This window comes from Paenarthrobacter nitroguajacolicus, assembly GCF_031455195.1.
Classification (GTDB): Bacteria; Actinomycetota; Actinomycetes; order Actinomycetales; family Micrococcaceae; genus Arthrobacter; species Arthrobacter nitroguajacolicus_D.
The window spans coordinates 742818-800488 of sequence record NZ_JAVDSH010000001.1; the positions used below are offsets into that span (position 1 = coordinate 742818).

Genomic DNA, 57671 nt, shown 5'->3' on the forward strand with positions numbered 1-57671 from the left:
TTGGTTGCTGGTCGCCCTCACGACCCTATTTGTAGTAGTCCTACTCTTTTGGGCCCAACGTCTCCGTGCCCGACGGCAGTGGCAAACCGAAACCGCAGCACAATGGAAGCGGATCGAAAACTTGAAGGCGGCTGGCGGGACCACAACCGAGGTCACAGTTCTGACCGTCGACGCACTTCAGCCAACTGGAACTTGGATCACCATCAGGTGGAACCGTTTCGACTACGTACAACCAGCATGGATAGAAGCACTCACGGAGCCCATCTGGCCTGGTTCCGTTCTCCTGATTCGGCCAGATCCAGCGCAGGTTCAACCGGGCGCTCCGTGGCCAGAGACTTACCGGATCAGCGGCGAACATGTCCTGGCGTGGGCACCTCTCGCCTAATTGTCGCGATCGCCAACCGCCGCGGTTCAATCAAGTCGTATGGCTTGGCCGATGTCCTGAATCCGATACCAAGAACCTACAGCGGCCACCCCCTCCACGATTCCGTGTCCACGCGCCTAACCTGCCCAGCCGGGAACCACTCAACGTGATAGACCCGCTGGTCATCCACCCACTCGACCAGCCCAAAGGTCCTCGTGTATTTGATCGCTCGACCGTAGATCTCCCCCACGCGAACCAGCGGCTGACTCCCAGGCTCCAGCTCAACGATCTTGCCGTCGTCGGGTCTGGGGTGGCTGTTGTCGGCATCTGTCTGAACCATCATGCGGGCGAAAGACATGGAGTCTTGCTTTGGTCTCATAGCAACAAGATTAGAACATATATTCGAATACGGCGTCCGCGCCAAAAATGCCCACGCCTCAGGGAACGAGACGTGGGCACAGAACGGCGAAGACGGGTCAGACGGTCATGTCATTCACCGGAGCTCCGCCTAAAGGGGACGTCACCACCGGCCCCTTCGTGGTGACGTCGTACGCAGGCCAGCCAGTCGCCGTCGTCGCCTGTGGCCCAGTGGCGTCCACGGCAGCCTCGGGCTCGACAACTGCTCGCGCGGACCGTTGATACGTCGCCGTCCCAAAGCGAAGGTCCGGCCCAATGGTGTCAGCGATGATCCGCCGGGCCTCGCGCCGTTCGCCGTCCTTGTCGTAGGCACGGAACTCAAGTTCTCCCGAGACAGTCACGGGATCCCCCTTCTTCAGAGAAGTAGAAGCGTTCTCCGCGAGCATCCGGAACGCAGACACGTTGTGAAAGACCGGTTCGCCATCTCGCCACGTGCCATCTGGGTTCTGAATCCGCTGGTTCACGGCAACGCGGAGCTTCGCGTGCGGAGTTCCGGATTCCCCGATGGTCAGTTCGGGATCTGCGACCAGGTTCCCCGCGATAGTGATAGGGATCTTTGTGTTCATGATGGGTTACCTTCCTTAGTCGACGGGCCTCTCCCGACGGACATCTGCGCATTCAGGGACCTGCAATCTCCGGACCATTCAATGACGCGTTGGGCCCAGGGACCCCGGCATAGCTCGGACTAGCCGCCACAGAGCGCTCAGCACTGGCGGCAGCGAACTTCCCTCCGAACCCAGGAGGATCCGAGACCGCCAAAATCCCCTTGGTTGCCGTGGTCACCCTCCCCAGCACCGACTTGGCGATGTCGACGCGCGATGTCGGTACCCAGCCTTCTGCGGAGTCGTGCTTCAAGTCCTTCTCTGCGCTGATGACAGCGTCGGCCCAGCCAGCCAAATAGGACGCTGACTGCGGTCCACGATCGATGCCGTGCGCCCGCAGGACGGTGTAAGCAACCGACTCTGCTTCCACTTCCGCCAGGCCGCGATGGTTCGCGCTGCTCCCATACAGTCGACCCAGACGGTCGTCCGGTCCGTGCAAAAGGACGTGACCGAGTTCGTGGGCGAGAACCGCCACCCGCTCCTCGTCGTTCATCCAGGCACCAACCTGAATTCGACGAGCATCAAAATCGGTATAGCCACTGGTGTAGCCGTGTTGGAATCCCGAAACCTCAACCCGGAAGCCGTGTTCCTTCGCTACATCCCGCAGGGAACTCCACAGATCACCCACGTCCGCCCCAGCTTGAGCATCCGCGCGAGGCACCAGCAGCGGCGTGCCCTCCGTTTGGGTGACGTCAAAGACAGCCCGCCCCCGCCAACCCGTGATCACGTTCCTCTTGCCTCTGCTGACGGCATCAGCAGGTGCAGTCTGATTCGCCGGCAAGAGCTTGCGCTGTCCGTCGGCCAGAATCAGTTCCTGCATCGAGGCCGTCCGGGGCGCGATCACCCAGAGCGCGTGTTCTCCCCGCAGTACCGTTCGCCCATGCCGAGCCCACTCCTTGTAGCCAGCCACCAGAGTCGGCTCTTGGGTACCGCGCTGCGCCATCTGCAGCATCAGCAGGGCGACGTTACCCCCGGAGTACCGCCACAGTGTTGCAGAGGCATCGAGGAGGACTTGCCAGCGCGTGGGCGACTCGATGGCTTCTTCAAGTGCTGTGTGAAGTCCCCTGGTCAGGTCGGCTATGCGTTCCTCGGGTGACAAGCGAACGCTCGACGGCGGCGCGGCGGCTTCTTCAGCCCCGCTTGCGTCGGCGTTCGGTTCAGATGCAGAGGCCACGACAGCCATCCTTCGTGCTTCTCGACAGCCCTATGAAGGGATCACCTATTCATGTCGAGCGAACCTGGCAACGGCATGACGGAATCAGCTGCTGGTCTGGTGGGTGCCCAGCTTCCAGTCCTCGAAGTCCGGCTCGGCTGGCACGATCCTCATGACCGGTTCCTTGTGACTCTGCAACCCGACGCACCCGGCTGTCCGCGTGTGGGTTCGGAGACGCTCGACGCCGTGTGGCAGCCTCTCGTGGAACGCCAGCGGCCCGAATCCCGAGTCATCGGACGTGAAAGAAGCTGCTTCCGCCCGCTGAAGTGCATACAGCTCGGCCACTATCTCCGAGTGCCGCCACCAACAATCCGGCACCACCGACGTCGTCAGATGATATGTCGCAACGAACCACCGCACCCAGTCAAAGAGGCTCTGCCACACCATCTCCGCCTGCGCCGATGACATGTCCCTCCAGCGATGGGTGACCCCCACATTGCGCGGCGACGGCTGGAACGAGGAACGGAACAGTTCCGCGGTTAGTTCATCATCCAAGTCAGATATACGCCCCACCTCGAAGTCAGAATCATCCGCTTGAGTGCTCACGGTTCAACCTCGCTGTCTGCTGCCTGCCTACTCAGATGACCAGCAGCCAACTCCCGCTCCGTCGCCAGCTTCGACCTTCCTAGCTCAGCAGCATCCTTGCGCCTATGCCAGTCCCGGAGATCCAGAAGGATCGGCCTTGTCCGGCGCCCGAGCATCAGTGCAGTCCCGACCGGCAGCCTCCGAATCTCGTCCAAGCGAATAACCGGACTCTCCCTGATCTGTTCGCCGTCCTGACGGCCCTGAGACGACCAGGAACGAGTGTTCAGAATGAGGCTCCGCTCCCCCAGCAGGCCCGCCAGCGAGCGCAGGTCACGTTCATCCGATCCCCCGCCAAAGATCACCTTGATGATTGCAGAATCCCAGATGGTGGCCGCCTCTTCGATCGACCATCCGCTCCGCGCCTGCGAGAGCGATTGCAGAACCACGAGCGTAGAGATGCCAATGCCACCACCATCAGAGAGCACTACCGGCAGACCCGGCCACGGTGACAAATTGGCTATTTCGTCGAGAATCAGGGAAAGCGGCGGATCGAGTCGACCTCCAGGTGAGACAAAAGCCAGCTCACGCGCAGCGTTATCGATGTCGTCAATCAGAGCCGAGAGGTAAGGACCAGCGGCCGCAGCTCCTGAGCGGGTCCCAATAAGGTAGAGAGTCCCCCGTTGCCTGATGAAGCTCTTGGGATCAAACTCTTGAGCTTCGTCTTGTGGGTCCAGTGCCGCCAGTACCCTCGGAGATGAGAGTGGAGCCACGGCTGCTGAGACCCCGATCCAGGAGTTGGAGGTGTTCCTTGGGTCGTCTTCCAAGATCCCCATCAGATCTGCTTGCCACCCCAACGCCGCACCGGGACGGCCCAGAATATCCAGCGCCTCCCGAGCCAACACTGGGCTGGACGACCATCTGCGGAATGCGGCTATTCCCTCCCCTGACAGAGCTGCCGCATGGAGCAGGCACTGGAGCACGATCAGCGAGCGCTTTTGCCATGCAGCATTTTCGCCCTTCATCTCTGTATCTGCGGTGATCACAAGAGCCCGTCGGGTTGCGATATCCGGGTCACCGCAACCACGTACCGGCGACCAGCGCAGCGTCGTTGGCAGACCCGACATCCCCTGAGGATCAAAGACTGTAACCGGCCGTCCATCAGACATCCGCGCTCGCATCGTGACCACCAGGTTGTCGGCTCGCGTGGATGTGGTGACAACAGCACCGGGCGCGTCGAGAATCGCGTTGATGACCACATACAGCCCTTTGCCCGACCGAGGAGCCCCTTGAATGACCATCGACTCTTCAGTGGAAACATGGATGGTCACCCCACGAGAGCGTCCAAGTGTCCACGAAACATCGTGAATGCTCGGCTTGCTGAGGCCCGGGCGAGTGTATTGCCCACGCTTGCGAACCGCTCTGGCTCCGAAGTCCCGAAGTATCTCTGCCCGGCCAGCGACGCCATCCCTACTCAGGATGTCCTGCCGCAGCCACGCGCCGGACTGTTTCCAGGTTCTCCACGCCAGCGTCGACCCGGCTGCGAGCGCCGCAAGCAACGTGAGGACGACTCCCACAATCCACCAGACTGCAGCCATTTCCAAGGTGCAGTTTTGGGAGGTACCTAGAATCCAGTCCGAACGGCCTGCAATCAGACCTACGCCTGCAGCGGGGTTGAAGAACGACGACGGCCTGCCGCCGCAGAGCCCGGCGCCGGCAAGCTTCGCGGCTGATTGGACCAAGAGACAGAAAGCCATGTAGCCGGTCAAAGCCCAGAGTCCAGCGGAGACCATGGGACTGCTGCTACGCGATCTCGTCCTCACAGGTGCATCCGGTCATCGGTGCCAAACACTTCCAGCTCGTCCGTGGTCACTCTGTTGGCGACAATGAACGAGCGATTTCCAACCTTCCAGAGCCCAACGCCCTTCGGTAGGTTCTCGACGTGCTCGCACTCAGCTTCTGTGAGCCCCAGGGCTTCTTTGGTGAGACGCATGGCATCATGCTTCTGCCGATAGATGATGCGTGTGTCCGCTTCGGTTAGCAGTCCCAGGGCTTTCTGACGATGTCCGCTCGTGCTGTCCCCGATCTCATTGAGGTCAGCCACCTTATGCATGATGAGGAGGTTCGCAATCCCGTAGGTTCTCGCAAGGCGCCATTGCTCGCTCATCTTGGCCAACATGTAGGGATCGGCGAGCATCCGCCAACCTTCGTCGTACACCACAAGCCGCTTACCGCCGTCGGGGTTTGTCACTGCAGCTTCCAGCCAAGTGGCGCTGCAGGCAGCGGCGAGAGACAACGCTTGCTCCGACGCGCCGATGAGCGCAGACGTGTCCATCACCATCATTGGCGCGTCGGCATCGAAGGCAACCGTAGATGGCGCATCGAACATGCCTTCCAAGTCGCCAGAGACTGTGCGCCGCAGCGAGTGACTGACTGACGCTCCACCGTCCTTGCCAACAAGGGCCAGCGTTTCGGCGGAAGGCCTCATCAGATGGTCCAGGACCATAGGGAGGGTCGGCGTCGAGTTTTCCGCGGTGGTTTCCATCAGGGCCATGTCGAGAGCGGTGTGCTCGACGGGATGCAACGGTGTGCCCTGCCGCATAAGAGACACCAAGGCCACTATCAGTTGCCGGCGTCGCTGCCGGACGACGGCCTTCCACTGGGTGTCAGATAGTGAGCTGGGCCGCGGACCCGCATCCAAGGGATTCACACGAGCAGTGCGTCCAGGGCCAACAGAAATGACTTTGCCGCCCACAGCCTTGGCCACCGGCACCCATTCACCTTTGGGATCCGATGCAACGGCCGCCTTCCGTCCCAACGTTATGGAACGAGCAACCAGCGATTTTCCACACATCGACTTGCCGGTGCCTACCGTGCCAATCACGACTATCGAAGGACCGCTGATGATTCCTTTGTCGTACAGAATCCACGGATCGTAGGAAAAGGCTCCCGAACCAAAGACGTCAGTTCCTATGTAGGTTCCCTCGTGGCCAAGTCCCGACTCCGTGATGAAGGGGTAGGCCGCCGCGAAGGTCATGGTCGAGGCGCGGTGAGGTGCCGGCCGCAGTCTATGCGGTCCCCATAGTGACTGCGGTTCCCTGCTCCCCCAGTCGCCGACAAGGCGCTCGCGGTCACTGCGCCTTTCCAAGGCTTCGTCGATACGCTGCCCGAGTGTGCGCTTAAGTGGCAATGACTCAGCGGTTTCCGCCTTCCTGAGACTCTTGCGTTCGGCGCGAGTCCCCGACGGCGTATAGGTCACCTCTTGGTTCTTGAGACTCATCGCAATCCCCTACCCAAGGGCAGTCCACCCGCAATAAAGGCTGCCCATTGTTGCCCGGCCAGCAATCGAAGTTCAACGAATGCACCGGCCGCTGCGGACTCGAGTTCATGGCGGTGTCGGGCCAAGTCCTCCAAGGACGCTGCGGTGATCGTCACGAAGGCCGTCGGACGTACATCGCCATGCCCGGCAACGATCTCCTCTTCCCGTTGCGATACTTCTTCTTCCTCGGCTCGTTGCTCCCGTGTCGTTGGCCGGTCGAACCTGGCATTAATCCTGCGACGGGTTTCGTGGGCTTCCTGGGCCGATCGGATGTCCCGCAACGCCTCCAAAGTTGGAACAGCCCGGATCACCTGCGTGACCGTGTGCCGGAAGTCGCCGATGTAGACCAGCGGGTGCAGGAAGCCGGGGTACACCTTTTGCCGCGGCCACTCTGCGACCCAGAAAGTCTGATGAAACCCGGAGTCCGTGCGGAGGTAAGTCCAGTGCTCCTCCACGGCCATCGGGCTTGAACTCAGTCGCCGCTTTACCGCTGGCTGGTCACTCTCCGGGTCGCCGTCATTCTTAGTCGACCCTCGGGAGACGGTTTCAGGGTCAAAGGAACCTCTGAACACCTCAAGTAGCCGGGACTCCGATAGCCACTCGTCCACCCGGACTCCATGAGTTGCCAGGGATGTAGTGATTGCCTGTACCTCCAAACGCAGAACACGCTCGAGTCCGGCTGTCCCTCCGCCCGATTCTTTGATGCGCCTCCTCGACTTAGCTGTATCCACCACGACGGACAACAACACGTCGTGGCTCATGGCGGATCCAGCTGCAGCTATCAGGTCCTGATAGGCCAACTCGCCCCACGAATTGCCGCCAGGTCGGCCGCCACTTTTCACGATGGTGTGGTCGTAGAAGACCTGGAGCGCTGAGGAAGGATACGGAACCGTGTAATCCTGAACGGCGATTCTTGCTATGTCCGAGCGTTGGGCGAGTCCAGCTTGCACGCGCGACCATGCTTGGGCGGCCCACGCTTTGTCGTCATCGTCGAGAAGAGCGAATGACCTCGTGGTACAGCGCAAGACGACCGTCGCTTCCTTACCCTGAGGGTCGACGATAAAGCACTCGCCACGTCGGGTCCTCTGAAGCTTGAGGCTGCCGAGTCCACCTGGCAGTGCGAGCTTCCCTGCTTTCAATGCCTTCTCAGGACGGGCGAGGTAACGAGTCTGGCCCAGGATCAAACGCACGAAGAACAGCGTGATGAGGCTGATCCAGATTGGATACGGGATTCGAGCGTGTTGGAGCACCCCCATGAGCATGAGCAGCAGCCAGATGGGACTCATCGTTGTCAGTCCGACCGGGCCACCCGTTGCAGAGGCGATGATCGCCGTCAGGATGCCGAGGGTTAGTAACACGAGCTGGTACCACTTCAGACCCATGAATATGCCGCGACGCTCATACCTGGGAAATTTGACGGCCTCAAGGGCGCGCGTATCTTCAGTCATGTGGTTTCTCCGGAGGGAAGTGCCCCTCAGAAGCCTTGGGCCTGATGGGCGGCAATTGGGATGTGGGCAGCGCGCTGCCGGGACTTCGCACTTCGGGCTGCCGAGGGTTTCTGGGGGCGTTTGTCCTAGGCGGTCCGGCGGCAGGGTTCCGGCCCGTCGGCGAAGGTGTCGCAGACGACGCTTGCTTACTCTGCTCGGTGACGACCTCTCCGCTCACCACGTCGTCCTGCCTGGCGGCGCCTCCGCGAGCAAAGTTTGCTCCGTACGATGCCGAAGCGTTTACACCTGAGGTGAGTATCGGCGTCGTACTCGTCAGGCTTCGCGGCAGGGGCACTGAAGGAGGAAGGACGCGCGTGGGGATGTCTCTGCGACTTGAGGGAATTGGTCGAGCTAGTGACGATCTGCCCAGCATTGATGCAATCGTCATGCGGCCACCGAGTTGTCGACTGATCTGTCTGGAGGTAACGCTGCTGCTGCGAGCAAGAACGTGGCCGCCGCCAGCGGTTTGAGCCGCGGCTGCCAGTTCGCCACCCGCAAAGCTCACCAGCCTCAGCGCCATCAATGGTGCTCCGCAGGCAAGGACCATGCCGACTGTGCCGGCGGCCAACCCTGCAAAGGACGTCGAATCCGCAAACAGCTTGATGGCAGCTGCAAGAATCGTCGCTGCCAGAGGTTTCGCCAACAAGAGCGCGACGACGACTTCGCACCACCGCCCGGCCCAGGCCTTTGACTTCGCCCACGGCATCATCATGAGGGCGACCGGCGCGACAGCTGCCAGGACGGCGAGGGCGAACGTTCTGAAGATCATCGAGCACATGAGGATGAACGCCAGAATCCACACGACGATGACTGCCATTACGGTCACTATCGCGCCGCCGAGTGCGCCGCCTTGGTTGCCAGGCGCGAGGGAGATGACGTTCCATTCCCGCTCGGAGCCTTCTGGCGCTCGTTCGAAACCGAAGAGCCGCATGAACACGACGTAAGGGTCGGTCCCAATCGACTCCAAGAGAGCGGTCGAAGCAGAGTCGGTCACTCGGGTGAGCTGTTGTACAAGGTAAACGGCCGCGGCAACCAGAGGAACAGCTGCAGCTCCCCCAACCAGTGCTCTGATCAGCCGACGAGGTTGCTGGCTAATCAGTCCGGAGAGAAGTTGAAGGATCATCACAACCACCAGCGGAGTCATCATCACGATGACCCACCAGTTGGTCAGTCCGCCGATGGCTGCCCACTGCGAATCGTCGACTTCGGAAACGCTGAAGGCTCCAGTGATAAATCCCCACATCCATGAGGCGATGTTCTGAAGGACGTTGGCGAAGATTGCAGTGATGGAACCTTGGACGCCGTCGTTGGTCTGGGAAACCAGTCCGCAACCCGGCGGCCACCAACCGTTGAGGTCACACTCGATAGGCATGATCGCGAGCGGCTAGAAGCCCAATGGAAAGGCCGTCTGCGACCAGAGTATGTATCCGTTGATGCCGCCGAGGATTGCCGCGACTGGGCCTGTCCAAAGCAGGATCACCCCACCGCCGGAGGCCAAGCGCGACGATTGGCTCAGCTTGCCGGCCAACAGCATCGCAGCTCCGATGATCGCCACGATCGCAATCACGATGAAGGCGCCGACGAGGATGCCGCCGCCGATCTGCTTGAGGGACTCAAGAAAAGGAAAATTCGCGTTTGGTGTGATCCCAGGATCCACCGCTGCCAGTACCATCTGGTGCTCCATCCAGTCGTCGTCCAATGGAATGAGCTGATTGAGCTCACGACTTCATGGAGGTGAAGGGAGGGGACGACATGACCTTTCGCCCCGGCCGACCTCCGCCTGGGCGATAGGGCAGTGCCGAGCCTTTGACAGCACGGAGGGAGTGAAGGGGTCTTGGAACAAAGGCAGCACTTGCTAAGTACCGCTGAGCACTCGGTCAGTTCTGCCTGACCGAGTGCCGATCAACCCATCCCCGGACAGTGTCTCCAGATACAGTTAGAAACACAGAGGGGTGGTAAATGATGACAAAGTTGATAGTCCGTGATCTTGTTGGACCCCCACTCCCCTGTCTCAGAGCGGGGTGACAGATGGATCGGAAACCCTTGGAAGGACATAAACGATTCGTCGCTCTACAGATGCGCGCTGATTTCGTGAGCGAACTCGGCAGAAACAGCGCGGTTCGATAAAGAATCTGCAGTTACGATGAGCCAATGGAACACTCGGAGTCATCTGAAAGGGTCAAGTTCTACGGCCCGCGGGATCTCGCCAGCGGATGGCTAAGTGAACAAGCGGTCAAGCTGATTCGCGATTATTCTCACGGCCGTAAGGTCCACTCGCTGAACGACGCGCTCGAGCTGCACAACGCCTTAGCCTTCGAGGAGCACAACGTCGTACCGCGATCCCTTACGGAACAGGAGCGACAGGACCTGGCGCAGTCAGCGCAGGAGTCACGAAGGCGAGTCCCTTCGTTCTTCGCCTGCTTCGAGACATCGGACCTCGACCAGCTGCTGGCCGACTTCGAGTACGAATATGCGGATGATCTGATACTGCTTCTCGAGAGACACGAAGTCGCAAAAAGGGTCGGCGGACAGGAACTTTTCGACGCCCTTTTGAAATCGGGCATGCCACTGTCGATTATGCTCTCAAACCCCCGGTTCGTGAAGCGACACGACCGACGCCTTCGTGACGTGCTCCTCGCCGATGCTCAACACGGTGGGCTACTAGTCAGAATGCGACTGATCAAGGACGTCGATACCACACATCACCTCCCCGCGAGCTTCAGTGGCGTGGACTCACAACAGCTCTTACGCGCATACATCGAGAGTGCATCACCGCACCCTAATCACGTTCAAGCGATTGCCGAGGCAAACGACAATCCCAACTTCGGGATCACCCCCAAGATCCGGCTTCAGGCGAAGAAGCGCTACCAAGGGCTCATCGAAGAGCTGTTCTCGGACGAGACGAACACACTGGTGAAAAACCGTTATGGCATCAGGATCGATCCTGAACAGCGCGAGCCCGTGCTCGACGACATCGAGCATGAGGAAGACGGGATTACCCACATGCGCTCACTCGGTGGGAGATATCTGTCCGCCACCCTCGAGCCGGAGTCCGTGCTCGCAAACTTCGCCGCCGTGGTTGGTTATGCGGATCGTCAAGGGCTGCTTAGTATGCCATCGGTTAAAACGCAGATGGGTACCCTCGAAAGGCTCTTACTTGCGGGAAAGGACTCGTACCCAAGAGGTCAGGCGTTCAAGCACGTCGATGCCCTGACTTCTCAGGGAACACATGCTTACGGAGAGTTCCTCCGCCAGAACCGTATCGAGGTCGAGGACGTCGTGGCGACGTTCTTCCGGGAACAACTCACCAGCCAATATGACGCAGCGGGCTTCTACTACACCCCTTCCAGCACGAACAGTTCATTTCTTGAACGGTGCCGCCACATCTCCGCGGAGATGGAGAGTATCGCCAGGCAATTCACTCTCTACTGTCACGAGGGCGAACTCGATCCCGAACTCCTGCGCATGACATCTTCGCCAAGGCCGTGGAGTGAGATCCCCAGCCTTATCGAACATAAGTACTTGCGTATGAAGTCACCCAGCGACTGTGAACTAGCGCTTCATCTCCTGTTCAACGACCAGTCGAGGCTTACTTATGTAAATAAGTCGCTGCGAGCCAGGAGCTTTGTCCAGCTGGCTACAGAGAATGAGTTGCCCTACAACGCGCTTCATCATTACCAGAAAGCACCCGTCGATTGGTTAATCGCCGAGAAATTGGTATCGGTCAATGCTGGCCTTATCTTGTTCTCCCAGCCAGCGCTGATTCTCGTTCTCAATGATATCTACAACCATGAAGCAGCTCCGTTCGGCCGCTACGGAGAGGACGAATCAGCTGCTGCGCTTGCCCTCGTGGACAAGGGATGGTTGACGTTCAGTTCAACACTCCTGACCTCGGCTGAGGCCAGCTACTTCAACTTCTACCTCAACAAGAGCGAATTCAGTGATGGCCCAGATCTTCGCAACAGATACCTGCATGGAACCAATCCCGATCCTAGCGATTTGGCCGCACACATACAGGCCTACATGTTGCTCTTGAGATTACTGGTGTCGCTAACACTCAAGATCCGCGACGATTTTCAGTTGTCGGTCACGAGGTTTTCGGCCGCATCGAAGTAATGCAAACTGCAGCCCAAAGATGGATCATCTGCATACCAGGACTCGATTGAGGCCCTCCCAGCCCGTGCAGAGGCGGGCAGTCGCTACAATTCCAAATGCCTTGAGCCGTGTTAAACCCCGGCCCTCGTCGGACATGTGAGGATGCGGTTAGCACTAATGGCCACGGCCCGGACAGCAGACGACAGACTGCTTATCGCCTAACACCGAGGAGGGCGATTGTTCAGTCAACCATCACCAGAAAATCCAGGCCAGCGGTCTTTTCTTGATCTACGGTGAGTTATTGACGAACCGAGCGACTTCGAGTGGGACCAGATTGCTGCCTGCCCCACAGTGGGACCCGGCTAGCCGGGCTGGTCAACGGGAGGTATCGCTGTGCCCGAGCCATTGCGCCAGCTTTGCGACGCAGCCATCCCTCTCGGTCGGCAAAGTCAGGAACGAAAGCATGCTGTTACTGGTCTGCCAAGGGCTGTTTTGCTCATCCAACGGTAGGTCAACACTGGTTGCAGGGTAGACCAGCGCCGAGAGCGGCGCCTCGAACGTCGAGGCGTAGGCATGCAACTGGTAGAGGTCATCACGGTCTACCCCGCGCATGCCGCCGAGTCGCTTGTACTTCGCATCCAGCAGTGCCGTGAGTGGGTGCTCCCCCACCAAGACATCGGGATACAGCCTGCCCAATGTATGACTGGGATCGACTGTGGAGCGTGCGAGGTGACCAGAGGCCTGGTCGGTTGTTCCGTGCCTTACGGGCTGGTTGGAAGCCAGTCCAACACAGTGCAACACGAACAGCTCCCACAGTTCGGCTACATCGATCAGCACGCCGTAGGTTGACTCGTCGTCGGCAGCGACCCCCAGAGGATCCTCGTGCAGAATCCGCCACGACAGTTCAGCCGCCCGCCTCCATTTGACAGTGATCGGGCTGTAGTGGGCGGTCCGGATCTCGTGCAGCGTCGGAGTCTTCGGCCGGGCTCCGGTGGCTGTCCGCAGCACGGTCAACTGTTCATCGAGCCGGGCGCCGCGCCACCGGCCTCCGGCCAGCCGCTGGTCGAAGTAGCGATCCGCCAAAACTACAGCGCGGGCCGGCGAGTTGTCGTAGCTCCGCATCACGCGGGTTGAGACCAAGTCCCGGTGCCCGGCTGCCCGCCGGCGCGCGGTGGCATCAACATCGAGACGCCCTTGAACGGACAGGGCGTGCGAACTGATGTTTGCCTGTGCCCTTGGTAAAGCGTGCTGGCCTGCTGTCAGCACAGAAGCTCGCCACAGGGCAGCCAGGAGTTGAGTGACCGCATTGCTTGTGTCGTTGGAGTGCGTGGCCGTGCGTGGGAGTACCTGGACGTTCAGGATCGTACTGATCCAACCGGTGATCGTCTCAATGCCCAGGCGAGGATTGATCACGAGGGTCCTGCCCTTATGGCGGATCTCTCCTATGTACCGGTTGGCCCGGAAACCTTCGATGTCACGGCTGAGAATCGGCTCCATCGTCGGTTCATGGTCCACCTGCAGCTGCGCGTTCAGGATGTAGGGCTCCGGCGAAAGCTTGGCAATGTCGGCCAACCATACTTGTTCATCAACAGTGAGTGGGCGGTCCCAGTACGCCTCCGGAGTCAAGTCATTAATCACCAGCCGATCCGTCAGAACTCCTGCTGCGTTGCTCCTGTCTCGTTTGTAGGCCATAATCAGCTCTTCGGACGGATCAGCAGGAGCTCTTCGAGCCCAGCAAGCTGCTCGGCTCTCCGGTCAGATCCAGCCAGATACTGCTCGAGCACAGGTTGGATCGACAAGGCCCACAACGACCGCAGCGGGGCGAGCGGCTTACCATTGCCATCCCACAGGTACTTGCCGCTGCTCCGTCCATGGCGCTTGTTGAGCCACTCCCGCCCAATAAAGTACGGCAAATCACCGAACACAGCCGCTCCGAGTTCGTACTCCGGGCCCAGTTCGGGCAATTCGCCGATCCGTGCATTCAACTCGCTGATACACCCAGCCAGTTTCTCGAGCTGGGGCAAACCGTCCTCCCAGTCCACCGCCACCAACTGCTCGGTCCACTGCGCCTTCCAGATCGCGTAGAGGTCCTCCTCGTCATACGGTGTGGCGAACCAGAAAAAGCGGCGACGAAGTGCAAAGTCCAAGGCCTCGACCGACTGGTCGATCTCGTTCATCGTGCCGATGATGTAAAGGTCTCCCGGAATAGAGAAGAGGATCGGCTCACCTTTACTGCCTTCAGCGAACAATTCAAGTTCGATGTCCCTCTTGTCCCTTTCCATGGCACTGAACGCCTCGCCAAACATGGTGCTCAGGTCCGTTCGGTTGATCTCGTCGAGGATCAGTACATGCGGGAGTGCACGCGTCCCCGAATGCTCACGCTCAGTACGTATCCGCTCCACCAAACGCGGCAGCGCGCCGAGTTGGTATGTGGTGCCGCCGTCGGCGTCCAGCCGAAGCCCAACCATGAACTCCGCGTAACCGTAGGACGGATGCATCTGCAGACGCGTCACATGTTCGGCAACGGCCTGATCGACGACGTCGGAGCTACGGAAGTAGTCGCCAACGCCCCATCGCTGCAAAGCCGCGGTGCGGATCAGACTCTCAGCCAGCTTCCCCGCACGATAAGTCTTTCCGCTGCCGGGAGGCCCGTAGAAGACGATCTGCTTCTTGAACTCCAAGGCGAACGCCGGGTCCAGCGCTTCGTTGTCCCCGGACTTGGTCACAGGTCGCCAAATGGGCTCCAGGTCAGAGCTGTAATAGTCTCGACGGTCCTCATCCCAATCAGACAGCCGTTGCTTCAACGCCTGCCTGATTGAATACAATTTCTCGTCTTCACTGGCATCTGCATCACTGGTATCAAGTTCGCCGAACGCCTTCAGAACCAGCGCCTTGTGCTGGCTCGACGCGATCCGCTCGAAATACTTCGGATAGAGCAAGTGGCACACGACATGGCGCATCGCGTCGCTCTGGCGGTCCCCTTCCTCGGCGAACTGTGCGAAGCCCCATGGATTTTCGTGCAGAAGCGCGGCCCTATCTTCCGGCGGCTTCTGTTTCAGCCGCGAAACCAGGTCCATCAAGTAGCCCACGTGTAGGTCCTGACGGGTGTTGTAGTACTGCCCAGGGTGGGCAATCCATTGTTGCAGTGCCTGGTACGTCTCGCTATCGCTTCTCACATGGAGTTCTGGGTTATCAGGCCCGATGGTCTTGTTGATCATCTCCAGTTTCCGGGCCGGCCCGACCGATTGAGTGATCAAGTAGTACACCAGCAGGCACTCCGCGGCCAACAATCTGACCTCTACGGGGGCACCCTCAAGCTGCTGCTCCCATTTACTCTCGAACGTTCCGCCGCCCTCCTTACCCTCCAGAAGGTTGCCCCAGAACCTTGTGTTCAGCTCGTCGAGCCTGGCCTTGGACCAGGAATCCGGAAAGTCATCGGGATACAGTACAGAAGCATCACCATTCAACGAACGCTGGCGCCACTGCGCACATAACTCGTCGATCGGCCCGCGATCTTGTTCGGAGAAAACAGCCATGGCTCATCCTCTCATCGCGGGCCCTGTCAGCCCCCGTTGGGGAGAATCACACGGCAGGACGTGTCGCCAACTCCTTCATCAGCTTCAACCTGTGCTAAATCACGAATCGCACAAAGGCGCAACCCACCTCACAAATCGCGTCGTCGCGCCAAATATGACTAGAAATACAGGGGGATAATTGGGATGACAAAGTTGATAGTCCGTGAGGTTCTTGAAGACGTCGCCCCGTTGCCAAGCGAGCGAGGATCACACGGAGGACATTCTTGTAGCCACCATGTTCGGGGCGGAAAGGGCGGGGGCGCCCAGACTTCAATCGGCATTGGCTGCACTCGAACGTGATAAGCACTTCGAAACAAATAGCGAAGTACGCCGCGCCCATGAAGAAGCCCAACACTTTCTCTTGGAAGGAATCAACGAGCTCGTACCCGACTACCTCGATGAGTAATGACCGTCGGAACCGAGTTTCTGCTGACGTCCGAACGTGGCGGGCCGGTTACCCCCTTCCACGATTCCCACGGTGTACATTGCGAAGACACAGGCCAAGGACTGTTCTATCGAATGGGAACTGATGTTTGGGGGATTCACTGTTCATGTGATCATTGCGGGCGAATCAGTGCCGATTGACCGGTCGGTGTTCGTTGATCTCCTCGAGAACTCCGTAGTGAACGGGAGGGCGCCGTACATCCACGCTCTCGAGAAATCGAAGATCCAATACTCCGAGCTCTTGACGCTTGCCCGGAAAGCCGAGATCCCGCACCCACTGTTCTTCGCTCCCCCGGCCGTCGTCAAAGCACAATTGCGGACCAAAACGACAAAGCTCCTGCAAGGTGTTGCGCCCACCACGTTCACCGTGAACACACGGACGACCGTGAAGCTGCGCGATGTGGAACTGATCGTCAAGGACCTTCTCCGCAAGCAGGATCTGGCCCGGAAGCACGACCCCACACTCACCAAGAACAAGATCGTGGGACTTCTCAGGAAGCCCCGGCCGACCGTTCAGGAAGACGCGATGGCGCTGATCAAAGCGATCGGGCTCGACCGTGAAGCAATCCGCCAGGCCCGCAAGAAGGAAACAGCGCTGGAGCTGATCATCGAACGCCTCGAAGCCAACCAGATCCTCGTCTCCCGGAGCGTGAGAGGCTACATGCCCCAGCTCATCGAAGTTCACTTCAGCGGCATGACCGTGCGCGATTCGAAGGTGCCCTATATCTTTCTGACAGGTGGCGACCACGGCGACTTCCAAGAACCGGCCGGACGTCAGATCTTCACGGTCGTGCTGATGACCGTGCTTGTCGCCCGCGGAATCTTTGCTCCGGTCAGTTACGACGCGAACAGCACCGCCCCGGACGCGGGGCGGGAGTACGACATCGTCGGTGAGATCCTGATGCCCGCGGCCGAGCTCGAGAAAATCAGTTTCAAAGACCTTGATGCCGTCAAGACGATGGCCGACATGTTCAAGGTGACCCCGAGCGCTTTGACCGTAAGGGCCATGCGCCTCGGCAGGCTCACCCCACTGACCGCGGCCGGGTACCTACGCGAGCTCGAAGGGGAGTTTCGTGCCCGGAACAAGAAGACGCAGACGAACCAGCCGAAACCCGTCAATGCGATCCGCAAGTACAGCGGCCGTGAGCTGACCAGGCGGATGCTCCTCGCTGTCGAAGAACGCCGGCTTACCGCCCGAGAATTCTGCCGGGTCGTCTGCCTGAACCGGATCGGTCCCAGTGACATCGGCGAGCTGAAGGCAGCACTCCGATGAACGAGATGATGTACCTCATCGATAACAACGTGCTCTCCCACTTATCGCCGACGCAGCGAACAAGTGCCTTCTTCCACACACAGTGCCGGATCCCTTCCGAGGTCCTTCACGAAGCCGACGGGTACGCTGACGATGCACTCAAGGACGTCGAGTACCCAACCACAGCGAACGTGCTGGGCTTCCTCCGGACAGTCATGGCCACCGTGCATGAAGACGACACCGCGCTCGTGAACCTCTACGCAAACAAAGGTGCGGCGGACCCGTTGCTCATCGCGTGCGCCCTGGACGGGAATCAAGAGTCCGAGAAATGCCTGTTCGGCCCGACATGGATCATCGTGTCCAACGACAATGCTGTGCGAGCGAAAGCCTCAGATTTTGGTGTGGAATCGTGCACGCGAGAAGAATTCGCAGCCCGGACGGAGGGGGAATGGCACGATTGACTTCTGGGCTCCCGTCCTTACGGTTCGGGTATGCCAAACGTTCCGGCTGCACTAGTGCTCCGGTTCCTGTAAGAACCAGAGGACAGAAAAAATTCATCCCAGGGGAATTTGCATGAGCTGGGAAGTGGCTAGGCGAGTGTTTTACTCTGAGTTCCAGTCTGCGGGACTGCCCCGGTTTTCTTCCCGCTACTGCAGAAGAACATCCTGGACCGTCAGAGGTGACTCACCCGGCAAGACCTCCGGCTGGCCATCACAACCTGGATCGAGAGAACCTACCACCGACGGCGACGGCAACACCGGCTCGGAAAACTGACGCCCATCGAATATGAAACAATCAACCGGACCGCGCTCACAGCGGCCTAAGGGCCGGAGTCAACAAAAGCCCGGACAGTCCCTTCTCAGATACCCATCGTCCCGGTCGGGTTGTAGCTGCGGACTGCGGCAATTAGGACTGCCGACGCCAATCACGCACCCAGCACCCTAGTAAAACGCTGAATTCCGTGGACACCACTCGGCAGGCAAGGCGTCTGGCCCCGTCACAGCGACCTTGAACGGCGCCGTCGAGAAGCTGATGTCAGACTGTAGCTGACCGACCTCGCAGCTCGGAGATGACCGCTTTCTCATACGTGTTGAATGGACCGTCCACTGTCGCCACCTTACTGGCCGCGTCGAGGACGTCACTAAGATCCCCGCCCTCTGCATCGAGCCGCCGCCAGACTTCGTCAGAGTCAAGATCTACAATCCGGGCAAGCGCTTCATCCACTATCTGGTGACGTTCCTCGACCAGCCTCACCAAGTGACGCATAAGCAGTGCTTCGTCGTCGGAGATCTTGTTGTCAGCCATGACGACCATCCATGCGACCCAGAGCATCAGTTGCGGGTGACGACTCCGCTCGCTCAAGTTCTCGGCCAGTTCGATCACCCGCGCTTCGTTCCGGAAGACTGCCTGGGCGTGCCGCCCCGCGAGCAATGTCGTGTAGCGGTTAACTACCACCGCGAGCGGAATGCCCACGAGCGGGATGCCAATCTTGATGACATTTCGCTGCAGGAGGAACTTCCCGACGAAAGGCAGACCCTTTGCGGCGGAAAGGACCGGCCCTGAATAGAAACGCTTGATCACGGGCCGCACGAAGGCGGGTACTACTTTGACCACGCCCTCACGCACGACCTCCCCGCCCTTGATAGTGAAGGCCACCCGAATGAGTTTCCACATATCGTCGGGGTCGGACAGGTCGAGCGGGACCCGATAGAGGACGGCCACGTCATAAGCCAGCCGCAGCTGGAGCTGGGTGATGAACGCGACGTCGACCATGAGGGTTGCGACTGCGGCAGGAACAGTTGCCGGTGAGGCACCGCCGAGTGACCCCAAGGTGGCCACCACGACCGCCGAGTAGGCGCTGGCTGACAGACCCCCTTCCAGTGCCGCGTAGCGAGTCGCCATCTTGATCCTTTGATCTACGATGGCATCCGCAGGTACTCCCTCGTATAAATTCTGGAAGTACTCCCAGGTGGCCTTTTCCGTATAAGAGCTCAAGCCTTTGGAGATGAGCTTGGTGAACCATCCGCCCGACTTTATGTCGTCCGGGCTCAGCCCTGTAATGAACTGCCGCAGTTCTGCACGTTCATCCTCGACGACCTCTTGCTCGGCCTTGCTGGCGTCGTCGGTCTCGACAGCGTGCTCTATCCCGACCCCGTCATTCGGTGACACATGCATGCCAATCCTCCCCTGTTCGTTACGCATTGGCTGGGTTTACATATCCCGGACCATCTGAATGAAGTTGCATTTCGGGAGTGCGATACCAACACATCAAATGACCTTTCTCGTCCAGATGCAAAACGGAGTGCAATCTCCACAGCGTATTCGCCATTACCGGTCTGAACCGAAAGGTCAGCCGCCGTCCGGGCATCTGGGTACGATCAAGACCATGGATTGCATGGAAATACGCGATGAGCTTGTCAATGCAAAACCGAGCCCACCCCTGAAGCTCATGAAGATCGACGCGCCGGGTGTTTACGCTTGGTGGGACCTAAACGGCGCCCTCGCCTCGTTCTGGCCCAGCGGCTTTCCGGACGTAGATGCGGCCAAGCCACTGTATGTAGGCATCGCCAGAACGACTCTGGCCGAGCGCGCAGGCAAGATGCATCTGGAGAAGACCCGGATGTCCACAATCCGCCGTTCATTGGCGGCTTTGCTCGTAGATGAACTCGACCTGCTACGGGGTATCGCCGTGGACCCACGACGCCGGACCAAGTTTAGTCTGGCCACAGCAGCCGAGCCGCGCCTGACACACTGGATGATTACGCACCTGCGTACGACCTGGGTGCTCCATCCATCACCAGAAGAGGTTGAGAAGGAAATCATCGAGAAGCTCACTCCGCCTCTCAACCATGACCATGCAACAAAAGGCCCCTACGCAAAGCCACTTCAAGCACACAGAGACCGTTTGCTTATTCGGGTGACCACCAGTTAGCTGCCTTCAGCACGTTTCTCAGTATGCAAGTGCCAGGGCAAGGCCCGCAGCGGTGGCGGCTCATTACAGCTTCTCGCTCACTGCGCCAGGAACCCGTTGAAACTCGTCCCTCTTAGGTTGGAACCGGCCCGGGTTGCCGAACTTTCCCTGACCTCTTCGTCAATCTCCATTTTGAGGAGTAACAACTGACGGAGGAGCTCCTCTGCGACGATGCTGAGCGCGCGGTACTTTGCGGAATCATCAGCGGTGTCGCTTTGCGGGGTGGAGGTTGTGGCGGCATGCGCCGTTACATTTCGGTGAGTTGTCGCAAGCTTTATCCAAGCAGCCCGATCAATCCGCAACCTCGCCTCGATGTTGTCGCCCACAGCGTCGAAGACATCATTCAACTTTTGAGCGAAGGTCCGCTCGTTCTTGAGACCGACGAGCAGCTCGCTCCGCATCGCGGCACTACCGTTTCCCTCGAAGTGCAGTTTCAGCGCTTCACGGGCATCCTTGAATTCAGTCGCCTGCGCGCCCGTCCAGCGTCGCTTTTCTATTGCCCCGTCAAGATTCGCGTGGGCCCCCTCGACTGCAGAAATCAGACTCACGAAGCGGTGTTCCGAGTAAACGTCAGGTGACGGAAGGTTCACATACAACACATCTGCAATGGGCCACAACGATTGCCGTGCTTGCTGAAACCTGTTGACCAAAGTACCGGCCGGTCCGGACCGCTCCATCGAAACAGATTGCGACGAAGAGATTGGTTCTCGCAACGGCGCTTCCCACCTGGCATATTTCCATACGAACGTCTGACCGGAAGCTGTATGGATTCTTTGTTCGCGGGCGATCGAACGAACACCAGTCAGGCAACCGATGGCCTTGCGCGCAAGGAACTGAGCTTCATCCAGGAGGGTCAACGCCTGCCGAAGAGGCACCTCCGCCCCGAGGTCAATCGTCAGTAGTCGCGACTTCCGGTCAACGACGGCCGTAATTTCTGGAACGTCGACGCTGTTCATGAAGCCCGTGCCGATGACTTCCGCTTCAGAAGAGTTCGCGCCCATCCACTTCGCAAGATTCTGCACTCGGAGAGTTGCAGAACGAACCAGCGTTTGCTCTGACGTTGAGGTGGCCCCACCCCCAATCAAGGCGCCTACTCCGGTGTATCTGTCATAACGCTGGTCACCGTCCCGAACCACCTGAAAGCTGTGCTTCGTCCCCTCATGAGCCAATAGCAATACCTCGCGCCCGTCTGCGAGAACACCGGCAATGCTTCGCAACCCCCAATCCCGGTCGGGTCGAGTCGCCTCAATAGTCTCCACAAAAGGCAAATCCATTTCAGCGAAGTAAATACCCGGATAGCGGATGTTCGGAAATCGCGGATCCCAAAAATCACCGGCTTGACGTTCAAAGGGCGAAGACTCCCAAGGTGACTCGTGGTCAGTCACCGCTACTCCACAATCTCCAAGGGTGGCAGTCCAGCAACAATCTTGTTGGTCTCCAGAGACACCGTGACGATCCGCTTGATCAGGTCGATGATGTAGCGCGGGTCTCCGACTTCACGACAGTAATCGTTCGGATCGTTGGTGATCTGCGAATCCTTGTGCGTCGTCACCTGATAACGGTCCAGGATCCACTCGATGGCCGACTTGCCGTTGACCTGATAGTCCAACACATCGGCTGGGATCCCCTCCAGCGTGATGTTCGCGTTGCAGACAATCCGCGATCGGTCCTTCCGGGCTCCCCAAGACAACTTCTGCACGCGGTAGTAGTCGTACTGGCTCTCGACGTCGGCGGGCGGTTCTGTCCTGCGGACCTCGATCAGATCGGCCGGCGCCACAGTCTCGTAGTTCAGGTGCAACTCTGCTAGGGACCGGCCTGCCGAACTGAAGCCCCAAAAGTCCTTTACCTTCGGGATCCGCGGCAGCATCTTCATCAAGTCCGACTTATAAGTCTCCTTGTACGTCGGGCTGTGGAGCAGCCCATAGACGTAGTAGAAGATGTCTTCCTTGGTGATGGCCGCATCCTCATAGAAGGCGCCGTAGGTCGACAGTGTGTCATCCGTGATGTTCTCCCGACGCCGGTAACCCTCGATGATTACTTCGCCGTTCGCGGGGATAGCCAGCTCATCATCGGGGACGGGCTCGTATGTGTAGAGGGGGAACACTTGGACGGTCTGAGCCGTAGTATCTGGCAGAAGATTAGTGACTAACGGACTTCCCCCTCGACTGTTCGGACCCGGCCCGGGGTACGTGATTGCGATATTGTGAATGCCCTGTTTGGGAAATATCCTGTGCTGCTGGTAGATCATGTCGTTCATTTCGCGCCGAAAGTAAACGTACTGACGGCAGAACGGCCTGTAACGGGCGAGCGAAATGGACTGCGGGTCGTATACGTGCTCGACACCCCGAGCCCTGTCCGTCTGGAGCGATCTATTCCAGCTTATGTTCAAGGGGTCGAGCACCTGTTCTGGGAGACCGAGTTGGGAGTTGTAGAAGTCGATCATGCGCCCCATGTTGCTTTCTACCTGGTGTTTTGAGAAGTTATAGCACCAAGCATCGCGGTTGGTTTTGATACCGGCTGAAAACGTCGTGAAAATTGGCGCCGAATCGGTCTCACCCGTCCGCACCTTACGCCCCATCGGGGAGAATCGTCCAAACTTGTCATCTCTGTGGTTGATCCAGTCGGCAGACTCATTTGGCACCACCGCGACCCAATTTGTTCCTTCCAGGGAACCCTCAAGTGACAGAGTGTCAAGCTTCTGTTCCTTGGTCAATTGACCGCCGATGTCGGCGTAGTTGATGCTCACGGCGCCGACGTGCGACAAGTTCCGTATCAGAATACAAACCGCGATTTGCGATCGAGATCCCTCGCCGAAGACGTTCCCACCTTCCTGCCTCCGAACATCTCCGGAAGTCCTCGCGTTGCCGCGCAAATTATAGACAAAGATTCGACTGAATTCGCTAGCGAATGTTTTGCGAATCCCATCAGCCGACCTGCTATCGATGAAGGCACCAGCTGACACGAATGCGATGACTCCATTGCCCTTGATCCGGTTGGTGGCCCATCGGATACCGCGGATGTAGGAATCGTAGAGACTGTTCTTGTTCGTACCTGTCGAGAGTTTCGCGTAGGTGCCGGCTATGGAAGCGTCCAATGCCGGGTATTTCTGATTCTGATTGTTGTCGTTTGCACTCGTTTGCCCGGCGGAGTATGGCGGGTTCATGACGATCACGCGGATGTCTTGGTTCTTCTGTCGAACAACTCGTGCGTGGTTCTCCGGGAAGATTCCGGTGGCTTCCAACTGACCGTCGCTCTCGTTCAGCTGGAAGGTGTCGGTAAGAGCAATGCCGTCGAACGGCACGTAGCCGGTTTCGACACCTGCTGTGGCTGCCACTTCCGAGTAGACCGTCTCAATATTGATGGCGGCGATGTAGTAACTGAGCAGGACGATCTCGTTCGCGAACAACTCTTGGGTGTACTTGCGGTGCAGGTCCTCCGGCTTGATGAGCCCGGTCTGGAGCAAGCGGGTCAGGAACGTGCCCGTCCCAACGAAAGGCTCCAAGATGGAGACGCCCTCATCGGACAGTGTCTTGCCGAACTCCAGGCGCAGGGCTGCATCGGCCGAACGCAGGATGTAGTCGACAACCGGAACTGGTGTGAAGACGATGCCAAGCCTGTCAGCAACGCGGGGGAAAGCGTTGCGGAAGAAGTTGTCGTAGAGCTCTACGATGATGGCCTGCTTGGCTGCCGCATTATCGATCTTGGAGACTCGGGCACGGACCGAATCGTAGAACTTCTCCAGGCCTTTGCTTTCCCTCTCAAACACGGCGTTTGAACCAAGTGTGTCGAGTATGCTCTGCATGGCACGCGAGACGGGGTTGTGCTCGGTGAAGTTGGAATCAGCGAACATTGCGTCGAAAACCGGCTTGGTCACCAAGTGCTGGGCGAGCATCTCTACCGCCTGGGCGTCGTCAATTTCAGGGTTCAGATTCTCCCGGAGCCCAGCAACAAACCCGTCAAAAGCGTCGCGGTGGCTGGAGTCAGCATCTTCGAGCAAATCGTTGATCAGGTCGATGTGCTTCTTGGCAATGGAGGCAATGTCTTTGGACCAGTCCTCCCAGTACCAGCGGTTGCCGCACTTGTCCACGATCTTCGCGTAGACAGAGTCCTTCCACTCCTCCACCGGGAATGTCAGGGTCGTCTGCGTCCCTGGATCCAGGGGGGCCGGCCCAGGTTCCACATCCGGGCTGGGAGTCGGATCGATAACGGGATCCTTCTTCTTCGGCTTCAGGTCAATCTTGTCGACGATGATCGATTCCGGCGCCTTGTTATTCAGCTCGATCTGATTGATGGAAGAATCCATCCGCTCATCGTGCGCGCGCAGCGCCTGAAGGACCTGCCAGACCACCTTGTAGCGCTGGTTGTCTTTCAGAGCCTCAGAAGTGGACATGCCTTCCGGTATTGCAATCGGAAGGATGATATAGCCGAACTTCTTGACCTCACCGGTTTCGGAGTCGACGTGATTGCGCATGACCCGGCCGACGGCCTGGATGACGTCAACCATGGAGTTTCGTGGGTTCATGAACAGGACTGCGTCCAAGGACGGGACATCAACACCCTCTGTCAGGCAGCGCGCGTTGGTCAGGATCCGGCAGGTCGGCTGTTCCTTTTTCGGCCAGGACCCGTCGGCATTTCTGGGCGCAGTCCGGTCATCGACCAAGATGACGTCAGCATCAGCCTTCAGCCAGTCGAGCCTCTCCCCTCGACGAACAGCGTTAAAGCCGCCGTCGATGTGTTTGACCTCCACCCGCAGGTCATCCGTTGGATCATCGTTGGTGAGGTCTGTGAGGTGAAGGCGCGTCAGGTCCTGGAACTCTGCCTCGATTATTTGGGACGCCTTGATGGAACGGTTGAAAGCCACTGCCCGTCGCATGGGCTGCCAATCCTGGCCGAAGCCCTCCTGGAACTCACCAGCCCTCCGTTTTGCCAAACCGTTCCAGACGCCCACCAGCTTGGCAATATCATCGATATTCAGTTCACTGTTGCTGTCGGCCAGCTGATCCTGGAAAGTCGTCCGCACCTGAGTCTCGTCGACACCCAAAACGAGAACCTTATAATCGGTCAGGAGTTTCTGTTCGACAGCTTCACCGAACCCAATTCTGTAGAACACTGGCCCGTAGATCGACTGATCATCCATGGAGCACAGCTCCGCGTCCTTCTCGCGGGCGGCGTCCTTGGTGTTGTCGTTGAAGATCCTTGGCGTAGCCGTCATGTAGACACGCTTATTGCCGGAGATCCATTGGTTGTCGTGGACCTTCACGAAGTGCGATTCGCCGTCGCCGGCCAAGGTAGCGCCGGTGGTGCGGTGCGCCTCATCGCAAATGATGAGGTCGAAGTCGGGCAGGCCGGCCTGCTGGGCAGCCCTCACCGCATCAATGGACTGGTACGTGGAGAACACCACAGTCATGCCCTCGTCCAAGGACCGGGAGCTCATGGCTTCAATAAGCTTGGTGCCGTCGGTCGTGGCAGGGATCTGCAGATCGTGCAGCGCCACGTCGGTCAGATCAGTGTCTTTGACCCGGCCAACCTTGTTGTCAGAGCAGACCGCGTATGCGTGCATGGGCTGCTCGGTCTCGTCCGACCATTCCTTCAGCGACTGAGACATCAGCGCAAGGGACGGCACCATGAACAGGATCCGGGCATGACCGAGGTCTTCGGCGATCCGCTCGGCCAGCTTCAGCGACGTGAAGGTTTTTCCGGTGCCACAGGCCATGATCAGCTTGCCGCGGTCATTGGCCTCAAAGCCTTTTAGCGCCGCTTGGACGGCCTTGTGTTGGTGCGGGCGCAGTTGCTTCTTGTCGAACAACTTTGGCGTGGTAGGTGCGGTCAGGTCGTACGTCGACCAGTCAATGTTTGAGTGTCGAAAGTCGCCCAGTCCGATCCGCTGCACCGGCACGTGCCGGTTCTCGAGCATCTCCAGCGCGTTGTTCGACCAGTCACCCTCTGTGGTATCGACCACGACCGCGTTCGTGAAGGGCTTCTTCGAAGACGCTGACAGGAAGGAGTCGATATCGTGCTTTTGGATCCTGTAGTCAGGGGCGTAGAACTTCACTTGGATAGCAGTCAGGCCGCCGTCGGTACGGGCCGCGACCAGATCGATGCCGTTGTCCTTATTGGTGAAGTTGGCTGGACGTTCGGGCCAGTCCCGCCACAGCCAAACGTCCGTGTACTGAGGTGCGTGGACCCCGTCGTTCCTTAGATACTGCTCGACCAACTGTTCGAGGTAGCTGCCCTTCATCCGCTCGGAATCCGAAAGGCTACGGTAGGTGGCAAGCAGCTCGTCAAACGTAGTGGTCACAGTTTTCCCCAGGATGGTGCGGACAATAACAGAGGAAGATCCTCAGGACTCGTCTGATTCTATGTGGACGCCGCACACCTTACGGAATGACAGGCGGAGGGAACCACGATCGAAAAGGAACACTGAAATCAAGTCCGTGCCCCACCATCGACGCTGAGTAATATGTTGCCTCCTTGACGGCGTACCCGGATCGGCGTGTTGACCTGCAGCTTCACACTGACGACGGGCGTAGCCTTGGCCTGTTTGATTCGTGGGGCTTCAGAACAGTGGATGGAAGCGTCTCGGCTACCTGCGAAGCCCGTATCGGCAAAGGCGGCGTGCTGGAGTTCGCACCGCCGGAGTGGCTGTCGCCTGGCTTCTGGGAGAACTACTACGACGGTGACCAGGAAGCCGCGAAGATCGTGCAGACCGAACTCAGCAAGATCGCCGCCTTCCCGCTCGAACCCAGAATCTCCGATCTCACAGCACCATGACTTTACTGGAACTCCAGGCAGCGGCTGACCAAGTAACCACAGTACAAGCTACTGATCCATGGAAAGCCCAGATGCTGGTGCTGCTGCACTTCATCAAAGAACTCCAGACACCAGCTCAATTGCAGTCTGTGCTGCACACTGCGGACGCCCACTGGAACTTGGGCAAAGGCACGCCGTTAACCCTGGAAACAGCCAAAAGTGAGTTTTGGGCGTCCCTGAATGAGTCCGAAACAGACACTCGCTTGGATAGCCACGACACCAGATTCGACCGTGCCCTTCCGTACGTTCTTGAACCCTTAGGCGCTGACGAGGACTACAGGTCAGATATTGGAGACTGGTTCGCCGGTGTTGTGTGGGACATCCGCTGACATCACCTGCGATGTGCGAACAGGGCAGTCACTCCGGGAGGTCACCAGCAGCAATATGCTCCGCAGTCAGTTTGTACGCCTCAGAGATGTAATCCTCGACGTCTGTGGCGCCGATGCGCCAAACGTTCCGGCCGCCGACCTGGATCCCGCGGAGATCCCCGGTCCTCGGCAGTGCCCTGACCTGGCTCGCTGAGACGTTCAGTTCCTCGGCTACTTGCTCAATAGTCAGGAACCGATGCTTCTTGATCTCATCGGACATCCATCCATCCTAGAACGGGCAGAATCTGTCCTGTGCTGCTGGATCGGGACTGCGAACCACCGTTGCCAACGCTCGAATAGCCTCCAAAGTAACCATCCATCGTGCGCCAGAGACGACCGAGCGCCATGGACTTTGCACTGCCGTGGGTTATGTTTGCGCTGAAAGCCGTGAAACACCAAGGGAGATTTTCGTGCTGAGAACCAACCTGGCTCGCAAGATCACGGCTGGCGCTGCGGCTGTGCTATTCGTTGCGGCAATGCCGGCTTGCAGTATCAAAATTCTTCCCCGACCTACCGCTACTGAACTTGCTGGCGTGTGGGTCAATGGAGAAACCCGCCTCACCCTGATGAGCGACAGAACCTTCACCTTGAAGAATGCCCCGACATATACCGATCCTTTTGGAGATCAAAACTGGCGGACGGAAAGCCCGGACACCTATGACTTGGCCGGAAATTGCCCCGTGAAACATTCGGTGTGGTTCTGTCCCCAACTACCGGAAGCAGGACAACCCTGAGCCTCGATCAATCGTCCGGTGAGTGGGTGCTGTTTTTCGGCATCGACCCCGGCAGCGGTGACCCGCGGTGTTCCGATCTCGTGCGCGAGGGATCCAAAAGCACGCCACGGAAACCCAAAGACTGCATCATCTATTGATGCTCGCAGCACCCAGAACCATCAATCAACAGCCCAATGACATGACGCCTGACGGCCCTGGTGGTCAACGCTACTGACGGCAGCGTGGGCAGCGGTTTCAATGAAGTCCTTCGATCCACAGGCCGCGAAGTACCAACACGGATGTGGATCGCGAACGGATGGCAGCGGTTGAACGGCTGGGTTGCTACAGGCTTTACTGCACTGATGTACCGGATGATGCTGAACCCCGGTTGACTGCCAAGTACGAGAAGCGAGTCCGGCCCGCAAAGGAACTGCCCCGCCCAAAGCCGGTTTGTGTCGTACACGGGATCCAGCTTCCCGCCACCGGGGTCTGCGACGACTGCGCATAGGTCTTCACAGGCATCTCTGGAAGTGCTTGATGCCCTAACAAGTCGGGAAAGACAGTGCACCTAAGACCTACGGCCTACCCACAAACTCCAATGAATCCCACCATCGGTGGTGGGACCACCAGATGCTGACCGCTCACATTGAGCCGCCCCAGCCACGAACCCCCCGGACCTATAACCTTGCAACGGGTGGGCTGTGAGCTCATATTCAATTTGGGTGGCCACCATAGGCAGCGATCTCTGTCGAAGTGGGCGTATGGACCACCCGTGATACCGAGAATAGAAGGCGGAATAAGTGACTGCGATGGATGGTAGGTCAGGTTCGGTAATCCCCCGCTTGTTGGAAGAAATCTCCTGGGAATCCGCGGTCGGATATCGACAGGGCGGACGAGGCCGGGAAAACGTGCTGAGCGCCGAGGTGCTTCTTGCGTTGGACCATCTACCCCGCCGAAGTTTTCTGGGAGCGGTCATCGATGCAGCCCATGGTGCCGATGTTGCGAGAAGTTTGCTATCCAAGACCATCGAGGCAGCCACGTTGGATTTCCTCCCTGGCGATCTCCCGCTAGCGCCTCCAGGAGTCCGCAGCCAAATAGACGTTCAACCGGATGCTCTTCTCACGACAGAAGACACGTTTACATTGGTGGAAGCCAAACGCATTCGGAGAAGTGCTTTCCAGCCGCACCAAATTGCAAGAGAGTATGTGGCCACCCTCCTGCACGCGGGAACCCGAACGCCAATGATCTTCCTGCTGGGCGTTGAACCTCCGGTTCACGTCAAAGGACGGGGACGGGTGAGCCTCGAAGAGGCCGTCGATGCAGAACTCACCAAGGTTTTGTCGCAGTGTGGCGACCACGGGCTCGATCACGACTGGATGCTCGATAAGGTTCCCGAGGTTTTCTGCTGGATTTCTTGGAAAGACTTCCATGAAGTTATCTGCAGACAGACGGCCGCGGTCTCAACATCGGATCCGTCTGTAGACGCCTCCATTCAACGACTCGCCGCTTCCATAAGTTCGGCAATTGACTGGCACTCCTAAAGCCCGTTTGGGGCACCGGGGTCTAGCCGGGGCCCGTGCTGCTTACAGCGTCTTCGGGTGGTTGCTGACGGATTGAGTGTCTTTGTCACAGCTGAACCGAGTGACCGGCTGCCTAGCCTTCACACTCCACGCAGTACTCGCGGCCATCCTTTTCGCGTGCAAACCAGGTCAGCGAAGAAGTCCTCGAACTCGTCGCGCGAGAGCGTGCCACCAACTCCAACCTGTGCAAAATCGGGGACCGCACATACGCATGACCCACCTCACAAATAGCGCCGTTCACACCAGACAACGCAGTGGGATGGGTGCTTACTACGTCGCGCTCAGCAAGCCGCGCGTCGAAACTCACCTCGCGGGATGACCCCGCCATGCGAGCCATTCGTGCACGACGAAGATAAGCCTGGACCCCGAGCCAGTGACAACATCACAAATCTCCACATTCTCGGCCGCCTATGACCCCAAGAGGTCGAAATAGGCGCTACCTGGATTCCAATCAATTGGATGTAGCAGTGTCCCCGCCGACGGATTGAGCGCGCTATACATCATCCCGTCGCCCGCATAAATGCCCACGTGCCCCCAGTTGTATGGGCCCTGCGGGTTTTGAACCACAAGGTCTCCGACTTGTGGACTATCGGTCATTCGCCCGACCCGCCACTGTTCCACTCGCGGAAGTTCGATTCCAACCTGCCGATAGATCCACTGCACGAATCCCGAGCAATCCCAGGCCTTAAATGCCGTTCCACCCCAGACGTAAGCACCGCCCAAGCCTGCCCGGGTAACGCGCAAAATGTCCTGGCGGATCTGAGACAAGCCCTCGGCGGAGACCGGATATGGCCCGGCGCTTTCCGCCGGACTGCACATCGGGACTGTGGTGACGACCTGGAGCAGATCAACGATGGCTGTAGCCTGTGATTCCCATCGAGCATAAAGCTCTGGAAACGCCGAAACCTGGACAGCTTGGGCTGCCTGGCCCTTGCTCATTCTGGACCAGCCTGGCACATCCAGCAAGCCTCGCGGACTGCCTTGATTCGGCCCAGATGGCCCTCCATAGAATGCCCGTGCGTTGTAAGAAAGATCCATCAGCTGTGCAACGGTTCCCCATCCAGCCGCCGGCCGCTGCTGTGCCGAACCTACTGAGTCGTGGTCATTCCCAACCCCGTCATGAGGAAACTGAAACGATGCAGGGACATTCGCGTTAGCCAGCATCCGGAGGGTCGACTCTTGGAGAGACATCATAATGGCGATCACCATCGCCTCCCGAGGAACGCCAAGCTGCTTCCCGACGGAAATATACCCCTGTGCCACAGCAATCTGCCCCGCGGAGAGTCCAACGGCTTGACCATCCGGACGAGATCCACCGTTCTCGAGGACGCTTTGTGTGACAGCGCCGCTGCTTGAGACACACCCGACAGGTGATTCCGGCTTGTCACCCGTCAAGGCCAAAACGCCGGCGCCGAAGACAGCACTCAGGGCGAGCACGATGACGAGGGCGACGGCGGTCGCAGCCCTTACCATCGTTCGGCGTCTGACTAGGGCCATCGCCAAAGCCGGATGCGGCATCAGTAGACGATCCGGCTGGTCGAGGCATAGAACCCGACCATTTGGCATCGGTCAGGCGGGGCGGTCGCTGCCGGCGGGCAATTAGCCATGACACTGACGGGCGCTGTGTATGAATTGGTGCTACTGACTGTCTGGTCAACGACCTTGAGCCGAACCGTGCAGACATGAAGCCCCACCCACGGAGCCGGGCGTTCGCGAACTTTTACGAGCTCGTCGTCGCATGCCATGGATTCGAACGTCGCTGCCCTGTAGGCACCTTGGCCCGCAAGCGAAGCGAAGGACCCTGCGTTTATGCCCGTTGCCTCAAACTCCTGGACCAGGACGGCCAACGGATTTGATCCGTCAGGGAGGACGAACCACCAACCTCGAATTCGCGCGTACACATCCGAATAGGACGAACTTCGGGTGTCCCAGCTATAGATTGCCACGGCGGCCGCGGAAGCAAGCGCCCGATAGTCGGCCGTGACCGGCGGATTGGACGCCGGCACCTTGGCGAGCGGAGCAGACTTCGTTGGTTTCGCTATAGTAGTCGGGGAAATGCTCGGCAGATCCCGCGGCGTCGAAGACTCTGCCGACGGGACACCCGCCCCTTTCGTAGATGGGGACTCCCGCGGTGCCACCAGGACGAGAATGAGGGCGCCTAGGATGGCCGCCAGTGCTAGGCCGAACACCCACCGACGAGTTGTTCGCCTGCGCCAAAGGGATTCCACGATGCTTGCCTCCTAGCCTGTTCATGCTCAGCTCGCCAATGAGCAACGTGACTCATACAGCCGAAGTCATGGAACTGCGGATGATTCGCCATGCCGTCTGATACAGACGACGAGCAGTGCCAATTTGCACTGCCACATACCGATCAGTGACTTTGAACTTCTCGGCGACCGCGGCTATAGCAGCTTGTCGATCGACGCCGTGATGTTCGGGCAAAACGATCCCTTCGGCCACTCCCCGCAGCAGCGGACTCGGCAAACAAGCAACGGCGTGCCGGCACAGACCAGGCATGTCGTGCACAGCTTCTACATCCAACGCTTGGCTTATCGTCTTTGCAGTCTGCCGAACCGCCGCGACTGCATTCCACCGGCGCCGGTCTTGCGGCGACGGAGGGGCATACCGTCGAGGCTCGCTAAGACTGCCCACTGCCAGGCGCCAAACCGGAGTCGACACCGCGGCACGGGTCAGCCCGAGCACCATGTGTGCCCATTCTTGATCGATGATCTCCTCGGCATCCCCATAATCGCGGGACACGACCAGCACGGTTAGCCGCCGAAGTATCTCCGAACTCTCACCTTCCCCCGGATCAATAAGCAGCGGAAGCGTCTTGTGGCCGAGTTCCCTGCGGACGTGCGCGGCGCAGACATTCCCGGCGACTCCTTGCACCCACGCCTCGAACGGAACTCCAGGGACCTGCCGGTAGTTTCCGCGTGCCACCCCGTCCCAGACAGCCATCCTGATGTCTTGCAGGACATCGTCCACATCGCACGAGCGGCCGATCCGAGCCAAGTGCGAGATGACGTAGCGACGCACGCCTTCAACCGCTCCCATCATTTGGTCGACGGAAACTCGCAGGGTCGGTGTCACCGGACTCAGTAGCGAAGTATCCACCGGGGATGAGTTCTCTATTTCAGCGTTGCCCGCCAGGTGTTCCAGGCTCATGGCTCTCACCGCTTCGACTAACGGATTCGAATATCTTCAGCGTCACCAGACGGGGCGACACGACGTGGCAGTAACGATCCCGACCACAACACAAGCTTCTTTAAATTATTGTCAAAGATAATTAAAGTATCGTCAAGACCCAAGTTCTTACTTTTTGCATGTTGTTCAGTAAGAATGAAGCCATGCCACGGATCACGCAGCCTCACGACGACGCCTGGTCGCCCGACGTTGAAGACGCTGTGGCGACGTTCGGGAACCGCTCACGGAATGAGATTCTGAGGTTCCTGACGGCAAACGGTCCAGCGTCCAGGGGGGACATCGTCGCTGCGGTCAGCGCCGGCGAACCCAGCGTCGCCAAACACCTCATAGCCCTTGAACAGGTCGGCGCCATTGAGGTCGATGTGGAGGCCGGACGGCGCCACGGCCGGTCTCCTCGCTACTCGGCGAATCCTGCCCGCATCAAGGAGTTGCTGGACGCCCATCTCCGGTATGTCTTGGAGGAGTAGCCGCGGCACGCTCCCCGTTCGGGTGCAAGTCGATGTCTTTGTTCAGATACTCGGAGATTGCGCGAAGTGTCTCCGGCGAGACGTCCCCGAGCGTCCTAGCAGCGAATGACTTCACCCGGGCTGCCCTCAGAGACTTCACAAACTCCAACTGCGAGTCGATCCGTTCGGGAACGTCGCCTTCGACGCCGTTCAGCAAATAGGAGGGATTGACGTCGAACATCTCGCAGATAGCGGCGAGCAGCTGCGGATCACTGACGAGGCGTCCAGTCCCGTCCTTCATGTAAAACCATCTGGCCCTGGAGATCTTGACGCCCCGAGCCTGGAGGCCGGCTTCAACCTCCCTAAAAGTGACCGGTGATCCCCTCTCGGCCACAACGACGTCGAGCAGCAGGTTTAGCCGACGGGCGAGGGTCGCCTGTGGTGACAACTCGCCGTTGCGGCTGGCGTCTTTTGCCGACATGTTCCACCCTTTCAACGGCCTCGTTTGATTTGAGATGCTGCCTCGTTGCCATCAGTATTCCGCGACCACCGAGACTAGACAATCAACTGCACGTTGAATCTTTTACACCACCTACATGAGGCGTATCCTGATGCTGTAGACCCGTCTACACCCAGCATCCTCCACAATCCTGAGCCGTGGTTTGAATGTCGACATCCATCTTGATGAACCGCACACGGAGCCAGATTCTTCGCTTCCTCATCAGAAGTGGGCCGTCGACCCCTGGCGTCTTGGCATCAGCGCTTCAAGCTTCTCGGACGACGGTTCGGCGTCATCTCCTCGTCCTTGAGGCGGCTGGTTACATTCAGGCTTTGGCCGACGAGCGTTACTCCGCTCAAGCCTCATTCGTCGAGTGTCAGCTCATTGACCTAGCGGCCCAGTACTCAGTGCAAATGCCTCCTACGACTGCGATCCCGCTTATTCAGGACTAGAGCCAGCCAGCGGGAGCCCGTAGAACCACTCCTCGACCGATCGCTCCCACTTTTCGGAGTCGACATTCCACTCCAGAGAGTGGCCCACAGATTCAAACTCCACCAATCTGACTAGGTCCGGCCTCAGACTGGCAGCTTTCCTGGATGCTTCGAAGGGCGTTGTGTCGTCTTTCTCTCCGTGGAGTACGAGGACCGGTTTGTCCAGTTCAGTTGCTCGCGCCAGCCAGTCCAGGGAATCGAGACAAATCGGCTCAGCAAGGCCGGTCACCCACCGGAGGGGTTTGGACCGAAGAATAGTGAAGCCCAAGTGCACAAGTGGCCTAGGAAGTCCCGCCGTCTTGGCGTTCGCAGCCAGGGTCGTTCGCCAGTCGAAGACTGGCGCGTCGAGAACCATCCCGGCTATTCGTGACGAACCCTGTGACAGGGCCGCGGCTTGAAGGGCGATGGCAGCCCCGAGCGACCACCCAAAAAGGACGATACGTTCGGCGCCATTTGAGATGGCATAGTTGATGCCGGCCTCGACGTCGCGCCACTCGCCTTGGCCGAGGTTGTAGCGGCCATCGTGCGACGGCGGTGCGTCGCCGTCGTTGCGGAACGAGACTACCAGCGACCTCAGGCCCAGGCGTCTTGCGACCGGTATGCCGCGAAGTGTCCCGGCTCTTTTACCGCCCATGCCATGGATGTGGATGGCCCATCCGCCGGATACATTGACGCCAGCGGGCGGATCAAATCTCCACGCTGGGGCGACACCGTTGGCGACTGGAATCTCAACGTCTTGGTACCGCAAACCAAGCTGCTCCGGTTTCGAGTAGACGTACCCACTCCAGATACCTGCCTTGGCTTGTTCAAGGTCCCCCGAGTCCACTCGCTCAACTACCCGGACTACTGAGTTTCGGTCAGGGTGGGAGCCAACGACCGGCCCGAGGCATGCGTGGCCCGTCCCCTGCTCAAACCACAGGCTGTATCGTCCAGGCGCTCTCGTTTGTGCCGTAGCGGGGAGTTCGATCTCTAGGGATCCGTCCCCGTTGGTGTGCAAAGCCCGAACTTCCAGACCTTCACGGCGGCTGTATTTTGGCACTACGACGTGACGAGCGAAGGATGCTGCACCGGAGACGCCTGCAAGCAAAGCCCCGGATGCAGCAAGAACTCCAACCTTTAGAGCTCTACGACTCTTCGCTGTCGGCATCGTCCACCCCCTTGCCCCACTTGCGTTCGTCAATCACCTGGCGGAGCCTCACCAGGGTTTCCGAAGAAATCCCCTGCAACTGACGAGCGGCGAAGTTCCGCACACGTGACTCACGAAGGGTACGGAGAAGTTCCAGCTGAGTGTCTACAAGCTTTGGTATCTCCCCAGCATCGTCCAAGAGGTAATCACGGTCCACTCCAAAGAACTCTGCAAGATTCCGAAGCAGCACGGGATCGGTCGCCAACGAACTGTCCCCGCTGCGCATGTAGGCCCAGCGGGAGCGGGAAACCGGCGTTCCACGCTGACTCATATGCCGATTGATCTCGGGGTAGGTCAATGCCTCCGATCCCTCGGCCTCGTAGAGGTCAAGTAGGAGATTGAGTTTTCGTGCCAATCTGGTCTGTGGGGTCTCGGGGGAACTGGCATCATCCGTCATATCGCCTGCTCCCCCTTCCGTCGACGAACTGGAACTTGGCGCACGATCGGCCCCGCCAGGTAGTTCTCAGCTGCGTTCAAGACATTGAGGTCGTGGATGTCCAAGGAGCTGCCTAAACCGGGCTCTACTAACAGTGCGTCCTGCACTTCAACAAGCATCCTATGGAGTCTTTGGGCCTGGTCCTGATGGCTGATCAGTTCGGTGTCTCGCACGAGTCGAACGTTTTGCCGTTTCTTTGTTGTGTTTTCCCAGATTTTCGTTAGGTCTCTAACCAGCTCCGCCTCAGTCGCGGACCGTTTACGGCGGAGAATTCGACGCGCCACGGGTGGGATGGCCAGACCTACGCACAGGAAAGTCATGGCGGCAACGACCGCCGCATCATAAATGGGCGAGACCGCACGCATAGCATCCAGGCGTCCTTGCAAATGCAGAACATCCATGGCCAGCACAAGCAGCACAAGGAGAACGGCAAAACTACAACCAACCCCGATACTCGTAAATGCCATGCGGAAGTAGGGCCTCAACATGTCGCCGCGAAATCGGAAACAGGTAACACCCGTAACGCTGACCACGTAGCCGATGTAAACGAACTGGATCGATGAGTAGAGGGCAGCGGGCCACTGCCCACCGTAATCCACCATGAAACGAGTGGAACTGCCTTCGGTAACGACGGCGCTGAAGCTGGCTGCAAGGCCCACAATTACCGCGGCCAAGAGAACTAAGCCAGCAGTGTCTCGTTTCTCGACCTTCTCGTCCGGTTTAGCCGCCCGGATGATAGCTATCGAGAGAAAGTAGATGCCCACGACCATAGATATGTTGGACAACAGGTCCACGAAGTTACGACCGCCCAGGACAGAATCAAAGCCCAAGTAGACCTGATCTATGTTGAGCGTCAGTGCGACTGCGATCGTGATGGCGGCCGTCAGCACGCTGTGATCGCGCCGTCTCCTGAACCCAGGCAACAGGCAAACGACGAGTAGCCAAATCATAGCTGCGGCGACTGTCTGGATCATTCGAAGACCTTCTCGAACGATCGCGGCTCCCTGGCACTGTTTCGGATTGCTGCAGCGAAGAGATCTGCCAGCGATTCCGCAGCGGCTTCCAAGTCGTCAGTGAAGCTGCTTCTGGCCAACACACGAGATACCAGACCCGCCGGAAGGTTCGGGAAGAGGACCCCTATGTAGTCGGCCGGCACGACAAGTTCGTCATGCCTCAAGACCATGTGCCCTAGTTCGTGCAGGACGAACTGTTGTCGATGAAGTCCAGAAGGGCTGATTGCGTGCAAGATAATCTCAACGTCTTCGGTGGAGAGCCACAGGCCGCAAATCGACCCACCATTCAGAGCCCCGGCAGGTTCGATCTGTATTGGACGATGCCGAAGACGCTCGACGACTTCGACGAGGCTATCTAGGTTCAAATGAGTAGGAAGCGTCAGAGAATCGAAGGCACTCACTGCGCGTTCGGCAGGCGATTGTCCTGTGGGATATGTGTTGTTGTTCATGTGCATCCCCAGTGATGCGTCAACCTAAGTTCGTTGGTGGCTCAACGCGAATGTTGCTAGCAGAGCACTCGAACCCTCAAGTCCATTGAACGCCCGCGCTCTGGACATGTCCAGAGCTCTTTTGGTTCGTAACGATCTCTACCATCTGGATGAAGTGTTCCAGATCTCAAGCTCGTCCAGGCATGTGGTGCAACTTCTACCAGATTGCGTCACAGGTCTGACGTCAGGACCACTTATCGTGAGTGGTTATGGCGGTCAGAAGAGGCTCCCCACTCAAAGGATCTATCTCGTATCGTTGAACCGGAGCAAAAACCGCATTCGCGAAGGCCAGATATGCAAGTGGCTCACCAACGACCCCATCAGAGCGGTTTGCACTTAGTAGGCCCTGGCCAACCTCGATTGTGTCTTTCATTCCCGGAATGAGTTTTAAGAGGCTCACAAGCGGAGATTTAACGACGCGCTGAACTCGAGCCTCTCGCAGATATTCGACCATCTGCTCCGTGAGCTCTCGGATCTCGTCTCCCAGTTCGTCCTGGGCCCGAAGCCTTTTGACCGGGTCTTCAATCTCTGCTATTTCTTGCACACGACGTTCCATGGAACGCCTGAACCGAGGCAAAAGATCACCGTGGCGCCGACGGAATCGTACGATGTCGTCCACGTCCATTGGTTGCTCTGGGACAGGGAGGAGACGCTCCAAAACTATGGACCTGACCTCACCAATCTGCACTTCACCCTCCACGCGTAGACGCACGTTGCCCGGTTCTCCCCTACGATCCAGTGGTTTCAAACCAGACAAAAGTGCCTGGGTCATTCCAGGTTGATCTGTGACAGGAACCCAGCGTTCATGCTGCGGAAGAGCCCCTCGGCTCCATCCCGTCGGTCCTGCGTTCTCACATAGATTCATAGCAAGGGCAGCCATGAACTCAGCAGCTGTCGCAGTTTCCACCAACACCCATTGAGAATTTTCTTCCCTCGCTAGACCCCGCGTGACCAGTAAGTTGAGTCCGAGTCCATAGACCATCATTTTGTCGATGTGAACCCTGGTTATCGAGCCCATGCGGAAGGCATTCCGTCGTTTCTCCAACTCGATTGGGTCCTGCAAACCCAGAAACGAATCAAAATGGTCTGGGAAGTTGCCCCCTGCTTCAAGAGGCGAGACCTGGTAGACCAACTCATTACGTATTAGTTCGCGTGTCACGTCATCATGGAGAGCCGGCTGGTCAAGGAAGCTTGATGGAGTGATCGTGGCAACTGAATCCCAATACAGCAGCGTCCTGGTCCACCAAGCACTGCGTGGGACGCCGATGTGAGGAAAATAAAGAGCACCCTGCATGAGGCAAGCGTACGTTGTCCAGCGGTGGAAGACGCGAATGGCGTCACCCCCATGTGGCACGCAAGAACGGCTGCGGCCGACTACTCGACTCCAAGTCGAAGGGGCCGCCCGGGTCCAGACAGCCATAACCTCTACCCAAGCACTTGTCGAGTCTGTGCGTTCCGTTCGCAGTTGCTGAAGTCGAGAAGAATTATCGACCTGAGTGCGTCATGACAGAGCGAATGAACTTGGGACATTGGTGTTCGATCCCTGCAGTCCTCCGCTCCGCCTAAAGTTGAGGCTGCGGGTCCTCCGGCCAATCGTCGAAGAAAGCGACAAACGGGCCTAGGTCGGTGTAATCAAGCACAGACGGCCAGGTGTCACGAAAAGATCGGACGCTCTTGACCATTTGTCCTCCAAGGTAGCTGGAACCGAGTAGGGATAGATAACGAGTGATCGCGTCATCAGCAAGGAATTCAGAGATTGCTAAGCATTCGGGTTCTCTCTTCCATATGTAATCACTTCACCGTCACTAGTCGAGTCGTAGACACCTCCGAGCGCCACCTGTGACCTCCAGCGAACGTTACAAATCAGCACACCGAGTCACATCATCCGATCATGTCCTTCCTCGGAGTTGCGGACATGGACCGTCAAATGACTTACAAGATCGGACCGCCATGGACTTGGAATTCTTCGAACCTGCCGAAGCTGCTGCACTCATGCGATGCAGCGAGGGATGGCTGCGCGACGGCGCTGCCGCGGGACGCTTCCCTCACGCCTGCTGGGGCAAAGGAAAAATCGTCTTTACCTCTGAGCACATCGCAGAGATCGCCAGGATTAGTGAGATATTGCCAAGCTCCCACGCGGCACCCGACGTCCGTGAGCGAAGCAACGCCAACGCTCGGCTCATTGGGACGAGAGCCCGCAACCGGATGGCTTCCTAGGACACCCAAGAAGCAACGGCGTCAGCGCATGAACGCCGATACTGACCGCTCCGTGGCATCCGCCCCAGCCTGCAGCGCTTCCGGCATGAGGTGCCCATAAACGCCCTCAGTCGTCCGAGTCGATGCGTGCCCCAACCGACGCGAGATCGTGAAGAGCGGCACACCGTCCTGAATCAACCACGAGGCATGGGTGTGCCGTAGGTCGTGAATGCGCGGATTCTTACGCAGGCCGCGATCCTGGGCTGCTTTCACCGCTGGCATCCAATAGTGATGCCAGAACAGCTTGTGCACGATCCGCTCCCCTTTGGGGGTGGTGAAAAGCAGGTCGCTGCTCGGGCGACCAACCACCAAGGGAATCAACAGCTCCACGAGGGCAGGATTCAACCCTATGCTCCGTTTGCCGGCGCCGGTCTTTGTCGGTCCAATGTAGAACTGGTTCTGCCCATCCCGTTTCCACGCCTTGTTAATGCGGGCTGTCGCCGGCTTGCCCAACAAATCGATATCCGCAACGGTCAGCGCCGTGGCCTCTCCGAATCGCGTCCCCGTCATGACCAGGAAGTTGGTGAAGTCCCGGTACCGCTCCCCCATGCCGTCCATGATCAGGCCGAACTCCGCATGGGTGAGGAACATCATTTCGTCCTCGGCCTTCTCGACGCTCGGCAGCTGCACGCCCCGGCAAGGATTGCGCGTGATGTAACCCAGCATCTCCGCGGTATTCATCGACGCAGAGATCAGCCCGTGCACGTTCTTGATCGTCTTCGGTGAGCGGCCCTTGGCCATCATCGACTTCACCCAATAGGCAATCATCCGGTAATCCAGCTTGTCGACGGGAACGTGCCCGATCACCTTCTGCACATGAAGATCAAGCATCGTCTGATACGTCTTGACGGTCCCGCTGGACGGTCGGATCAGGAGGTCGATGTGCTCCTGAATTACTTCCCCAACCGTGGGTATATTCGCGCGGTTGTCCAGCAGTGCCTGCTGCGCGATTTCGAAGGACTGACCGTTCGCATCCAGTAACCGCTTGAGCGTTTCAGCCTCATGCGCGGAGTCGACAGTAATGCCCTGCTGCTTCCGGATCTTGGGGTCGCGCCAGACCACCATGAAGGACGAAGAGCCGTCCTTTTTGACGCGTTTCCGGATACTAGCCACATAAAAATGCTAGTTCCGTGTCAACAGATTTGGGGGTTTTGTCAACAGTCAGGGGCCATATAGGCCCCTGACCTGCGACAATACAGTGCCCGAGGTGGGACTCGAACCCACACACCTTTCGATACTGCATTTTGAGTGCAGCGCGTCTGCCAATTCCGCCACTCGGGCGCGGATTACCGGGAAGTTAAATCCCGCTGACTGCTCACTTCTGTGAGCAACGCGATCCTTTCCCAGCACGCGAAATTACTATACATGCAGATAGGCTGATTCAAAGAACCGGGCGCGCTGATGCAACAAAAACCAGCCATCAAAGAGTCCACACTAAGATGGACATGAACCCGCCGAACCTTTTCAAGGAGATCCCGTGACCGAACAGACGGAGTCCACGTCCACAAGCCAGCCGGCCCGCCGCGTTGTCGTAGCCGAGGATGAGACCCTCATCCGCTTGGACATTATCGAGATCCTGAAGGGCGAAGGGTACGACGTCGTCGGCGAGGCAGACAACGGCGAGAAGGCCGTGCAGTTGGCTGAGGAGCTCAAGCCTGACTTGGTCCTCATGGACGTCAAGATGCCCGTGATGGACGGCATCTCGGCTGCCGAGAAGATCGTCAAGGCACGCATCGCTCCCGTGGTGTTGCTGACGGCTTTCAGCCAGAAGGAACTGGTGGAGCGCGCACGCGACGCCGGTGCCATGGCCTATGTCGTCAAGCCCTTCTCCCCCGCGGACCTCATCCCCGCCATCGAGATTGCCTTGAGCCGCCATGAGGAGATCAAGGCGCTCGAGAACGAGGTTTCCGACCTCCAGGAGCAGTTCGCCACGCGCAAGCTTGTAGAGCGCGCCAAGAGCCTCTTGACCACCAAGATGGGCCTGACGGAGCCGGAAGCTTTCCGTTGGATCCAGAAGACCTCCATGGACCGTCGCCTCAGCATGCGTGAGGTTGCCGAAACCATCATCAACCAGGTCAACTAGCGCCACACCAGCGGCAAAAACAACGACGTCGGCCGCTCACCTCACGCGAGGTGGGCGGCCGCCGTCGTATTCGCCTAAGACAAAACAAAAGTGGGCCCCGCCAAACGGCGGGGCCCACTTTCACAACCGAGGAACTATGCCTTGGCTTTGGACTTCTTTTCGGGCCACGGGCCAACGGGTTCCTTGCGTGAACCTTCGTCGGTCTTGGACGTGTCGGCGAGGTCGCCTACCTTGTGGACCTTCAGCGAGTTGGTGGAACCGGCCTGTCCTGGAGGGGAACCTGCCGCGATGACAACCAGGTCGCCTTCGTCAACGAGCTCCATTTCCAGCAGGCTCTTGTCCACCTGTGCGGTCATCTCGTCGGTGTGACCCACGGACGGGACCAACACCGGCTGGATGCCCCAGGTAAGGGCGAGCTGGTTCCAGACGTGCTCAACCGGGGTGAAAGCGAAGACCGGCTTGACGGGCCGCAGTCGCGAGAGGCGTCGTGCCGAGTCGCCGGACTGGGTGAACGTACAGATGTACTTGGCGTCCAGCTGGTCGGCAATTTCGACGGCGGCACGGGTGATCGCGCCACCGCGGGTCTTGGGCTTGGTGCCCAGCGGGGGGACGCGCTCAAGACCATGCACTTCGGTGGACTCGATGATCCGGGCCATGACCTTGACGGTTTCGATGGGGTACTGGCCCACGGACGTTTCACCGGAGAGCATCACTGCGTCGGCGCCGTCGAGAACTGCGTTGGCGCAGTCGGAAGCCTCGGCGCGCGTCGGGCGCGGGTTGTCGATCATGGATTCGAGGACCTGGGTGGCCACGATGACCGGCTTGGCCCAACGGCGTGCCAGTTCGATGGCGCGCTTCTGGACGATCGGCACCTCTTCGAGCGGCAGCTCGACGCCGAGGTCTCCACGGGCAACCATGATGGCATCGAAGGCGTCGATGATTTCGTGGAGCTGCTCCACTGCCTGCGGCTTTTCGATCTTGGCGATCACCGGCACACGGCGGCCTTCTTCGTCCATGATCTCGTGGACGCGGGTGATGTCCGAAGCGTCACGCACGAACGAGAGTGCGATCAGGTCCGCGCCGCGCTTGAGTGCCCAACGGAGGTCGTCCTCATCCTTTTCGCTCAGTGCGGGGACGTTGACGGCAACACCGGGAAGGTTGATGCCCTTGTTGTTGGAGACCTTGCCGCCAACGGTAACGGTGGTGACGACCTTGACGTCGTCAACCTCGATGGCGCGCAGCGCCACCTTGCCGTCGTCGATAAGCAGGGCGTCGCCTACGTTGACGTCCTCGGTGAGGCTCTTGAGCGTGGTGGAGCAGATGTCCTTGGTGCCGGGAACATCTTCGGTGGTGATGGTGAAGGTGTCACCGACGGCCAGCTCGTGGGGGCCATCAACAAAGCGACCCAGACGGATCTTGGGTCCCTGGAGGTCGGCCATGATGGCCACGGGCTTGTGCAGCTGCGCCGCAGCCTTGCGGACGTTTTCGTAGGTGTTGTCGTGTACGGAGTAGTCGCCGTGGCTCATGTTCATGCGGGCAACGTCAACGCCGGCTTCCAGCACCGCGAGGGTGTTGTCGAAGCTGGAGATAGCCGGGCCGAAAGTTGCCACAATTTTCGCGCGTCTCATATACCTACCCTAAGTAGTTCATGCTGATTGAGTAAAAGAAACGTTCCTGCCGGCGCTATAAGACCGCTATCGCCCGGTCGGTGGGGGCGACCGGTGCCGGGAGAATGGTGCTTCCCATCAGGAACTTGTCCACTGCGGCCGCGCATGCACGGCCTTCCGCAATGGCCCACACAATCAGTGACTGGCCACGTCCGGCATCGCCGGCAACGAACACACCCTCGGTGTTCGTCATGTAGTAGCCGTCGCGGGCAACGTTGCCCCGACCGTCGAACTCTGCGCTGACCTGTTCTGTGATCCCTGCCGGCTCAGCGCCGGTGAAGCCAAGGCTCAAGAACACAAGGTCAGCAGGAATAACCCGCTCAGTACCGGCCTTGGGCAGGCGTTTGCCGTCCACGAACTCGGTTTCAGCAACCTTGACGCCGGTGAGCTTGCCGTTTTCTCCGACAAATTCAACGGTGGATGCAAGGTAAGTACGTTCGCCGCCTTCTTCGTGGGCGCTGGCGACCTCGAAAAGGGTGGGGAAGGTTGGCCAGGGCTGGTGGAGGGCACGTTCCGACGGCGGCTGCTTGCCGATCGCGAGCGTGGTCACCGACGCTGCCTGGTGGCGGTGGGCGGTACCGATGCAGTCAGCACCCGTATCGCCACCACCCAGGATGACGACGTGCTTGCCACGGGCGTCGATGTGGTTCTCGGGCTTCTCCCCCGCGACGGCCCGGTTCGACGGAACCAGGTAGTCCATGGCGAAGTGCACGCCCTCGAGCTCACGGCCCGGGATGGGAAGATCACGCGGAACGGTAGCCCCGGTGGCGACAACAACGGCGTCGTAACGGCGCCGCAGCTGCTCCCAGGTGACGTCCGTACCGACGGCGACGCCGGTCCGGAAGCGCGTGCCTTCGGCCTTCATCTGCTCCAGGCGGCGGTCAACCTGTTCCTTCTCCATTTTGAAGTCGGGGATGCCGTAGCGGAGCAGGCCACCGATCTTGTCATCGCGCTCGTAAACGGCAACGGTGTGGCCCACCCGCGTCAGCTGCTGCGCGACTGCCAGGCCCGCGGGACCGGAACCAACAACGGCCACCGTCTTGCCGGTGAGGCGTGTCGGCGGAAGCGGCTGGACCCAGTCGTTCTCAAAGGCCTGGTCGATGATCGAGACCTCAACCTGCTTGATGGTGACGGCGGGCTGGTTGATCCCCAGCACGCACGACGCCTCACAGGGCGCCGGACACAGGCGGCCCGTGAACTCCGGGAAGTTGTTCGTGGCGTGAAGGCGCTCAATCGCTTCTTCACCCTTGTCGCGCCACACGAGGTCGTTCCACTCAGGAATCAAGTTACCCAAAGGGCAGCCCTGGTGGCAGAACGGAACGCCACAGTCCATGCAGCGACCGGCCTGGCTCTTCAGGACGCCCTTTTCCTGAGCTTCGTACACCTCTTTCCAGTCCATGATGCGGACGGGAACGGGACGGCGTGGCTGCGTTTCGCGCTGCCGGACTTTCAGAAATCCGCGTGGATCAGCCACCGGTTACCTCCAGGATTCGGGACCATACTTCTTCACCATCGGGGTCAAGGCCCTCTTCGATGGCGTCGAGACGGGTCTGCAGGACTGCGGCGTAGTCGCGCGGCAGTACTTTGGTGATGCGGGCGGCGGTGTCGTCGAAGTTCTCGAGCAGACGGCCGGCCAGGACGGATTCGGTTTCCTCGACGTGCTTGGTGAGCAGGCCGTGGACAATGTCGCGGTCCTCGGCGTCGAGCTCCAGGAGTTGGAGCTCACCGGTATCGAGGGCCATCTTGTTGACGCGCTCAGGCTGGAGGTCCAGGACATAGGCGGTACCACCGGACATGCCGGCGCCGAAGTTGCGGCCAGTCCGGCCGATGATCAACGTCTGGCCACCGGTCATGTACTCGCAACCGTGGTCGCCAATACCTTCCACGACTGCGGTCGCACCGGAGTTGCGGACCAGGAAGCGTTCGCCCACCTGGCCACGCAGGAACATCTCGCCACTGGTGGCACCGTAACCGATGACGTTGCCGGCAATGACGTTCCGTTCGGCCTGGAACACGTTGGTCCTGTCCGGGCGAACGATGATGCGTCCACCGGAAAGGCCCTTGCCAACGTAGTCATTGGAATCGCCGAACATGCGCAGCGTGATACCGGCGGGCAGGAACGCGCCGAGTGACTGGCCCGCGGTGCCGTTGAGCGTGACGTCGATGGTATCGGTCGCCAGCACATCGACGCCGAACGTCTTGGTCACCACGTGGCCGAGCATCGTACCCACGGAACGGTCCGTGTTGATGACGTCCAAGGTGATCTTGACGGGCATACGGTCGCTGAGTGCTTCCTGTGCCATGGTGATCAACCGCTGGTCGAAGTGCTTGTCCAGCTCGTGGTTCTGGCCGGTCATGTTGCGCAGCGGCACGTCGTCGTCGAACTCCAGCCCGTGCAGGATCGGGTCCAGGTCCAGCCCTTCGGCCTTCCAGTGGTTGATCGCTTCGCGGGTGTCCAGTACCTCGGCGTGGCCGATGGCCTCTTCCAGGCTTCGGAAACCAAGCTCGGCAAGGATTTCGCGGACCTCTTCTGCGAGGAACTCGAAGAAGTTGACCACGAACTCGGGCTTGCCGTTGAACCGCGAACGGAGTTCGGGGTTCTGCGTGGCAACGCCAACAGGACAGGTGTCCAGGTGGCAGACGCGCATCATGATGCAGCCGGAAACCACCAGCGGGGCGGTCGCAAAGCCGTACTCCTCGCCACCCAACAGGGCAGCAATAACGACGTCGCGGCCGGTCTTGAGCTGGCCATCAACCTGAACCACCACGCGGTCGCGGAGACCGTTGAGCATAAGGGTCTGCTGGGTTTCGGCAAGGCCGAGTTCCCACGGCACGCCCGCGTGCTTCAGCGAGTTCAGCGGCGAGGCGCCGGTACCGCCGTCGTGACCTGAAACAAGCACGACGTCGGCCTTCGCCTTGGTAACGCCGGACGCCACCGTGCCGATCCCGACTTCCGAAACAAGCTTGACGTGTACCCGTGCGGAGGGATTCGCTCGCTTGGCATCATAGATGAGCTGCGCGAGGTCTTCGATCGAGTAGATGTCGTGGTGCGGGGGCGGGGAAATAAGTCCCACGCCGGGAGTGGAGTGACGCGTCCGGGCTACCCACGGGTAGACCTTCTGTGCCATCAGCTGGCCACCTTCGCCAGGCTTGGCACCTTGGGCCATCTTGATCTGGATGTCTTCGGCGTTGGTCAAGTACAGGCTGGTCACACCGAAACGGCCGGACGCGATCTGCTTGATCGCCGAACGGCGTTCCGGATCGAGCAGGCGGTCAACGTCCTCGCCACCTTCACCGGTGTTGGACTTTCCGCCGAGCCGGTTCATGGCGATGGCCAGGGTCTCGTGCGCTTCCTTGGAGATGGAGCCGTAGCTCATGGCCCCGGTGGAGAAACGCTTGACGATGCTGGAGACCGGCTCGACTTCTTCGAGCGGGACCGCCGGACGGACGCCGTCCTTGAACTTGAGGAGCCCGCGAAGGGTCATCAGGTTTTCGGACTGGTCATCGATGCCCTTGGTGTAGGACTTGAAGATGTCGTAGCGGCGTTCGCGGGTTGCGTGCTGCAGGCGGAACACCGTCTCCGGGTTGAAGAGGTGCGGTTCGCCGTCGCGGCGCCACTGGTACTCGCCACCACCAAGCAGCGGCTGGTGCGGGTGCTCGATGCCGCCCTCCGGGTACGCCATCTGGTGGCGTGCCGAAACCTCTGCGGCGATGACGTCCAGGCCCACGCCACCCAGCTGGGAGTGGGTGCCGGAGAAGAACTCATCCACAAGTTCCTGGGACAGGCCCAGGGCCTCAAAGGTTTGTGCGCCCGTGTAGGAAGCCACCGTGGAGATGCCCATCTTGGACATGATCTTCAGGACACCCTTGCCGAGGCCCTTGATGAGGTTGTAGACGCCGTCTTCAGGCGTGACGCCAACGACGTCGCCGTTGGAGATCAGCTGTTCCACCGATTCCATGGCCAGGTACGGGTTCACAGCCGACGCGCCGTAGCCGATCAGCACAGCCACGTGGTGCGTCTCGCGGACGTCGCCGGCCTCGACCACCAGGGCGGTCTTGGTGCGGTTGGCGCTGCGAAGCAGGTGGTGGTGGACAGCGCTGACAAGGAGCAGCGACGGAATCGGCGCCCACTGGGCGTTCGAGTCACGGTCGGACAGCACGACGTACTGCACGCCGCGGTTGATCGCACCGGAAACCTGCTCGCAGATTTCGGTCAGGCGGGCACGGAGGGCCGCTTCCCCGCCCTCGGGGCGGTACAGGCCGCGGACCTTCATGGCGATGCGGTCGCCGTCGGGCGTTTCAATGTTGGCGATCTTGGCGAGCTGATCGTTATTGATCACCGGGAACGGCAGCGAAATCTGCGGCTGGCGGACCTGCTTGCCATCCAACAGGTTGCCGTTCGGGCCGATGGCACACTTCAGTGAGGTGACCAGTTCCTCGCGGATGGCGTCCAGCGGCGGGTTGGTGACCTGGGCGAACGACTGCACAAAGTAGTCGAACAACAGCCGCGGTCGCTTGGAGAGCACGGCGACTGGCGTGTCCGAACCCATGGCACCAAGCGGCTCGGCACCAGTGCGGGCCATCGGACCAAGCAGGATCTTCAGCTCTTCGGTGGTGTAGCCAAAGGTGCGCTGGCGGATGTTCACCGATGCCGCGGTGTGGAGCACATGCTCGCGCTCGGGGAGCTCGTTGATGTCGATCAAGTTGTCCTTGAGCCACTCGGCCCACGGATTGGCCGCAGCAACTTCCGCCTTGACCTCGGCGTCGTCGATGATGCGGCCGGCTTCGGTGTCCACCAGGAACATCTTGCCGGGAGCAACGCGGCCCTTCTTGACCACGTTGGAGGGCTCTACCTCGATCACGCCAACCTCGGAGGCGAAGATGACCAGGCCGTCTTCGGTGATCCAGTAACGTCCGGGGCGCAGTCCGTTGCGGTCCAAGGTTGCGCCGACCAGGCTGCCGTCGGTGAACGACACAGCTGCCGGACCATCCCACGGCTCCATGAGCAGGGAGTGGTACTCGTAGAAGGCACGGCGGGCCGGATCCATGGTGGCGTGGTTCTCCCAGGCCTCCGGGATCATCATCATGATGGAGTGCGTGATGGGGCGGCCGGAGAGCCAGAGGAGCTCCGCCACTTCATCGAAGGAGGCCGAGTCCGAGGCACCCGGGGTGCAGATCGGGTACAACTCTTCAGGCACGGAGCCCAGGAGGGGGCTGGCCAGCTGCGACTGGCGGGCACGCATCCAGTTGCGGTTGCCCTTGACCGTGTTGATTTCGCCGTTGTGGGCGATGGTGCGGAACGGCTGCGCCAGGGGCCACGACGGGAACGTGTTGGTGGAGAAGCGCGAGTGCACGATCGCAAGCTTGGTCTTGAAGCGCTTGTCCGAAAGGTCCGGATAGAAGGGCTCGAGCTGCGCGGTGGTGAGCATGCCCTTGTAAACGATGGTGCGCGAGGACAGTGAGGGGAAGTAGACGCCGAACTTGTTCTGCGCCCGCTTACGGATACGCCAAGCACGGGAGTCCAGCTCATTGTGTTCGAGCTGCTCACCGTTGGCCGAGGCAAAGAACGGCTGCGAGAAGTACGGCATGCACGCACGCGCCATAGCACCGACGAGGTCGGCAACCACGGGAACCTCACGCCAGCCGAGGACTGTCAGGCCCTCGTCAGCGGCGAGTGCCTCGATACCGGCCTTCGCGTTATCGGCTTCGCGGGATTCGGCCGGGAGGAAGGCGGTGCCCACCACGTATTGACCTGGGGCAGGCAGTTCAAATTCGGCAACGGCCCGGAAGAACTCGTCCGGCACCTGCATGAGCAGGCCCGCACCGTCCCCGGTGCCTTCATCGGCGCCAACAGCACCGCGGTGTTCGAGATTGCGGAGGGCGGTCAGTGCCGCCTCCACGATGTCGTATCCCGGTTCCCCGCGGAGCGTGGCAATAATTGCCAGGCCGCAGGCGTCCTTCTCCTTATCAGGGTTGTAAAGACCCTGGGCCTCCGGGAGCGCAGCAAAGCGCTTGAACGGAGACATGGCACCCTGAGGTTCGATATTTTCGGACCAACCGGGGTTATGAAGATGGGTCATGGGAGACGTCCTTCCTCGAGATCGTGCGTATGGAAGGGACAACGTTGGCCCCACCTTGCCTACCCTGTGACGGGCATAACAAAGCGCTAGTACTTGGAATTGTAGGCCAGCCGATCCAGCGCAACGAACAGTTACGCAGACCTCTGGCCCCGGCTTGACCAGTGAACATCGGTATGCTGCGATCCGGTTTCCGGGGTGCCACGACGCTGTGGACTGGGCCCTACGAGCGGTGACTCTGTTGCCCCTTTACCGACGGCGACTACTTGGTGTCGTCTGCCTTCGGCGAGGATCCGGGGGCCTTCCTTACGGCAGTTGCGGCAGATGTAGCATCCGCGGCGGACGTGGTGTCCTTGGCGGAGTGCCCTGCAGCATCCTGCGGCTCGTCAACGTGGCCCGGATCGCTTTGGTTATCACGGAGATTATCACGCGAACCAGTATCTGAGACAGATGCGTCCACATCATGACTGGTGACGCTCGTCACCGTGGCAGGTTCCTTTTCGACTACCTCTTCGGGTTCCCGGCCCTTCAAATAGGGCGTGTCCGGCACCGGCCGACCGCGACGGCCAAGGGCAACGAAAATGAGCAGCGCCGCGATGAAGACAAAAATGCTGGTCCAGACATTGAGCCTGGTGGTGAGGCCAAAGAGGGTGATCTGTTCTGCATCGTCAATCCGGAGGGCTTCGATCCACACCCGGCCAAGTGTGTAGTAGACGGCGTACAGCCAGAACAGGCGACCCCAGCGGAAGTGGAACTTCCTGTCGAGCATCAGCAGGATGCCGACGCCAAGGAGGTTCCACAGCAACTCGTAAAGGAATGTCGGGTGGAAGAGCGTGTCTGCTGGCATGCCGGCCGGGAAGTTGGCATTGGCAGGATCGATCTGGAGTCCCCACGGGAGGGTGGTCGGCGCACCGAAAAGCTCCTGGTTGAACCAGTTGCCCAGGCGGCCGATGGCTTGGGCCAAAAGAAGACCGGGAGCTGCTGTGTCCAGGAAGGCCGTCAGTTTGACCCCAGCGCGACGGCAGCCGATCCAGGCGCCCACGGCACCGAGGATCACGGCACCCCAGATCCCAAGCCCGCCACGTTGAATCTGCGGAATCAACGAAAGGTCGCCAGTACCGTCAAACCCGGGGCCGAAGTAGGCGTCGGGCGACGAGAACACATGGTAGAGACGGCCGCCGATAATGCCGAACGGGATGGCCCAAATGGCGATATCCCACAGGCTCCCTTCGGGCGCGCCGCGCTGCTTCCAGCGTGCCGAAGTCAGCCAGAGGCCAACGATGATGCCCGCAAGGATGCACAGGGCGTAAGCGTGGATACGCAACGTCCCCCACGGCAGCGGAATGTCGAAACCGGACCACGAAGGGCTCGGGATACTCAGTGGGACCATTGCCGCTGCGTGAAGGACGGTCTGCATTCGCTTCGCTGTTTCCTTTTCCTAGGCTTCTGCAGCCGCGCGGCCCAAGCCGGCGCTGAGGTTCTTGGTGAGTTGCCCGACGGCGTCCACGCCGCCGTCGCGTAGTGCCGCCACCAGCGCGGTACCGACGATGACGCCGTCCGCGTAGGCAGCAATCTCGCGGACGTGGTCCGGGTTGGAGACCCCGAGACCCACGCATACCCGCTCGGCACCTGCCGCGTGGGCGTGCGCCACGACATCCTCCGCGCTGCTGCTGACGGACTGCCGCGTTCCCGTGACCCCCATGATGGAGACCGCGTAAACGAAGCCGCGGCTTGCCTTGACGGTCATGTCCAGGCGTTCGGGCGTGGACGATGGCGCAACAAGGAACACCCGGTCGAGGCCGTACTTGTCGGAGGCTTCGAACCATTCGGATGCTTCGTCCGGGATGAGGTCCGGCGTGATGAGCCCGGCTCCCCCTGCTTCGGCCAGGCGGCGGGAAAACTCGTCGACGCCCATGCGCATGACCGGGTTCCAGTACGTCATCACCAGGACGGCGGCGTCGGTGGCGGCGGTAATGCCAGCTACGACGTCGAACACGTTGGCAACACGGAAGCCGTTGGAGATCGCTTCGGTGGTGGCGGCCTGGATGACCGGGCCGTCCATCACAGGATCAGAGTAAGGAATGCCGATTTCGATGAGGTCGGCGCCGTTGCGGGCCAGTGCGATGCCGGCCTCGATGCTTTCCTGCACCGTCGGGTAGCCGGCGGGAAGGTAGCCCACCAAGGCCGCGCGGCCTTCGGCTTTGGCGCGGTCGATGGCGGCAGCCGATTTGCTGGGGAATTGTTCAGTCATCAGTTCTGGTCCTCGTTTGCGTCCGCAGCGGCTTCGGCGGCCCGTTCGCTGGGTCCCTTCGGCTTACGCGTGGACAGGGTGGTGCCCTTGACGTGCCCTTCCTCATCCAGCATGTTGAACCAGGCAGCGGCCGTTTCCACGTCCTTATCACCACGTCCGGACAGGTTGACGATCACCGTCACCTCGGACGGGTTGTCCTTGCCTTCGGTGAGGCGCTGGCCGATTTTGATGGCGCCAGCCAAGGCATGCGAGGACTCAATGGCCGGGATAATGCCCTCGGTCCGGCACAGGAGGCTGAAAGCGTCCATTGCTTCGGTGTCGGTGATGGCTTCGTACGTCACGCGGCCAATGTCCGCCAGGTAGGAGTGCTCCGGGCCGACGCTCGGGTAGTCCAGGCCGGCTGAGATGGAGTGGGACTCGATGGTCTGGCCGTCTTCGTCCTGCATAAGGTACGAACGGGCTCCGTGGAGCACTCCGGGACGACCCAGCGAGATGGCTGCGGCGTGACGGCCGGTCTCTACGCCTTCACCACCGGCCTCAAAACCGTAGATCTTCACTGATGCGTCATCAAGGAACGCATGGAACAGGCCGATGGCGTTCGAGCCGCCGCCGATACATGCAGCGATGGCGTCGGGAAGTTTGCCTGTTTGCTCAAGGATCTGGCTGCGGGCCTCGTCACCGATGACCTCGTGGAAGTAGCGGACCATGGCAGGGAACGGGTGCGCCCCGGCGGCCGTACCCAGCAGGTAGTGGGTGTGCTCCACGTTCGAAACCCAGTCACGAAGGGCGTCGTTGATGGCGTCCTTCAGCGTCTGGGAACCGTTGGTCACGGGAACTACGGTGGCACCGAGCAACTGCATACGGGCCACATTCAGTGCCTGGCGGCGGCAGTCCTCGGCCCCCATGTACACCACGCATTCAAGGCCCAGCAAGGCCGCGGCAGTAGCGCTGGCAACACCGTGCTGCCCAGCGCCGGTCTCGGCAATGACACGGGTCTTGCCCATGCGCTTGGCGAGCAATGCCTGGCCAAGGACGTTGTTGATCTTGTGGGAACCCGTGTGGTTGAGGTCCTCGCGCTTAAGGAAAATCCGGGCCCCGCCCGCGTGCTGGGAGAACCGCTTGGCCTCGGTCAGCAGCGACGGCCGGCCCGAGTAGTTCTTGTTCAGGTCCTTCAGCTCCGCGATGAAGTCGGGGTCAGCCTTGGCCTTCTCAAAGGTGTCCTGGACTTCGTCGAGGGCGGCGATGAGAGACTCGGGCATCCAGCGTCCGCCGTAGCTGCCAAAGTAGGGCCCCGATGCGTTGCGCAGCGAAGGGCCACCTTGCAGGAATGCGTCAGCCACATTCTCTTCTGAGCCGGCTGTTGGCACGTCGACCATCAGTCTCACCGTCCTGTTCCAGTTAGTTCATTGGGTAGTTCCACTTGCCACAAGGCAGCCGCGGGCTCACGCCCGGGCTGCCCTATGACTGTTCGCCGTGATTCAGTGACTGCCTCAGTTTCTGACGGCGATGGCGGCAGCTCCCGCTGCCTTGAATTCAGTGATGCGTTCGCGCGGCGTGGAGTCGCTGACCAGCGCCTCCCCCACCAGGATGGCGTTGGCGCCACCCGCTGCGTAGTGCGAGACGTCGTCGGCGTTCCTGACCCCTGACTCGGCGACAATGACGGCCTCGGCCGGAATCAAACCGGCCAGCGATCCGAAAACCGAGCGGTCGACGTCGAGCGTCTTAAGGTTGCGGACGTTGATGCCAATAATCTTGGCCTGGGCCGCGACCGCGCGCTCGATTTCTTTCTCGGTGTGCGTTTCCACCAGCACGTTCATGCCGAGTTCGTGGCTGAGCGCACTGAACTCTGCGAGTTCGGAGTCGGACAGTGCTGCAACGATGAGCAGGATGAGGTCGGCGCCGTGGGCACGGGCTTCCCAGATCTGGTACTCGTCAACAGTAAAGTCTTTGCGAAGCAAGGGAGTCCCGACGGCGGCACGCACGGAATCGAGGTCGGCCAGCGAACCGCCGAAACGGCGCTGTTCGGTGAGGACGCTGATGACGGAAGCTCCGCCGTCGGCGTACTGGACCGCAAGGGACGCAGGATCCGCGATGGGAGCCAGATCGCCTTTTGAAGGGCTGCGGCGCTTGATTTCTGCGATGACTTTGAGGTCGTTGCGAACAGAGGAGGCGCCTCCGAGGGCAGCCCACGCGTCACGTGCCGGAGCTGCGCCGGCAGCACGTTCCTTTAGCTCCAGAAGGGAGACGTGACGGCGACGGCCGTCCATGTCCTCCTTGACGCCAACAATGATGTCATCAAGAACGGTCACGATTAGTGGCCGTTGTTCTGCAGCTTGCTGCCACCAACTCCATAGCCCGCACGGCGCATTACCAAGCCCACGATGAGGCCGATGACCATGACAACCAGGCCGCCGACGAAGATCGGGGTGCTGGCAATCACGAAAGCGATGGAGGAAATCAGGGCACCGACCAGCATCACAATCACGCAGGTCCAGGCAGCCGGGCTATTACCGTGGCCGATGGCGTCAGAGTGGCTCGCCATCTTGGATTCAGCTTGGTTTGCGGACACTGTGGTTTTGCTCATGTGAAATCTCCTCAGGATGAATACTGCTTACATTCTGCCATTTATTGACGGCGGCCGGGACATCGTCCGACGCCAGGACCGGCCACGGCGCCTATGTTGCGCCGCGCCGGCCCGAAAGACTGTTTGATGGCCGACTACGTGGGATCTTCACCCCGTGAGAGGCTGTCCCAGCTGTCGATCTCGTCCACCGGCCCGTTGCCGCCCTGCGGACCGCCAGCTCGGGCATCGTACTTGGTCCTGGACTTCCAGTGGCGTCCGGCTGCCGGCAATACCGCAGCGCAGACCGCCAGGAGCGCGCCCGCCACGATAGCCAGGATAGGGAATGCCGTGGCGGTGACGCTGGCCTGCCCACCTGAGATGCCCGTGGCGGCAGCGATGGAACCCTGGGCGGCGCCAAGCGGATCCACCACCACGGTGATGGCGGCCAGGATAATGCCCACCGCGGACAGTCCAATAATGGCGGCGATGACCCAGCGCGCGATCTTCCCGGCGATGGACGCAGCCAAGCCGCCTGCCAAAGCAACAAGGGCCAAGGCGGTCACGGCAGTAGCCGCCTTGTTTCCTTGGACGTGGAGGTTGCTGTTGGAAGCTCCGTTCGGGTCCAGTTGGACCTCGATCCAGGTCTGCGTCGTGGCGCCAAAAACCAGGAGGGCAAGGACCGTCATGGCCAGGACCAAAGTCGATTTACGCGCCCAGCGGGGTGTTGTCGCGGCGGACGACGCTGCCGATTCAGTGCTCATGGTGCCGGAGTCCCGCCGTCGGCGTTTTCAGTGTCCCGCACAGAGTCGCCCGAGATGTTCTGCAGCGATCCGGCCGTGTGGACGGCCCGCAGGGGCGCCGCCGCCTTATTCACTGTCTCCAGCGCTTCGGAGGGTTTGTGCGAATCCGCCACGATCCCGCCGCCAGCCTGTACGTAGGCACGTCCTTCGCGGAGCAGGGCTGAACGGATGGCGATGGCCATATCCATGTCACCGGCAAAGTCCAGGTAGCCTACGACGCCACCGTAGATGCCGCGCCGGTGCGGTTCCAGTTCGTCCAGGAGGCGCAATGCACGCGGCTTGGGGGCGCCGGAGAGCGTACCCGCCGGGAACGTGGCCTTGAGGACGTCGTATGCCTTGGCGTGCGGAGCAAGCTCACCCACCACCGTGGACACCAGGTGCATGATGTGGCTGAACCGCTCCACTTCCATGAACTGCGTGACATCCACCGTGCCCGCCACGCACACCTTGGAGAGGTCGTTCCGCGAAAGGTCAACCAGCATCAGGTGCTCGGAGCGTTCCTTCTCGTCTGCCAACAGTTCGGCAGCCAGCGCCTTGTCCGCCTCAACCGTCTTGCCCCGGGGACGCGAGCCGGCGATCGGGTGGGTGATGACTTCCTCACCGGTCACCGTCACCAGGGCCTCGGGCGAGGAACCCACGATCGAGTACTCGCGGCCGTCAGCATCCTCAAGGCTGAAGAGGTACATGTACGGGCTGGGATTGGTATTGCGCAGGACACGGTAGACGTCCAGGGGGTCGGCCGCGCATTCCATCTCGAACCGACGGGAGATCACCACCTGGAAGACTTCGCCGTCAATGATCGCTTCCTTGCCGCGGTCGATCGCTTCCAGGTACCGGGCTTCATCCCACCGTTCCTGCACGCTGGACGCGAAGTCCAAGGCGGCTGTTTCCAGCACGGAGACGGGCTGGGCCACAGGAGTGCTGATCTGGTCCAGCAAGCCTTTCACCCGTGCCACGGCGTCGTGCCAGGCGTCGTCCACCCTCTCGGAGCTGTCGTCAAAGTTAATGGCGTTGGCAATGAGGAGCACTGTTCCATCCACATTGTCGTGGACGGCCATGTCGGTAACGAGGTTCAGAGCCATCTCCGGCAACTGCAGGTCATCCTCCGGTGGGGAGGTCAGCCGCTCCCAGTGGCGCACGGCCTCCCAGCCGAGGAAACCCACCAGGCCGGACGTGAAAGGAGGCAAGCCGTCAAAGCGGTCCGTCTGGAGCGCAGCGATGGTGTCGCGGACCGCTTCCACCGGGTTACCGGAGACCGGCACGCCAACGGGCGGTTCGCCGATCCAGTGGGCCTGGCCGTCCTTAGTGGTCAGGGTGGCCCGGGATTTGGACCCAATGAAGGAGTAGCGGGACCAGGAGCCGCCGACTGCTGCGGATTCCAGCAGGAACGTCCCGGGCTGGCCCTTGGCCAGCTTCCGGTACAAGCCAATGGGGGTCTCGGCGTCGGCCAGGACCTTGAGTCGGACGGGTATGACACGGCTGTGGACGGCGAGTTCGCGGAACTCTTCCAGGCCCGGGCTGATGATTCCAAGGTCCTGCATGGCTATTTTCTCCGCCTTTTGGTCTGAGGTGGTGCGTCAGTGGAAAGTGGTGGGTGCCTTAGTCGCGGTGACCCGTAACGACGCTGAGGTCGCGGCCGTCGAAGCACGTCCGGGTACCGGTGTGGCAGGCTGCGCCGATCTGGTCCACGCGGACCAGGAGGGCGTCGCCGTCGCAGTCAAGGGCGACTGACTTCACGAACTGAACGTGTCCGGAAGTGTCGCCCTTGCGCCAGTACTCCTGCCGGGAACGGGAGTAGAACGTGACGCGCCCAGTTGTCATGGTGCGGTGCAGTGCCTCGTCGTCCATCCAGCCGAGCATGAGGACCTCGTGGGTGTCGTGCTGCTGGACGATGGCGGCTACCAGGCCAGCGGAATCGCGTTTGAGGGCGCTGGCGATCTCCTGCGGCAAGGGACCCGTGGGGTCGCTGGAAAGCTCCGCGGCGGGAGAGGGGCTGGGGGCGGACTGCTCTGACATCAAATCAAGTCTAGTGCCTTTGGGGAGAGCCGGATTCTGCGGCGGTTCCACTGCGCAAGAGCGCCCTGATCGTGCTAGTTTCACAAGTGATGCATTTCGTCGATCCTTCCCGAGAAGTACTGGCCGAGACCCTACTTGCGGCCGGCCCTGACTCCCCCACGCTCTGCGAAGGGTGGCAGACAAGGGATCTTGCTGCGCATTTGTATCTGCGCGAACGGAAGATCGCCGTAGGCCTGGGGCTGCTGATCCCCAGCCTTGGCAAGGCCTCCGAGAAGGCGACCTCCAACTTGGCCGCCAAACTGAAGAACTCCGACGCCTACGCCGAACTCGTAAAGACGTTCCGGGCGGGGCCGCCGGCCTTCTCCCCCTTGAAGATCAAGGCGCTGGACGAGACGTCAAACCTCATCGAATACTTCGTCCACACCGAGGACATTCGCCGCGCCGGGGACCGCTGGGCTCC

Annotated in this window: 49 protein-coding genes, 1 tRNA gene and 1 pseudogene (1 of these 51 only partly in view); 15 read left to right on the forward strand and 36 right to left on the reverse strand. The window is 59.9% G+C overall.

Annotation, left to right across the window (positions count from 1 at the left end):
- Nucleotides 1–461: 461 nt before the first annotated feature.
- The 9 genes from J2Y68_RS03405 to J2Y68_RS03445 all read right to left on the reverse strand — a co-directional run bounded on the left by J2Y68_RS03405 (nucleotide 462) and on the right by J2Y68_RS03445 (nucleotide 9623).
- Nucleotides 462–743, reverse strand: a complete 282-nt coding sequence (locus J2Y68_RS03405; protein ID WP_309989683.1) for a hypothetical protein — start codon at nucleotides 741–743, stop codon at nucleotides 462–464.
- Between the two features lie 97 nt (nucleotides 744–840).
- Nucleotides 841–1347, reverse strand: a complete 507-nt coding sequence (locus tag J2Y68_RS03410; protein ID WP_309989686.1) for a single-stranded DNA-binding protein — start codon at nucleotides 1345–1347, stop codon at nucleotides 841–843.
- 52 nt (nucleotides 1348–1399) lie between these two features.
- Nucleotides 1400–2557 (reverse strand): ImmA/IrrE family metallo-endopeptidase, encoded by a 1158-nt coding sequence (locus tag J2Y68_RS03415; RefSeq protein WP_309989689.1) that lies wholly within the window; start codon nucleotides 2555–2557, stop codon nucleotides 1400–1402.
- Between the two features lie 84 nt (nucleotides 2558–2641).
- Entirely contained in the window at nucleotides 2642–3142 is a 501-nt protein-coding gene (locus J2Y68_RS03420; RefSeq protein WP_309989691.1) for a hypothetical protein, read from the reverse strand.
- Nucleotides 3139–4887: a type IV secretory system conjugative DNA transfer family protein gene (locus tag J2Y68_RS03425; RefSeq protein WP_309989693.1), complete on the reverse strand. Its 1749-nt coding sequence runs from the start codon at nucleotides 4885–4887 to the stop codon at nucleotides 3139–3141. Before J2Y68_RS03425 ends, J2Y68_RS03420 begins: the two co-directional genes overlap by 4 nt.
- A gap of 50 nt (nucleotides 4888–4937) precedes the next feature.
- Complete coding sequence (locus J2Y68_RS03430; protein ID WP_309989696.1) at nucleotides 4938–6398, reverse strand: ATP-binding protein; 1461 nt, start codon at nucleotides 6396–6398, stop codon at nucleotides 4938–4940.
- Nucleotides 6395–7885, reverse strand: a complete 1491-nt coding sequence (locus J2Y68_RS03435) for an SCO6880 family protein (RefSeq protein ID WP_309989699.1) — start codon at nucleotides 7883–7885, stop codon at nucleotides 6395–6397. The genes J2Y68_RS03430 and J2Y68_RS03435 overlap by 4 nt, the downstream gene beginning before the upstream one ends.
- Nucleotides 7878–9296 (reverse strand): type IV secretion system protein, encoded by a 1419-nt coding sequence (locus J2Y68_RS03440; protein WP_309989702.1) that lies wholly within the window; start codon nucleotides 9294–9296, stop codon nucleotides 7878–7880. Before J2Y68_RS03440 ends, J2Y68_RS03435 begins: the two co-directional genes overlap by 8 nt.
- Before the next feature lie 12 nt (nucleotides 9297–9308).
- Entirely contained in the window at nucleotides 9309–9623 is a 315-nt protein-coding gene (locus J2Y68_RS03445) for a hypothetical protein (protein WP_309989705.1), read from the reverse strand.
- A gap of 452 nt (nucleotides 9624–10075) precedes the next feature.
- Between J2Y68_RS03445 and J2Y68_RS03450 the strand changes: the two genes are divergently transcribed.
- Nucleotides 10076–12040: a hypothetical protein gene (locus tag J2Y68_RS03450; protein WP_309989708.1), complete on the forward strand. Its 1965-nt coding sequence runs from the start codon at nucleotides 10076–10078 to the stop codon at nucleotides 12038–12040.
- Nucleotides 12041–12394: 354 nt separating this feature from the next.
- Here the strand turns inward: J2Y68_RS03450 and J2Y68_RS03455 are convergent, their stop codons facing one another.
- Together J2Y68_RS03455 and J2Y68_RS03460 are read right to left on the reverse strand one after the other, a co-directional pair.
- A complete protein-coding gene (locus J2Y68_RS03455; protein WP_309989710.1) occupies nucleotides 12395–13711 on the reverse strand; it encodes a 5-methylcytosine restriction system specificity protein McrC in 1317 nt (438 codons plus the stop codon).
- 2 nt (nucleotides 13712–13713) lie between these two features.
- Entirely contained in the window at nucleotides 13714–15555 is a 1842-nt protein-coding gene (locus J2Y68_RS03460; protein WP_309989713.1) for an AAA family ATPase, read from the reverse strand.
- Between the two features lie 517 nt (nucleotides 15556–16072).
- Here J2Y68_RS03460 and J2Y68_RS03465 point away from each other — a divergent pair.
- From J2Y68_RS03465 to J2Y68_RS03475, 3 genes and pseudogenes are all read left to right on the forward strand, one after another.
- The gene (locus J2Y68_RS03465; RefSeq protein WP_309989716.1) at nucleotides 16073–17311 is read left to right on the forward strand and encodes a hypothetical protein; all 1239 of its coding nucleotides are present in this window, start codon (nucleotides 16073–16075) and stop codon (nucleotides 17309–17311) included.
- Nucleotides 17308–17751 carry a hypothetical protein gene (locus tag J2Y68_RS03470; protein ID WP_309989718.1) on the forward strand — a complete coding sequence of 148 codons (444 nt, stop codon included), beginning with the start codon at nucleotides 17308–17310 and terminating at the stop codon, nucleotides 17749–17751. The genes J2Y68_RS03465 and J2Y68_RS03470 overlap by 4 nt, the downstream gene beginning before the upstream one ends.
- A gap of 177 nt (nucleotides 17752–17928) precedes the next feature.
- Nucleotides 17929–18114 (forward strand): annotated as a pseudogene (locus J2Y68_RS03475) (IS3 family transposase); the annotation flags it as partial.
- A gap of 211 nt (nucleotides 18115–18325) precedes the next feature.
- Here J2Y68_RS03475 and J2Y68_RS03480 read toward each other — a convergent pair.
- Nucleotides 18326–19465 (reverse strand): tellurite resistance TerB family protein, encoded by a 1140-nt coding sequence (locus J2Y68_RS03480; protein WP_309989720.1) that lies wholly within the window; start codon nucleotides 19463–19465, stop codon nucleotides 18326–18328.
- A gap of 97 nt (nucleotides 19466–19562) precedes the next feature.
- Between J2Y68_RS03480 and J2Y68_RS03485 the strand changes: the two genes are divergently transcribed.
- Nucleotides 19563–20222, forward strand: coding sequence for a GIY-YIG nuclease family protein (locus tag J2Y68_RS03485; RefSeq protein ID WP_309989723.1), 660 nt, complete (start codon nucleotides 19563–19565; stop codon nucleotides 20220–20222).
- Between the two features lie 77 nt (nucleotides 20223–20299).
- Here J2Y68_RS03485 and J2Y68_RS03490 read toward each other — a convergent pair whose 3' ends face one another.
- Both J2Y68_RS03490 and J2Y68_RS03495 read right to left on the reverse strand, forming a co-directional pair.
- A complete protein-coding gene (locus tag J2Y68_RS03490) occupies nucleotides 20300–21646 on the reverse strand; it encodes a HEPN domain-containing protein (RefSeq protein WP_309989726.1) in 1347 nt (448 codons plus the stop codon).
- A gap of 2 nt (nucleotides 21647–21648) precedes the next feature.
- Nucleotides 21649–26559 carry a DEAD/DEAH box helicase gene (locus J2Y68_RS03495; RefSeq protein ID WP_309989729.1) on the reverse strand — a complete coding sequence of 1637 codons (4911 nt, stop codon included), beginning with the start codon at nucleotides 26557–26559 and terminating at the stop codon, nucleotides 21649–21651.
- Nucleotides 26560–26732: 173 nt separating this feature from the next.
- Here J2Y68_RS03495 and J2Y68_RS03500 point away from each other — a divergent pair, with 173 nt between their 5' ends.
- Together J2Y68_RS03500 and J2Y68_RS03505 are read left to right on the forward strand one after the other, a co-directional pair.
- Nucleotides 26733–27032 carry a hypothetical protein gene (locus tag J2Y68_RS03500; RefSeq protein ID WP_309989731.1) on the forward strand — a complete coding sequence of 100 codons (300 nt, stop codon included), beginning with the start codon at nucleotides 26733–26735 and terminating at the stop codon, nucleotides 27030–27032.
- Nucleotides 27029–27400, forward strand: coding sequence for a hypothetical protein (locus tag J2Y68_RS03505; protein WP_309989734.1), 372 nt, complete (start codon nucleotides 27029–27031; stop codon nucleotides 27398–27400). Before J2Y68_RS03500 ends, J2Y68_RS03505 begins: the two co-directional genes overlap by 4 nt.
- A gap of 28 nt (nucleotides 27401–27428) precedes the next feature.
- On the opposite strand, the gene J2Y68_RS03510 is transcribed toward J2Y68_RS03505, so the two are convergent.
- Nucleotides 27429–27659, reverse strand: a complete 231-nt coding sequence (locus tag J2Y68_RS03510) for a helix-turn-helix domain-containing protein (RefSeq protein ID WP_309989736.1) — start codon at nucleotides 27657–27659, stop codon at nucleotides 27429–27431.
- Nucleotides 27660–27849: 190 nt separating this feature from the next.
- On the opposite strand from J2Y68_RS03510, the gene J2Y68_RS03515 reads away from it, so the two are divergent.
- Both J2Y68_RS03515 and J2Y68_RS03520 read left to right on the forward strand, forming a co-directional pair.
- A complete protein-coding gene (locus tag J2Y68_RS03515) occupies nucleotides 27850–28173 on the forward strand; it encodes a hypothetical protein (RefSeq protein ID WP_309989738.1) in 324 nt (107 codons plus the stop codon).
- Between the two features lie 779 nt (nucleotides 28174–28952).
- On the forward strand, nucleotides 28953–29693 hold the full coding sequence (locus J2Y68_RS03520) for a hypothetical protein (protein ID WP_309989741.1): 741 nt from the start codon (nucleotides 28953–28955) through the stop codon (nucleotides 29691–29693).
- 447 nt (nucleotides 29694–30140) lie between these two features.
- Here J2Y68_RS03520 and J2Y68_RS03525 read toward each other — a convergent pair whose 3' ends face one another.
- The gene (locus J2Y68_RS03525; protein WP_309989743.1) at nucleotides 30141–30941 is read right to left on the reverse strand and encodes a C40 family peptidase; all 801 of its coding nucleotides are present in this window, start codon (nucleotides 30939–30941) and stop codon (nucleotides 30141–30143) included.
- Nucleotides 30942–31414: 473 nt separating this feature from the next.
- Here J2Y68_RS03525 and J2Y68_RS03530 point away from each other — a divergent pair, with 473 nt between their 5' ends.
- On the forward strand, nucleotides 31415–31588 hold the full coding sequence (locus J2Y68_RS03530) for a hypothetical protein (RefSeq protein ID WP_309989745.1): 174 nt from the start codon (nucleotides 31415–31417) through the stop codon (nucleotides 31586–31588).
- A gap of 424 nt (nucleotides 31589–32012) precedes the next feature.
- On the opposite strand, the gene J2Y68_RS03535 is transcribed toward J2Y68_RS03530, so the two are convergent.
- Complete coding sequence (locus J2Y68_RS03535; RefSeq protein WP_309989748.1) at nucleotides 32013–32900, reverse strand: sigma factor; 888 nt, start codon at nucleotides 32898–32900, stop codon at nucleotides 32013–32015.
- Nucleotides 32901–33082: 182 nt separating this feature from the next.
- Between J2Y68_RS03535 and J2Y68_RS03540 the strand changes: the two genes are divergently transcribed.
- The gene (locus J2Y68_RS03540) at nucleotides 33083–33406 is read left to right on the forward strand and encodes an ArsR/SmtB family transcription factor (protein WP_091466822.1); all 324 of its coding nucleotides are present in this window, start codon (nucleotides 33083–33085) and stop codon (nucleotides 33404–33406) included.
- On the opposite strand, the gene J2Y68_RS03545 is transcribed toward J2Y68_RS03540, so the two are convergent.
- Nucleotides 33360–33866 (reverse strand): hypothetical protein, encoded by a 507-nt coding sequence (locus J2Y68_RS03545; RefSeq protein ID WP_309989759.1) that lies wholly within the window; start codon nucleotides 33864–33866, stop codon nucleotides 33360–33362. The two genes, J2Y68_RS03540 and J2Y68_RS03545, sit on opposite strands and share 47 nt — an antisense overlap.
- 203 nt (nucleotides 33867–34069) lie before the next feature.
- Between J2Y68_RS03545 and J2Y68_RS22010 the strand changes: the two genes are divergently transcribed.
- The gene (locus J2Y68_RS22010) at nucleotides 34070–34336 is read left to right on the forward strand and encodes an ArsR family transcriptional regulator (RefSeq protein ID WP_397334645.1); all 267 of its coding nucleotides are present in this window, start codon (nucleotides 34070–34072) and stop codon (nucleotides 34334–34336) included.
- Here J2Y68_RS22010 and J2Y68_RS03550 read toward each other — a convergent pair.
- From J2Y68_RS03550 to J2Y68_RS03570, 5 genes are all read right to left on the reverse strand, one after another.
- The gene (locus tag J2Y68_RS03550) at nucleotides 34323–35201 is read right to left on the reverse strand and encodes an alpha/beta hydrolase family protein (protein ID WP_309989761.1); all 879 of its coding nucleotides are present in this window, start codon (nucleotides 35199–35201) and stop codon (nucleotides 34323–34325) included. The genes J2Y68_RS22010 and J2Y68_RS03550 overlap by 14 nt on opposite strands.
- 298 nt (nucleotides 35202–35499) lie before the next feature.
- Complete coding sequence (locus tag J2Y68_RS03555; protein ID WP_309989765.1) at nucleotides 35500–35958, reverse strand: hypothetical protein; 459 nt, start codon at nucleotides 35956–35958, stop codon at nucleotides 35500–35502.
- Entirely contained in the window at nucleotides 35955–36971 is a 1017-nt protein-coding gene (locus J2Y68_RS03560; protein WP_309989768.1) for a hypothetical protein, read from the reverse strand. The genes J2Y68_RS03555 and J2Y68_RS03560 overlap by 4 nt, the downstream gene beginning before the upstream one ends.
- Nucleotides 36968–37459: a hypothetical protein gene (locus J2Y68_RS03565; protein WP_309989770.1), complete on the reverse strand. Its 492-nt coding sequence runs from the start codon at nucleotides 37457–37459 to the stop codon at nucleotides 36968–36970. Before J2Y68_RS03565 ends, J2Y68_RS03560 begins: the two co-directional genes overlap by 4 nt.
- A 223-nt stretch (nucleotides 37460–37682) precedes the next feature.
- The gene (locus J2Y68_RS03570; RefSeq protein ID WP_309989772.1) at nucleotides 37683–38792 is read right to left on the reverse strand and encodes a hypothetical protein; all 1110 of its coding nucleotides are present in this window, start codon (nucleotides 38790–38792) and stop codon (nucleotides 37683–37685) included.
- Between the two features lie 656 nt (nucleotides 38793–39448).
- Between J2Y68_RS03570 and J2Y68_RS03575 the strand changes: the two genes are divergently transcribed.
- Nucleotides 39449–39715, forward strand: a complete 267-nt coding sequence (locus J2Y68_RS03575) for a hypothetical protein (RefSeq protein ID WP_309989774.1) — start codon at nucleotides 39449–39451, stop codon at nucleotides 39713–39715.
- A gap of 21 nt (nucleotides 39716–39736) precedes the next feature.
- Here J2Y68_RS03575 and J2Y68_RS03580 read toward each other — a convergent pair whose 3' ends face one another.
- Nucleotides 39737–40819 (reverse strand): tyrosine-type recombinase/integrase, encoded by a 1083-nt coding sequence (locus J2Y68_RS03580; protein ID WP_309989777.1) that lies wholly within the window; start codon nucleotides 40817–40819, stop codon nucleotides 39737–39739.
- A 134-nt stretch (nucleotides 40820–40953) separates the two neighbouring features.
- A tRNA-Leu gene (locus tag J2Y68_RS03585) sits at nucleotides 40954–41035 on the reverse strand.
- 196 nt (nucleotides 41036–41231) lie between these two features.
- Between J2Y68_RS03585 and J2Y68_RS03590 the strand changes: the two genes are divergently transcribed.
- Nucleotides 41232–41837 carry an ANTAR domain-containing response regulator gene (locus J2Y68_RS03590; protein ID WP_141282080.1) on the forward strand — a complete coding sequence of 202 codons (606 nt, stop codon included), beginning with the start codon at nucleotides 41232–41234 and terminating at the stop codon, nucleotides 41835–41837.
- Between the two features lie 134 nt (nucleotides 41838–41971).
- Here J2Y68_RS03590 and pyk read toward each other — a convergent pair whose 3' ends face one another.
- The 11 genes from pyk to hisI all read right to left on the reverse strand — a co-directional run bounded on the left by pyk (nucleotide 41972) and on the right by hisI (nucleotide 57211).
- On the reverse strand, nucleotides 41972–43465 hold the full coding sequence (pyk, locus tag J2Y68_RS03595) for a pyruvate kinase (RefSeq protein ID WP_309989782.1): 1494 nt from the start codon (nucleotides 43463–43465) through the stop codon (nucleotides 41972–41974).
- A 55-nt stretch (nucleotides 43466–43520) separates the two neighbouring features.
- A complete protein-coding gene (locus tag J2Y68_RS03600; protein ID WP_309989786.1) occupies nucleotides 43521–44978 on the reverse strand; it encodes a glutamate synthase subunit beta in 1458 nt (485 codons plus the stop codon).
- Nucleotides 44971–49584, reverse strand: a complete 4614-nt coding sequence (gene gltB / locus J2Y68_RS03605; protein WP_309989789.1) for a glutamate synthase large subunit — start codon at nucleotides 49582–49584, stop codon at nucleotides 44971–44973. Before gltB ends, J2Y68_RS03600 begins: the two co-directional genes overlap by 8 nt.
- 259 nt (nucleotides 49585–49843) lie before the next feature.
- Nucleotides 49844–50998: a prolipoprotein diacylglyceryl transferase gene (gene lgt / locus J2Y68_RS03610; protein ID WP_309989791.1), complete on the reverse strand. Its 1155-nt coding sequence runs from the start codon at nucleotides 50996–50998 to the stop codon at nucleotides 49844–49846.
- 21 nt (nucleotides 50999–51019) lie between these two features.
- Nucleotides 51020–51832, reverse strand: a complete 813-nt coding sequence (gene trpA, locus J2Y68_RS03615; protein WP_309989794.1) for a tryptophan synthase subunit alpha — start codon at nucleotides 51830–51832, stop codon at nucleotides 51020–51022.
- Nucleotides 51832–53208: a tryptophan synthase subunit beta gene (trpB, locus tag J2Y68_RS03620; RefSeq protein WP_309989797.1), complete on the reverse strand. Its 1377-nt coding sequence runs from the start codon at nucleotides 53206–53208 to the stop codon at nucleotides 51832–51834. The genes trpA and trpB overlap by 1 nt, the downstream gene beginning before the upstream one ends.
- 114 nt (nucleotides 53209–53322) lie before the next feature.
- Nucleotides 53323–54141 carry an indole-3-glycerol phosphate synthase TrpC gene (gene trpC, locus J2Y68_RS03625; RefSeq protein WP_309989800.1) on the reverse strand — a complete coding sequence of 273 codons (819 nt, stop codon included), beginning with the start codon at nucleotides 54139–54141 and terminating at the stop codon, nucleotides 53323–53325.
- 2 nt (nucleotides 54142–54143) lie between these two features.
- A complete protein-coding gene (locus tag J2Y68_RS03630; RefSeq protein WP_309989803.1) occupies nucleotides 54144–54416 on the reverse strand; it encodes an HGxxPAAW family protein in 273 nt (90 codons plus the stop codon).
- A gap of 134 nt (nucleotides 54417–54550) precedes the next feature.
- A complete protein-coding gene (locus J2Y68_RS03635; RefSeq protein WP_309989806.1) occupies nucleotides 54551–55156 on the reverse strand; it encodes a Trp biosynthesis-associated membrane protein in 606 nt (201 codons plus the stop codon).
- Nucleotides 55153–56736 carry an anthranilate synthase component I gene (locus J2Y68_RS03640; RefSeq protein WP_309989809.1) on the reverse strand — a complete coding sequence of 528 codons (1584 nt, stop codon included), beginning with the start codon at nucleotides 56734–56736 and terminating at the stop codon, nucleotides 55153–55155. Before J2Y68_RS03640 ends, J2Y68_RS03635 begins: the two co-directional genes overlap by 4 nt.
- Before the next feature lie 58 nt (nucleotides 56737–56794).
- Nucleotides 56795–57211, reverse strand: coding sequence for a phosphoribosyl-AMP cyclohydrolase (hisI, locus tag J2Y68_RS03645; protein WP_211714123.1), 417 nt, complete (start codon nucleotides 57209–57211; stop codon nucleotides 56795–56797).
- An 89-nt stretch (nucleotides 57212–57300) separates the two neighbouring features.
- Here hisI and J2Y68_RS03650 point away from each other — a divergent pair, with 89 nt between their 5' ends.
- Nucleotides 57301–57671: the 5' portion of a TIGR03085 family metal-binding protein gene (locus J2Y68_RS03650; RefSeq protein WP_309989813.1), read on the forward strand. The gene runs 274 nt beyond the window's last position; the window shows 371 of its 645 coding nt (coding positions 1–371); it begins with the start codon at nucleotides 57301–57303; the stop codon falls past the right edge of the window.

Bases quoted from the DNA above. Each gene is read 5' to 3' on its own strand.
- hisI (WP_211714123.1), bottom strand. From the start codon at position 57,211: ATGTCAGAGCAGTCCGCCCCCAGCCCCTCTCCCGCCGCGGAGCTTTCC.
- J2Y68_RS03545 (WP_309989759.1), bottom strand. From the start codon at position 33,866: ATGTCGGCAAAAGACGCCAGCCGCAACGGCGAGTTGTCACCACAGGCG.
- J2Y68_RS03530 (WP_309989745.1), top strand. From the start codon at position 31,415: ATGAAGCCCCACCCACGGAGCCGGGCGTTCGCGAACTTTTACGAGCTC.
- J2Y68_RS03440 (WP_309989702.1), bottom strand. From the start codon at position 9,296: ATGCCTATCGAGTGTGACCTCAACGGTTGGTGGCCGCCGGGTTGCGGA.
- pyk (WP_309989782.1), bottom strand. From the start codon at position 43,465: ATGAGACGCGCGAAAATTGTGGCAACTTTCGGCCCGGCTATCTCCAGC.
- trpB (WP_309989797.1), bottom strand. From the start codon at position 53,208: ATGGTCGACGTGCCAACAGCCGGCTCAGAAGAGAATGTGGCTGACGCA.
- J2Y68_RS03640 (WP_309989809.1), bottom strand. From the start codon at position 56,736: ATGCAGGACCTTGGAATCATCAGCCCGGGCCTGGAAGAGTTCCGCGAA.
- J2Y68_RS03565 (WP_309989770.1), bottom strand. From the start codon at position 37,459: ATGAACAACAACACATATCCCACAGGACAATCGCCTGCCGAACGCGCA.
- J2Y68_RS03575 (WP_309989774.1), top strand. From the start codon at position 39,449: ATGGACTTGGAATTCTTCGAACCTGCCGAAGCTGCTGCACTCATGCGA.
- J2Y68_RS03525 (WP_309989743.1), bottom strand. From the start codon at position 30,941: ATGGTGATCGCCATTATGATGTCTCTCCAAGAGTCGACCCTCCGGATG.
- J2Y68_RS03450 (WP_309989708.1), top strand. From the start codon at position 10,076: ATGGAACACTCGGAGTCATCTGAAAGGGTCAAGTTCTACGGCCCGCGG.
- J2Y68_RS03460 (WP_309989713.1), bottom strand. From the start codon at position 15,555: ATGGCTGTTTTCTCCGAACAAGATCGCGGGCCGATCGACGAGTTATGT.
- J2Y68_RS03630 (WP_309989803.1), bottom strand. From the start codon at position 54,416: ATGAGCAAAACCACAGTGTCCGCAAACCAAGCTGAATCCAAGATGGCG.
- J2Y68_RS03470 (WP_309989718.1), top strand. From the start codon at position 17,308: ATGAACGAGATGATGTACCTCATCGATAACAACGTGCTCTCCCACTTA.
- gltB (WP_309989789.1), bottom strand. From the start codon at position 49,584: ATGACCCATCTTCATAACCCCGGTTGGTCCGAAAATATCGAACCTCAG.
- J2Y68_RS03485 (WP_309989723.1), top strand. From the start codon at position 19,563: ATGACCTTTCTCGTCCAGATGCAAAACGGAGTGCAATCTCCACAGCGT.
- J2Y68_RS03635 (WP_309989806.1), bottom strand. From the start codon at position 55,156: ATGAGCACTGAATCGGCAGCGTCGTCCGCCGCGACAACACCCCGCTGG.
- J2Y68_RS03555 (WP_309989765.1), bottom strand. From the start codon at position 35,958: ATGACGGATGATGCCAGTTCCCCCGAGACCCCACAGACCAGATTGGCA.
- trpA (WP_309989794.1), bottom strand. From the start codon at position 51,832: ATGACTGAACAATTCCCCAGCAAATCGGCTGCCGCCATCGACCGCGCC.
- J2Y68_RS03430 (WP_309989696.1), bottom strand. From the start codon at position 6,398: ATGAGTCTCAAGAACCAAGAGGTGACCTATACGCCGTCGGGGACTCGC.
- J2Y68_RS03480 (WP_309989720.1), bottom strand. From the start codon at position 19,465: ATGCATGTGTCACCGAATGACGGGGTCGGGATAGAGCACGCTGTCGAG.
- J2Y68_RS03435 (WP_309989699.1), bottom strand. From the start codon at position 7,885: ATGACTGAAGATACGCGCGCCCTTGAGGCCGTCAAATTTCCCAGGTAT.
- lgt (WP_309989791.1), bottom strand. From the start codon at position 50,998: ATGCAGACCGTCCTTCACGCAGCGGCAATGGTCCCACTGAGTATCCCG.
- J2Y68_RS03455 (WP_309989710.1), bottom strand. From the start codon at position 13,711: ATGGCCTACAAACGAGACAGGAGCAACGCAGCAGGAGTTCTGACGGAT.
- J2Y68_RS03505 (WP_309989734.1), top strand. From the start codon at position 27,029: ATGACTTTACTGGAACTCCAGGCAGCGGCTGACCAAGTAACCACAGTA.
- J2Y68_RS03570 (WP_309989772.1), bottom strand. From the start codon at position 38,792: ATGCAGGGTGCTCTTTATTTTCCTCACATCGGCGTCCCACGCAGTGCT.
- J2Y68_RS03540 (WP_091466822.1), top strand. From the start codon at position 33,083: ATGCCACGGATCACGCAGCCTCACGACGACGCCTGGTCGCCCGACGTT.
- J2Y68_RS03560 (WP_309989768.1), bottom strand. From the start codon at position 36,971: ATGATCCAGACAGTCGCCGCAGCTATGATTTGGCTACTCGTCGTTTGC.
- J2Y68_RS03410 (WP_309989686.1), bottom strand. From the start codon at position 1,347: ATGAACACAAAGATCCCTATCACTATCGCGGGGAACCTGGTCGCAGAT.
- J2Y68_RS03510 (WP_309989736.1), bottom strand. From the start codon at position 27,659: ATGTCCGATGAGATCAAGAAGCATCGGTTCCTGACTATTGAGCAAGTA.
- J2Y68_RS03405 (WP_309989683.1), bottom strand. From the start codon at position 743: ATGAGACCAAAGCAAGACTCCATGTCTTTCGCCCGCATGATGGTTCAG.
- J2Y68_RS03535 (WP_309989748.1), bottom strand. From the start codon at position 32,900: ATGAGCCTGGAACACCTGGCGGGCAACGCTGAAATAGAGAACTCATCC.
- J2Y68_RS03580 (WP_309989777.1), bottom strand. From the start codon at position 40,819: ATGGTGGTCTGGCGCGACCCCAAGATCCGGAAGCAGCAGGGCATTACT.
- J2Y68_RS22010 (WP_397334645.1), top strand. From the start codon at position 34,070: ATGAACCGCACACGGAGCCAGATTCTTCGCTTCCTCATCAGAAGTGGG.